This window comes from Frankia nepalensis, from assembly GCF_016786325.1.
Lineage (GTDB): Bacteria > Actinomycetota > Actinomycetes > Frankiales > Frankiaceae > Pseudofrankia > Pseudofrankia nepalensis.
The window spans coordinates 1-44,970 of record NZ_JADWYU010000111.1; the positions used below are offsets into that span (position 1 = coordinate 1).

Genomic DNA, 44,970 nt, shown 5'->3' on the forward strand with positions numbered 1-44,970 from the left:
CCGCCCCCCGGCGCCCCCCCGCCCCGCGGCCGGGCCGCCGGCGGTGGGGGGGCCCGGCGGCGAGGGCCGCGACGTCGACGTGGCCAAGGCGACCGAACCGGTCCACATCGACTCCAACGACGAGATCGGCGAGACCGCGCACGCCTTCAGCCGTGTGCACAGCGTCGCGGTGCGGTTGACCGTCGAGCAGGCCGGACTGCGCAGAAGTCTCAGCGACACCCTCGTCAATCTGGCCCGTCGCTCGCAGACACTGATTCATCAGCAGCTCGAGCTGATCGACGAGATGGAGCGCTCGGAGAGCGACGGGACGAAACTCGCCTCGCTGTTCCGGATCGACCACATCGCGACCCGGATGCGTCGCCATACCGAGGACCTCATCGTGCTGTCCGGCGCGACGCCGAGCCGCGGCTGGAGCGCGCCGTTGCCGCTGCGCGACGTGGTGCGTGGCGCGATCGCCGAGGTCGAGAGCTACTCCCGGGTCAAGGCGGTCCGGCTTCCGGAGGTCGCCCTCGTCGGCCATGCCGTGGGCGACCTGCTCCACCTGCTGGCCGAGCTGATCGAGAACGGCACCAGGTTCTCGCCGCCGGACGCTCCCGTCATGATCACGGCGGGTGAGGTCGGCAAGGGCTACGTGATCGAGATCGAGGACCGCGGGCTGGGGATGACCCCGGGCGAGATGGCCCGGCACAACGAGCGGCTGGACGACCCGCCGGCGTTCGACCCGTCGACCAGCGACCGGCTCGGCCTGCACGTCGTCGGGCGGCTGGCCGCCCGCCACTCGATCAGGGTCTGCCTGCGCGACTCGGTGTTCGGCGGGGTGACCGCGGTGGTGCTGGTCGGCCGCGAGCTGATCCGGCCTGTCGAGGACGTTCCCGAGGCCGAGGCCGAAACCGGCGGCACCTACACCTACACCGGCGGGACACCGGTCACCGACACCGGCGGGATACCGGTCCAGGGCGTCGTCGACGGGAAGCCGGAGGCGGCGGGTGCTGGGCCGATCGGCGGCGACCGCCGCCGCGCCTGGCCACCCTCGCCCGCGTCCCGGATACCCGCCGAGGACGGCCCGACGGGATCACGCCCACCCGGCGGCGTGGGCGGCGGACCGGCCGAGGTGGTCCCGGGCGGGTTGACCGTGGACGGCCTTCCCCGGCGGGTCCCCCGCAAGCACCTCACGGCCGAGCTGCGTCGGGAGCCGGGGGCCACGATGGGTGCTCTCCGGGTGGCGACCCCGTCGTCCGAGGCCGCCGCGCCGTCACCCGAGGAGATCCGGGCGATGCTGTCCGGCTACCAGTCCGGCTTCGACCGCGGCCGGGCCGACCCGATGGGCCATCGGGCCGCCGACGTCGGTGGCCAGGCATACGACCGCCGGCGACACCAGGCCAGCGGGCGGCAGGACGTCAACCACCAGGACGTCAACCACCGGGACGGCGGGTCGGACGCCGAGCACACGGTCGCCGACCGCGTCCTGGACTACCCCACGAAGGCCCTCCGCCGCCTCTAGCGGCAGACCGTGAACGACTGCGAGGTCAGGCATGACTCAACTCAGCGCGGAGGCCAGCAACCTCAACTGGCTCGTCGAGGACCTGGTCCAGCGTGTGTCGACCGTCCAGCACGCCATCGTGGTCTCCGCGGATGGCCTGCTGCTGATCCGCTCCGACGGGCTGGAGCGCTCCCGCGCCGAGCAGCTCGCGGCGGTCGGCTCCGCCTTCGCCAGCCTGTCGAAGAGTTCCGGCCGCCACTTCGACGGCGGCGACGTCGTGCAGACGATCGTGCAGATGAGCCGAAGTTTCCTGTTCGTCAACGCCATCAGCGACGGCTCCTGCCTTGTGGTGCTCAGCTCGGCCCGCAGCGACATCGGCCTCATCGGTTATGAGATGGCGATGCTGGTGCGGCGGGTCGGGGACGTGCTCACCCCGTCGCTGCGGCACGAACTGCAGGCCGCGCTACCGCGCTGAGCCGGGATCGGAAACGTCGATGGCGCCATGGCGTGGACGCCCCCACGGATTCGTGGTCCGTCCCTACATTCTGACCGGAGGACGCACCGAGCCCTCCCACCGGGAACTGGCACTCGAGACCCTGGTGTCGGCGACGACCAGCGGCATCGAAGCCATCCGGATGCTCGAGCACGAAGAGGCCGCCATCGTCCGGCTATGCGAGACGTACCAGTCGGTTGCGGAGATCGCCGCCCACGTCGGCATACCGCTCGGTGTCGCGCGGGTCCTCGTGTCCGACCTGGCGAGCGCGGGACACGTCCGGCTGCACCGGCCACCGACGACCAGTGAACGGCCCGACGGCCAGCTTCTGAGAAGGGTTCTCCATGGTCTCCGCTCCGCGTGACCTCGCCGCGGTCCCGCTGCCCGTCAAGATTCTCGTCTCTGGCGGGTTCGGCGTCGGCAAGACGACGTTCGTCTGCGCGGTGAGCGAGATCGAGCCACTCACCACCGAGGCGATGCTCACCACCGCCAGCATCGGCGTCGACGACACCGAATACCTGCCGGACAAGACGACCACCACAGTGGCGATGGATTTCGGCCGGATGACCCTCCCGACCGGGCTGGTGCTCTACCTGTTCGGCACGCCGGGACAGGGCCGCTTCTGGTTCATGTGGGACGACCTGTCGTACGGGGCGGTGGGCGCGGTCGTGCTCGCCGACACCCGCAGGCTGGCCGACTCCTTTCCCGCCATCGACTACTTCGAGGACCGGGACGTGCCGTTCCTCGTCGCGGTGAACTGTTTCGACGGGCGGGCCAGCCATACCGCCACCTCCGTCCGGGATGCGCTGACGCTGTCGATCGCCGTGCCCGTGGTGCTGTGCGACGCCCGGGATCCCGCCGCGGTGAAGAGCACCCTCGTCCAGCTCGTCGAGCACGCGATCAAGCTTTCCGACGCCGCCGAGAACCTCTCCGTCCCGCTGCGCCGCTGAGCCGGCGGCCGCGCTTGCGCCGCTGGGGCGGTCGCTGCTCTGCTGATGCTCTCGTCGTGCTCACCGGTCGGGTCAGCGCGCAAGCGCGCGGCGGATGCGGTCGGGACCCGACCGTGCCGTCCCTTCTTGTGAAGGAGCTGTCGCCGTGCCGTTGCTGGAGCCTGAGCTCACCTTTGCCTTCGAGGCGCGTGTCGAGATCGCCGAGCCGGTGCAGGTCACGCACGGACCTGACGAGGAGTTGCGGTTCATTCCGATCACCGGCGGCACGGTCACCGGCCCACGGCTGAACGGTGAGGTACTGCCCTACGGCGGGGACTGGGCGACGACGCGGCGCGGGGAAACGGAGCTGGACGCCCGATACCTGGTGCGGGCCGACGACGGCGGGATCATCGACGTCCACAACCGTGGCATCGGGTATGTCAGCCCCGAGGCGATGGAACGGCTGCGGGCCGGCGAGCCGCTGGATGAGACCAACTTCTACTTCCGGACCTCGCCGGTGTTCCGGACCGGCGCCCCCGCCCACGCCTGGCTGACCTCGACGGTGTTCATCGGCATGGCCCGCCGGGAGGACGGCATGGTCTGCATCCGCTTCTTCGCGCTGAGCTGACGTCCGGCGCTCGCCGGCCGCGAGCCGATCCGAACGTCACCCCCGGTGTTCACCTGCCGATAACGTAGATCTTGTTGCGATCTGGAGATCTGGCAGAGATTCGGCTGGGCGCTCCAGCAGGTAGACGAGGTTGTGGGTGCGCTGGACCTTGTAGCGAAGGGTGAAACCCTGGTTCTCGTAGTAGCGGACCAGCGCGGGGTGAAGGCAGCCGCGGCGGACCCAGCGGCGGCCCTCGCGATGGGCACGGTCGACGGCCCACAGGGCGATGAGGGCTCCAGGCTGAACGGCGCGATAGGTCGGGTCGGTTGCCGTCGTGTAGAGGTAGTGGGCCGGCTCGGCAAGTTCCTCGGCGGTCCAGCCCCAGGGCGGGGCGCTGTCCAGGATGGTGGTACAGCCGATCACTGTGCGATCGTCATGGACGAGCAGCCACTTCGTGCCGTCGGGGTTGTCGGCCTGACCGGCGAGGTCGCCGACGCTCGCCCGCCAGGTGGGCAACCCGCGCTCCTCAAGCCATTCGCACCGCGCGAGCAGCATCCTGGTCACCGCCGGGATGTCATCACTGGTCGCGGGCCGCATCGCGAGTTCGAGGCCACCGGCGGTCATAGGAAGGCCCTCGCGGCGAGGTCCAGGTGGATGACCTGGAGCAGCTTCGCGTCTTCATCCTCGCGGTAGGAGCCAGGTCCGATCCGGTCGACGGCCGTGCGCAGGGCATCCGGGTCGACGAGGCCTGCGTCAAAAAGGGCTGAGCCTTCGCGGAACATCCGCTCGAACACCGGACGGGCGTGATAGACGATCGCGTGCTCGACGACCTCCGCGAATGACTCCCGCTCGACCGGTTGAGTCACGTCACTGGAGAGTCCGAGCGACGTGAGGCGTCGTCGCTGCAACTGCTTGAGCATCCTCCAGTCGAACGGAAGCCACTCGCCAAGCCTGACCATCCCTGGATGGCGGACTGGTCTCTCCGCGATCCAGCGCGCGACGGTAGACCGATCGACGCCAAGCCGTACCGCTTGGCAGAGCCCTCTACCCTCCGTCGAGTCGCCAGCCCAGCGCGCTCGGGGGATGTTCACATCGTCGCTCCCTGTACTAAGTCGGATGCCCTTGGTAAGGGTCATCGTTGGTACGTCGCGGTTATCCAACTTGCGCGCTTCCCTCTGCGTCGCCGGATGGGTGCGGTAGGTTGTGGCGCATGGCTCCGGCTGGGGACTTTAAGGCAGAATTTCGGCTCAGCATCACACGGGCGATGGCTACGCAACTCGCGGAGACTCTCGACCATCTTGAGCCGGTCCATCTCACCACCGCGAACCTCGCCAGACTTGAGCCGCGTCCGGGTGTCTATGAGCTGTATCTCCTCGGTGACAGGGTCTATGTCGGCAAAGCGGACCGTTCTCTGCCGGAAAGACTTGAAAAGCATCGGATTAAGCTGTCAGGTCGCTATGGTATCGACATCAGGGACGTCGCTTTCAGGTGTCTATACGTCGAGGAGGACCTCGAAGCCGCCGCGCCGGAAAAGATGTTGATCTCAGAGTACAGGCGCCGCGACCCGAATCGTCGTATTGTCTGGAACACGAACGGATTCGGCAACAACGACCCTGGGCGTAACCGTGACGACTCTCTGGTCAAGGTTGCGCATTTTGACGCCAAATATCCTATTGACTTGAACGCATCACTTCCCGCGCTGGGCGCGGGTATTCGCGAGATGCGAGCCTATCTCGAAAGTGTCAAATTTGCCCTTCCCTTCACCTTTCGATATGACAAGTCCCCGGCCACCAAGAGGGATCTATCGAGTTCTTCGGTCGAGTTGCGCGGTGGCCCGCTGACTCCGCGAGAATTAATGTGGGAGGCGATCAGAGGACTGCCAACCGGGTGGCAGGCCACGGCGCTTCCAGGTTACCTGATTCTATACAGGGAGAATCGTCGGTACGGCAGCGCGCTGGCGGTTTGGCGAAAGGAAGACGGCGAGGTAGCGGAGAAAAGGCTCGATGCCATGTATGCCGAGGACGGAGATTCTGAGGGTGCTAGCAGCGTCTATAGTGATCTCCAACTCCATTTTGAACCGCTGACCCTAGAAGAAGGAACCGAATGATTGCTTGCGGTTCGATAAAGTCAAGAGCGCCCATCGGCGGTCGAGTGCGAGAGAGTTCTTGACTTTGCCGAACTTTGCCGTCTAAACACCGAGTGGCGGGATCGTCGCGGTAAGGCGTCAGTATCGCCACGGTCACAGATTGCGCTTACCCGGCGTGTCAGTCAAGTCTCGTCGGAGGCTCGCGGTAAGCTCCGAGGCATGACGGTCGAGTTCGCTCCTAGCGGTGAGTGCTTGCCTCTGCCCTGGGACGCTGGCGGTCTCCCAGCAAAGGAGAGTACGTCGCTTGAGTTGTTCAGCGGGGGTGGTGGTCTCGCGGAGGCCATGCATGCCGTAGGGTTTCGGCACCTTCTGGTTAACGAGTACGATCGTCGGGCTTGCGAGACGCTCCGGCTGAACCGAGCCGTTGATCTCGATGATGTGGATGGGGATCCCGAACGCCACAAAGGTGCATGGCCTATTGTGGAAGGTGACGTTCATAAGGTTTCGTTCGAGCGCTGGGCGGGGCGGGTAGACGTCGTTGCCGGAGGCGTTCCGTGTCAACCTTGGTCGCTGGGCGGCGTTCATCGAGGTTATGAAGACCCTCGTAACCTATGGCCGGAATTCGCGCGAGCCGTCCGAGAGACTCACCCGCGGGCATTCCTCGCGGAGAACGTCCGCGGCCTGCTTAGACCGAGCTTTGCCGACTACTGGCGTTACACGCTCCGATGCCTGCGGATGCCGTACCTCGAGAAACATGAGGGCGAGGACTGGAGCGATCATAATTCCCGCCTTGAGAAGGAAGGGAAGGCGAGGAGTTTTAACCCCGCCGAGCGTTATTCGGTGAGCGTGCATCCTGTGAACGCCGCTGACTACGGCGTCCCGCAGGTTCGTCAGCGTGTTTTCACCATCGGTGTCCGGGCGGACCTAGGCGTTGAGTTCGAGTGGCGGCCTCCTACTCATAGCGAGTCCGCGCTTCTACGAGCTCAGGCGACTGGCGAGTACTGGGAGGGCCACGGTCTAAAACCCCGACCGTCGGTTCGTCAATCCTCAGGTGAAGGCGATCCGGAACTCGCTCCATGGAGAACTCTCCGGGACGCGATTGAGGGATTGCCGGAGCCGCTTGGGCATAAGAAGGAATACCCGGGATGGATTCATCACTTTGGCTGGGACGGCGCTCGCGAATACCCGGGACATACTCCCAACCATCTAGACCTGCCCGCGAAGACTGTTAAGGCGGGCGTTCACGGAGTTCCTGGCGGCGAGACGGTTCTTCGTCGTGATGACGGCACCATCCGCTACATGACCGTTCGTGAGGTTGCCCGCGTCATGACATTCCCCGATGACTGGCATCTAGCCGGACCGCGCGGCGAGCAGATGCGCCAGTTGGGTAACGCTGTCCCGGTCGATTTGGGCAAGATAGCCGCCAACGCGGTTGCCAAGGCACTCCGGTCTAGCTTGAGGGTTACGTGACCAACGGACTGACGCCGACCGGCCGGCCCCAACGCCGGCTAGGCAAGCGAGACCCGGCCGTTACGAGCAAGATGATGTCCAAGATCCGAAGCAAGGACAGTAAAGCCGAGTTAGCTCTCCGTCGCGCGCTGCATGCGAAGCGTATGCGTTACCGCATCCATGCCAAGGATGTGCCTGGCTGCCCTGACATCGTGGTCCGGTCGCGAAAGCTCGCCGTTTTCGTCGACGGCGATCTTTGGCATGGCAACCCCGATGAAGTCCGGCGCCGCGGTCGCGACTCCCTTGAGGACCTCTTCCCTACACGAACTGAGTGGTGGATAGCAAAGATCGAGCGCAACAAGGAACGTGATCGAGAGGTCAATGGGCAGCTTAAGTCGATGGGCTGGACCGTGATCCGCCTCTGGGAGCATGACGTGCTCTCGGATCCAGAGGCAGCCGCGAACCTGGTCATCGAGATTGACTCCCAGACCCGTTTCGATAAGTGATGCCTCTCTGTGGCGGTCGTGGCTGCGGTCAGGATGCTCTAACGTTGGCTACAGCGTATTCCTCGCCCGATGGAGTGTGGCCATATATCTAGAGCGATGGGCGATATATTCGCTGGTCGGCCAGTTCCATTGAGCATAAAAATTCGGCGCTAGATTCCGTCCGGGCTGACCTGTTCTTTGATTCTCGTCCGCACTTCTTCGGCGAGGATCTCCCGGCTACGCTTGTCCTCGCCGTACGAGCGAGATCTTCCTGGGTGCACAGTGTCCCACTTGGTCCGTTGGCCTTGGCGGGTAGATGACCCCTGCTCATTGCTGCCGAAACCCGTCAGAACACTGTTCCAGACTGGAGTATAGTTAACTCGGAGCGCATTTTCTCCGAGCCTGATATGCACATCGGGGAGAAGGAGCCGCCGAACTCCAAACTCGGTTATAGGCAGGTCGGCAGTGCTGCTAATCGACTTGTGGTGGATCTTTATCCTCGCGTGTAGTGGAGCTGTCGATCTCGTGCCCAGCCCCGTCGCGCTGTTGTGTGACATCGCGCTTCCTACGTAGAGCGGTATGGAAGTACCCGCTAGCGGTAGGTAGAGATCAACGCTAGAACCCAGGTAATATATCGCGTAAAGACCCGCGCCTTCGAATCGAGCTGGTGAGTTCTGGTCGAATCGGTGAACCTCTTGAGACTCGAAATGCCAGCAGATGTAAGCCGCGAGGCTCTCGGTTGACAGCGGATCCCAATGGATGGGTGCGGGCCAAGATTTATCATCCATGAAATTCGGTTTCTGGAAGGATTATCGGCTATAGATTGCGTGCGACGTGAGCTGGAAGCGCGTGAGTACAACTCTACCACGACGCCGGTTGGACGGGTTGCTGGCGGCCAGGTGTTGCTCCTTCGAGGCTTCGTGTCAACTCCCCGGAATCGTAGACTCGGCCGATGGCCCGCAGATTGTTCGGCGCTGATTATCTTGGCGGGCGAGTGGATATCTCGCTGATCTAGCTGACGTACTCGACGCGCGATCGCCCAAGCCGCCGAGGAAAATATTACTGTCGATAGGGTGGTCCGGGCGGCAACCGTTGACCGGTCCCGGAAGATCGGCCACTAAAAGCTCCATCGTGTTGGGCGTGCCGACGGGCATTTTACGCGCCTTCCTTGACTAGCCGAGTCGAGATGGCGACGCCGGCCGCCATAGTTTTCACACTTTGCTCGCACGATGTCGGTAGTTTCCCGTGACGGTGCCTCTGTGATTCCGGGCGGCGCCATGCTCGCCGCGAAGTCGGCGGCATGGAGCCGGTTCCACTTGTGGCTTGTAGGCATGTCCGTCTGTCCGGTGAGCGCTGAGCCAGCCTTTGCAGTCGCGGCGCCTTTCCGGGTCCGCGGGCGTCGTCAGGTCGGTGCGGAGGCCGCGGCGGCCGGCGAGCGACGCGGCCGCCGCTAGGAACCAGGCCTCGAACTCGCGATTGGCAATCACCACGGAAACCCGCCGGTCGGGACGACATATCTGCGATCGGGCGAGCAATGACGGGCCGAGGGCCGCCGGGCAGTCGTCGTCTGCATCGAGCAGCACCAAGACGCCGTCCGCTTGGTCGACCTGCTCGGCGACGACGGCCAGCACCGATTCAAGCCCGTCCTTGCCGACGACGGTGGGCCGACTGACTCGGTGCGGACGTGGCAGTTCGAGCCACACCTCGGGTGCCAGTTCCGCGGCGATCCGACGGAGCAGCACGGGGACAGCCGCGACCTCGCCTTGTCCTTCGACGATGGTCGCGATCCTGAGCGGGGTCATGGGCTCAGCCGCCTTATCGTGCGCTCGGGCCCCCGCCGGTCGGTGCTGCTGGCATCAGCTGGCCGGCGCGGTGGAGCTGGCTGATGGTCATGAGCTGCTTGGCGACGATCGCCTGGCCGGCGGAGTCGACCTCGCCGACGCGGGTGACGCCGTCGACGCTGGCCACAGCCCGGATGTGGTCGAGCCGGACATACTCGTTGTCCAGCAGGTCCGAGCTCTGGCTGGTGACGATCACCTGGGTGTGCCGCGCGGCGTCGTCAAGCGCCTCATAGAGGCCACCGACCGCCGCGGGGTGCAGCGCCTTCTCCGGCTCCTCGATGCCGAGCAGCGACACCTGGCCGGTGAAGACCGGCTGTTGGAAGAGCGCGGCGAGCACGCCCGTGGCGCGCAGCGTCCCCTCGGACAGGGACTCCCGCGGGACGATGTCGACCTCTTCGACGGCCTCACCGTGCCGGAAACGGGCCTCGACGGTCGAGTACCGGCCCTCCCGCCGCTCGTCCATCCCGACCGCCCCTGGCACCAGCCCGGCGAGGTATGCGTCCAGCCGCTCCTTGCCCGCCCGGTCCGCGGTCGCCATGGCGTCGAGAACCTGGCCCAGGTGCCCGCCGGACGGGCCGAGCTCGGACCGTCGGCCGGTGCCCTCCTCCAAGGCGCGTAGCGCGTCCGCTTCAAGGTCATAGAAGCGCATGGCAAGCAACGACTCCTCGACGGCGGCGAACCGGTCGTCCCGAGTCGCCTCGGCCGGCAAGCGCAGCCGCGCACGGGGACGGCCTGGAGTGTCGGCCCATCCGTCCGCTGAGCCGACCCGGCAACGCTCCCGCAGCACAGCCAGCGACATCCCCGGGTCGTCTCCCCGGCCGATGGCGAAGCCGTAGGTTGCCTCGACCGCCTCGCCGCCCTCGCTCAGCGGGGGCAGGAGCAGGTCGAGAACGATCTCGAACGATTCGGCCTGGCCGTCGCGGCCGCGCCGCAGCAGCGCGTCCAAGCCGCCACGGTCCTCGACTGCTCGCACCGGCGAGGTCCGCACCGCGTCCGCGACGAACCGCAGAGCATCCAGCAGGTTCGACTTCCCGGAGGCGTTGAACCCGACCACGACGGTCAGCGGGCCGAGGGCTAGGTCGCAGTCGGCGATAGAGCGGAAGTCCCGCACCCGCAGCCGTGGCACGAAGGGCACCGGCCTCGCCGGTGAACGCACGGTTCCCCGACCACCCCCGCCCCGTGGGCCGGTCATACGTCCACCCGCCCTGCGCCGGGTCGCGTATGACGCGCTCCGGCGGTCCGGGTCCGTCGCGGCCTCATCGCACCTCCTGGGCCAATCTTGGCGCAGGAGCCGACCCGAGTAGGGCAATCGCGACGCGCGGCCTCCCGGAGGGATCCGGCGACAGCCCGCCACCCAGTCGGGTGGGATCCCGACGTCTGTATCAGTCATGTGCGAACTCCCAGGCCCCTCGTCTCAAGGAACGCCACACTGACGACTCCGTCACTGTCTGGTACGACAGTACCTGGTGTGGGCCCTCTTGATCAGCAGGAGTCCGCCGACGCCGGTGTCTGTCGACGCTGAGCCTGGTCACCTGCCGTCGGGGTTGGCTCGTCGCAGACGAAGGCGGGCGCCGCCCGGAGCCCGCCGGCCCTGTGTAATCCGCCCGTGTTCGCCAGCTACGTCGCAGGCCTGTGGACCTTCCGCGCGGCCGCGTCGGGGAATCCGGCGAGAGAACGGCGGACCGGAGTCGCCCGCCGTCACGCGGCCAGCATGGTGCCGGCCCTCGCCCGGTGGAAGTGCGGGCGGGACCGCGCCGATCTACGCGGCTGGTTCTAACCGAGCGTCAGACAGCCTCGGGGTCGGAAGCGGCGAGGTTAAGCCGGTGCCACGTGAGGTACCGGATGGCTGGACGCGTCGCCCGTTCGGGCAGGATGAGCGTCTCAGCGAGCATCGGCGGGGTGAAGGCCGCCGCCAGGATCGGGTTCGCGGCCATCGAAGATCGCAGCGCCGGCGAGATCCCGATGATCAGGTTGTCCTCTACGTGCAGCAGTCCGGTGTCGAACGCGGCATCGTGGTTCGGGCACGCGGCGAGACCATTCGCGACATCGACGCGCTCCGCGTTGGTCGATGCTCGCCAGGGCTTGATGTGCGAAGCACGCAAAAGCCTCCTGCCGGCGAGCCCTGGCCCTGGCGAGAAGCCGCAGAAGGCGCACCGGTAGCCGTAGTTGATCAGGACACTCCGCGCGAACTTGAACTGCCCTATACGGACCGCGACCTCGCGAGTGGCCTGCGTTGTCTTGTCCCCGGTGTCCGTGGCGCCACTCGTCTGCGTGCTCTCGTTGGCCGCCTGGGCGATCTCTGTGTCTGACACCTGGCTCTGGTCGAGAATGGCCAACTCGGAGCCAATGAAGTCGGGGAGGTCAAGCTCGGAGACTCCGTGAGCCCGCGCCGACTCGAGGATCCTCTGATAGAGGCTTTCCGCCAAGCCCCGGTCGGTGAGCAGGTTTGTCGAGACCGCCACCTCGTACTTGGCGCCATGCGCCCAGGCGCCACTGAGGTTCGACATCTTCGAGAGAACCGAGCTGGGCGGGCGGCGGAAGAGTACGGCAAGTTCAGGAACCGGTGTTGGGGCCTTGTGCGCGGTCGTGCTGCCGTACCGGCTCGCGTTCACGACTAGTGACCCGAAAAAGCAGAGCAGTGCCTCGATCGGGGTGAAGTCTTCTTGCCTCTTTCCTGGAGGCAGCGGCGACCGTGCCAGGATCTGCGCCCATTGCTCGTCCACGGCCTCGTTTGAGAGCTCAAGGTAGTCGCCGAGCGTGCGCATGCCCGAAGTATAGGAGCCGTAAGCGCTCGTCGAGCGCTCGCGGTGGCGATACCTTCCCTAGTTCGCGATCTGCCGACGGTAGATTTGCTTGGGTCACCTACCCGCCCCGTCAACCCGTCAACACTCGGCTGCCGTTAACGACGCGGCGGGTGGTGGCGGACGGCCGGTCCCGGTGGCGGTCCGAGGCGGTCAGGGCTGGGCTTTCACCATCGACTTGAAACGTGCGGAGATTCTGCAACGGCGATCTTGGAGGATGGTTCCGCTGGTCAGCCGCTCAGATGGTGGCGGCTGGGGGTAGCGCTTCGCGGGCGGGTAGCTGGTCGCCGAGGTCGCGGACGGCGGGGAGCCGTGCCCAGTCCGACTTGGTTACGAGGTGGCGGTAGAGGGCGGCGGCGCGGTTCGCGGTCCTGCCATGATCGTTGTTTCTGGCCACCGTTAGGGCGTCCCGCAGGGCGGCGGCTGCCTGCTCAGGCTCAGGCTCAGGACGACGGAGGAAGGCCCGGGCGAGCGCGAGATGGCTCCCCGCGAGTTGGAGATGGCGCCCGGTTCGGCTGAGTAGGGCAAGAGAGCGGTGAGCGTGGCGCTCGGCAGCGTCTCCTCGTCCCAGGTAGCCGAGTGCCAGGGCGCAGTACGCCTCATACGCTTCTTCGTCGCTGGGGGCGGGTCCGGGTAGCTGTTCTCCAGTCCAGACGTTGTCGCGCATGGTCCGCAGGGCGGCGAGAGCGCCGTCCGCGTCGCCGGTCTGGGCCAGCGATCGGGCCATCTGACTGGCGAGGCTGGGCAGGACGTAAGGGTGGGCGGCGGGCAGGGCGTGGCGAGCGATGGCCGCGGCCGCCGTGAACTGGCCGGCGAAGAACGCGAGCGCTGCCCGCACGTCGGCGACGGAACCGGCGAGCAGGGTGTCCCCGGCGGCCTCGGCATGCTGGCCAGCGAGCACGAGGAATGTGAGGGCGGTCCCCTCGTCCCCCTTCTCATGGGCAAGGCGTCCGCGATAGTAGGCGTACCACCCTGAAAGACGTTCGAGATCCCGCCGGCCGGCGCCGGACACGCAGGTCTCCAACAGGGTCTCGGCGCGGTTCCACGCTTGCTCGATCGGGTCCAGGAGCGTGCCCAGAGGCGTCACGTCGTAGAGCGTCACAAGTTGGTGAATGCCGTGCTCAAGCTGGGCGAGGGTGAGCGGGTCAGGCGCGGACGCGGCAATTGCCCGGGAGATGCCCGCGGCTCGGTCCATTGGGCTGATGACGGCTCCGGTCGCGGTGAGCAGAACACCAGCGCTGAGAAGGTCGCGGCGGTGCGTCGGGCTCACCTCCTCGTCCGGGGCGATCGGCGTGTGTCCATCGTCACCCGTCGAGGGAAGTGGAGCCATCCCGTGTGGTGTGGTGCGGGCTGGGTCACGCCGTGGCGGAGTGTCTGGAGGGCCGAGCAGGGCGAGGGCGTCGGTGTCGAACATGGCTTCGAGGACGCGGCGGGACACCGGGTAGGGCTGGGTGGCCAGGGTGCCGGCGAGCCAGCGTTTGGCCTGGCGGTCGGTGATGCCGTAGGTGTCGGCGCCGATGGCCGCGGCGGTTTTGGTGAAGGCGCGACAGAACTGGTCGACGGTCCAGCCGCGTTGCGCGACGAGAGACGCCAGCAGGGTTCGGGGCGCGGAACTCATCGTGACGGCGTCCTCGCGGCGGGTCGGTGTTCTTTCTGATGATCCACCGGCGGTGGTGGACTGTCGTGGGTGGGCCGGTGTCCGCGCGTGAGATGTCCCTCGAAGGTCCTGGAGAAGTCACCCAAGAAGTCCCTCGGGAAGTCTTGGCGGTCTTCGGCGACGTCTGACAGTTCCCGCCGGCCGTCACTGGCAGATTCGATCCATTAGCGGACAGTTGCCGTGCCGGCCGGGTCGCCGATGGCCGGGGCTGCGTCCGTCCGGATGTGGTCAGGCGCTTCGGGCGGGAGGTCCGTGATGACGGCGGTGAGGATCGACCTGGAGGACGGCGGCGGGCTCGGTCCGTTGCCAGTGGATCTCGGGCCGGTACGGCTGCCGCGTCGGGCCGGGGTGTTGCTGGATGCCTACCCGTGGCCGGATTTCGTTCCGGCGGGCCGGTATCCGGCCGACGGCGCAGCGCGGGCGCTGGCCGGGTCGGGGACGGCGCGGGTGCTGGTGGCGTGCCCGGCGTTGGTGTCGCCGGGGCGGTCGATGCTGGCGTTGGCGGTCGGGCGGTTACTGCTGGTCGCCCGGGAGATGGCCGGGGCCGGTCCGCTGCCGGTGCTGATGTGCGCGGTCCGGCCGCGTTGCCCGTGGGAGTCCGGCGGGGTGGTGGTGCCGCATCCGGTGACGGTGTCGACCCGGGAGGGCGTGCAGCACCGGGTGGTCTGGGAGATCACCGACGACGAGCAGGTTCCCGACCTGTTGGCCAGTCTGCGGCGAATGGCACCGTCGGTGGCCGCATGAGACCCGTGGCACTGCCAGCGGCGGCATCCCATGCCACACCCGACGGGCAGGGCGCCCCGGATGACGCGCTGGTGGCCACGGTGACGCTATCGCCGGGGCGCAGTCCGGCCGAGCTGGCGGCGGATCTCGCGGCACTTCCGGCGGAGTTCGTGTTCGTCGAGGCGTTCGGGGATCTGAGTCCGGTGTTGGTGTTCGGCCGGGCGGGTGTGGCGCTGCCTCGGCGGGCCGTCGAAGCAGCGGTGGTGGCGACGCTGACCGGCTGGGACGGATGATCACGCGGCCCGCCGGGGCCGCCGAGCACGGGCCATAGAGCGCCTCGACAAACAGGCCCGGGCGCCAATGCCGCTATTCGGATTCGGTATCAAGAGGTGCCGTTGAGGTGCTTCCGGAGGGCGGTCGCCACCTCCTGCTGAGGGCCGGAGGCGTCTATCACCGCGAAGCCGTCGAACTCGGGGAGGGAACGGTAGGCAGAGTCGTAGGCAGCCAGGTGGACGGGGTCCTCCAGGTCGCGACCTCGGGCCTCGACGCGGCGGGCGGCCTCGTCGGCGGGGACGGCCAGGTAGAAGGTGATGTCCGGCCGGGGAAACGCGGCGTACAGGGCGCGGGCGATCCGCTCGCCCCGGTCGCCGCGGGCACGCATCACGGCGTACTGGCAGTAGGTATAGCGGTCCATCACGGCGACCCGCCTGGTGACGACTGCGAGCAGAATCGCGCGGGCGATCGTGACCCAGCGGAACACCGTCTCGGTGACCGCGCGGCCGTCGCGGCCGAGCAGGTGCCCGCTGTCGCGCAAGCCGAGCCGGTGCGCCACCCTGTTGACGATGCGCCGCCCGGCGGCGTTCTTGAAGTACAGCGCGGGCGTCCCGGTCGTGGTCAGCTCGTCGGCCAACCAACGCGCGAGCGTCGTCTTCCCAGCTCCATCGACCCCCGTCAAGATGATCAATTTTGGTATCAGGCGCACGCCTGACGGTATCTGTTACAGCTTTGTAGAGTTTGCGCCGGCCCCACGAGGAGGCGCCGTGGTCCGCCAGCTACGGCGGCGAACTGGATGAGGTGGCCTCGACGTCGCGCGGGTCAACGCCGAATGTCGAGGCCCTGCCAGTGGTCTGGCGTGAACGTCAGCTCTCGCAGCCGATGCCGTCGCCGTCAGCGTCAAGTTTGAAGGGATCGGGCTGGCGGACCTGTAGCGGTCCTGCCGCGTAGTACGGGCCGTTACCGGAGCCGCCTTCACAGTCGTAGTCTTCGGCGTCGGACCGGAGGCACTGGTCCGGATACGAGGGGTGGCAGTTCGCCGGCGGCGGCGCGGCCGCTGGAGGTGGCGCGGCGGGCGGCGGGGCGGCTGTAGTCCGCGGAGCCACGGGCGCGGGCGGTGGTGGCGCGACGGTCGTCTGCGGCGCGGCGGCGGGCGTGGGAGGCCGCGTGGTGGTGGGTTTGGCCCGCTGAGCGAACGTCGTCGGAGAGGATGTCGCGGCCGGCGGCTCGCTCTCGGACGCGCTAGGCGTCGGGCTGACGGCATTCGTGACCGTTGCCAACGGAGTCACCCGCGCGGTCGTCGTGGCGGGGACGGGCGGTATGTCGGTTCTCTGAATCTGGTCGGCGCCGGACGCGCCAGCGCTGGCTTCGACGCCGCAGCCGGAAAGCCCGAACGCCAGGGCTCCGGCCGACATGACGGCGACAAAAGCATGGGTGGAATGGCGGAGCCGCCCCGGACGAACACGCCGCCGGGAATCGGTCGGATCTGGCTCGTCAGTGGAACGGATCTGCCCGTCGATTGCCGCTGATGCGACATTTCGCATTGCGTCCCCCAGTTATGCGAGATGGCCAAGATAACGGGATGCCCGGCTCGCTGAGTGGAGGTTCGAGTGTCGTGGCCGTTATTGTTGGGATGGCGTCATTTCGATGTCCCGCTGTCGTCGCGTCACGGCGCATGTCCGTCCAGAAATAGAAGAAGTGGCGAGACCAGCCAATGCGCGGACCATTCGGGCAATAAGTTGCATTAATAGCGGCGATCCGGAGCGGGATCGTCGGGCCCAGGGGCGGCGCGACGTCCGTGACCACGCCGTCTCGGCGAGTCTGAGGTTTCTCCCGTCCCCAACGTTGCCGCCGCCGGATCGCTATGTCGGTCTTGCGTCATCCCGGGGGGCTGTCGTGTCCGGCTGTCCGCTCCGGGTCGCCGGGCTGTCGGAACGGGTGACGCGATGGAGCGCGGTGCGCAGCAGGTCCGTCGGGCGAGGATGGTCGCGCGGGTCGGCGGATCCGGCGGAGTCGCGCCGCAGCCGGCCAACCAGGCCGGGTGCGTTCGCGGACTTGAGTGTGCGATATCGGGAGCGGGCGCGGTCGACCACGAGACGGGTGGTAGCGGCGGCGCCGTCGCCGAGGCGGCGCACCGTGTCGTACCGGTCGGCTCGCGCGCCGGCCGCCGGGTCGGGCCCGGTCGTCTCGGCCAGGTACGCGGCCAGCAGGTCCGCGACCTGTCGGGCCTCGGGACGGTCGTTCGCGTTCATGGCCAACGCCGTGTCCAGGGCGTGGCGAACCTTGTCTGGCAGGGATGGGGACGCCTGAGGCGCCACCGGCGGGTCGGACTGGTGAATCTCCCACCAGGAGAGCAGGCAGAGCGCCAGCGAGTAGACGTCCGACGGGTTGCCGGCGGCGTGCGCCGTGCGGCGGCATTCCGGCGCCCGGTAGAGCTGGCCCTCGTGGTCGGCGTCGTCGGCGTCGTGCACGGTGCCGACGTCGGCGTCGGCGATTTTGGCGATGAGGAAGTCGGAGAACGTCACGCGGTTGGTTTCCGGGTCCATCCACACCCTGCTCGGGTGCAGCGCCCGGTGGGTGATGCCTTCCGCGTGGATGTCGGCGAGGCCGGCGTAGGAGTCGGCGGCCACGGCGGTGAAGGTCTCGAGCGACGGCTGCACGCGGGCCCGGATCAGGTTTCCCAGCGTGAACAGCGTCGGTTCTGGCGGGTGCATCGGTACGACCCACATCCGCTCGTAGTCGACGCCGAAGTACGGGTCGACGGCGAAGACCCTGCGTAGCGGTGCAAGCCGCCGCATTGCGTGGTACTCGCGCAACAGCGGGTTGTCGTTCGCTCGGAGTTCCTCCGCGGTCAGGCCCTGGCGCTCAAGCGTGAGCAGCACCCTGATCGAGCCGTCATGGTGCCGGCCGACGTAGCGGCGCCCGCGCGGCGTGGGGTCGAGCCTGGTCACGATTTCGTAGGGCCCGAGCTTCTTCGGGGTCGCCGGGCGCCTGGACAGCCCGGTGACATGAGTCAGGACGCGGTCGTGGAACGGCGCGAAGTTGAACTGACCGGCGACGAACTCGTCGATCTCGTAGAGGGCCTGCTCGCAGCCGTCCAGATAGACGACATGGCGCTCGACGCGCGGATCGTCGACGCTGACCCGGACATCGGGCGAGGAGAGCACTACCAGCGCGTAGACCAGGTGAGGCGGGGCCTCCCGGGCCGGGACCGCCTGCTTGAGCGCGTTGCGCAGGGCCCGGTTGTGGTGCGTGAGGCCGCCGGCCAGGATGCGGGCGGCGCCCACCGCCTGGTTGATCGGGTTACCACGCTCCTCGCGGGTCGCGCGGTCGTACCAGAAGACATCGTTGCCGGTCAGGTCGCCGTGCCAGGACTTCTCCTCGATCACGGTGACACTGTTCGGCCCGATCACGATGAAGTCGGTGTCGCGCGTTCCCGAGCTGTGCACCAACTGCCGGCCGCAGACGACCGTCCACCGCTCGTCCAGGTGGTCACGCAGGTAGCGGGCGGTGGCCTCCTCGCCAGGCCCGCCCCACTGGCCGTGGCGAACGATCGTCGCCCCCATGCGCCCGTCCCTCGCCATCCCGGATGTCCCGCCACCCGGCCCCCCGCGGCGAACAGCCACCCGCGACAGCGCGGCTGGCGGCCCTTCCCGGGGCACGGGTCGGGAGTGATCGATCCTGTTGCGGACGTTGTTGTACCCGCTGTCTCGTCAGGTCACGACAGGGTCGCACACCCTAACCGGGCGCAACCCCATAGGTAAGCCTAAGTGAGCGGATCCGCATCTATCGGGCGCCGGGCAGGACCGGCTGGGCCGCTGGGGACCACCATGTCCTGACGGATCGCCGGGCCCGACGGATCGCCGCCCTCCCGGTCGACTGGCCGGAAGAGTGGCGATCAGCTGCCCGGGCGGACCAGGTGGTGCGGCGGGCGCCTGGCCGGTGAGGGTCTGGACGTAGGTGATGCCGGCGGGAAGCCGTTCCAACTTCTCGGAAGGGTCCTTGTCGGCCCGGGTGCGCGGGCAGTCCGCGGCCTCGCGGGACAGGGGAAGCCGGCCCGGCGGGCTACCGACCCGCTAGCACCGCCAACACGGCGGCGCCGACTTCCTTGGCCGAGCCGGACGCGTCGACAACGATGAAACTCGCGAACTCGGGGAGCGAGCGGTAGCTGACGTCAAAGCTGGCCAGGTAGGCGGGCTCTTCCAGATCGCGCCCGCGCGCCGCGACTCGCCGGGCGGCCTCGTCGGCCTCGACCGCCAGATAGAAGGTGACATCCGGTCGCGGAAACACGCCATACAGGCGGCGTACCAGGCGCTCGGGCTGCCGGCCGGCATTCCCGGCCGCCCGCCCGATGGCACCGGCCAGGCCGTCGTCGCGGGCTCGTATGAGGGCGTACTGGCAGTAGGCGTAGCGGTCCAGGACGGCAACCCGTCGGGTCAGCGTCGAGAGCGCGACGGCGCGGGCGAGCGCGATCCAGCGAATGGACGCCTCAACCGCCAGATAGCCGCGCCAGCCCAGCAGATGCCGACCGTCGCGTCGCCCCAGCCTCCGCGCCAGCGGATCGATCAGCGGCCGCCCGCCGCCGTTCTCGAAATAGCGGGCTCTCGTCCCCGCCGCGGACAGCTCCTGGGCGAGCCACTTTGCCGCGGTCGTCTTCCCCGAACCGTCGACGCCCACGAGCGCGATCATCTGGGGTCGCATCCGCATGCCCGACGGTATCCACCCGGACCAGCTTCGCGAGGAGCGTGCCAGCCGGCGGTGCCTCCCCGCGGACGGACACAGGTCTACGCCCTCAGTTCTGCGTGGCGGTGACGGCTGGCCCTTCCCCGGCCTCGTTCCTGGCCGTGACCGTGTGGGAGCAGTTGAGCGAGAGACGGTCCAGCCGCAGGACGGTGCTGGTGGTGACCTGGTCATCCCCGAAGGCCGGGCAACTGGACCGGAACACGTACACAAGGTGGCCGCCGCCGGGGTTCTCGGGCGGAGACCAGCTGTACTGCGCGACCGGCGTGCCGTCGGGGTTGTTCGGCGGCCGTGCCTGGGCGGCGGTGAAGTTCCTGACCGGTCCGGGGAGAACGCAGCCGCGGGCCGTGACCGGGGCGGAGGGAGCGGACGTGCCGCCCGGGCCGACGGCGACGGCCGTGACGGTGACCAGCGGACAGTCGGCGACGGCGACGGCGAGGCTGCCCGGCGCGGTGAGTGTGCGCGTCCGGCCGTCGGACAGGCTGATCTCGTAGCGGGTGACCGGGCCGCCGCTGGTCGGGACGGACACCGCGATCTCGACGGCGTCCGCCCTGGGGCGCACCTCCACCTGGGGCACGGCGGGCGCGATCGCTAGTTCCTCCTCGGCCACCACCTCGTAGCCGAAGCCGTGCGCCTGTTCGCTCCAGGACCATGCGAGCGTGCGCCGGACGAGAGTTCCCCGCTCGGCGGGCTTCAGGTAGTCGATGGTGGTGAGCAGCTTGCCTCCGTCGATGCGGAAGGGGTCGTCGGCGAACCCGGCGCCTGTCTGGCCGTCGATCGTAGGCGGCTGGATCGTGTCGACCAGGTTGGGTCCATCCCGATAGACCTGGATGATCGACGTTTCGGCGCTGCCGGCGAGGTTCTGGCAGCGGATAAGGATCGCGGCCTCCGCCGCGGTCGGCCCGCCGACCAGTTCACCGACGGCGACCGCGGCCGCCGAGATCCGGAAGCGGCCGGCGCCCGCGGCGGTACCGCTGGTACCGGCGGTTCCGCTGCCAGCGGTACCCGCGGTACCAACGCCGGTACCGGAACCGCCGGAACCGGCACCAGCGGCACCGGCAGCATCGGAGCCGGAGCCGGAGCCGGAGCCGGCGCCAGCGCCAGTGCCGGCGGCGTTACCGCCACCCGGCCCCGCGGTACCGGCGCCGCCACCTGGCGAGCCGGTGGGGCTGGGCGAAGGGTTCCGCGCCGAGTTTCCCGCGGGGCTCGCGGTGGGGCTGGCCGTCGGACTCGCGGTCGGGTTCCCGGGCGAGGCCGTCGTCGAGGCCAGGGCCGGGGCCGATGTCGACGCCGGGGTCGAGGCCGCGGGCGGGAGCGCACCGGGGAAGCCACCGGTCGCCGTCGCCTCACCGCCGCCGTCGGCGAGGGTGACCGGGATCGGGTCGCCGCCGGCGGCGCAGGAGACCTCGAGCGTGGTGTTACGCCAGTCGGCGCTGCTTGCCGGCACGAAGTCCCGGTCGTCCGGGCCGGTCGAGCCAGTCGGTCGGGTGAACGCGTTTCCGCTGGTCAGATCGACGACGACCAGAATGTCGATCCGGATGGTGGACGGGGCGACCTGAATCACGGATTGCGAGCTGAAACCGGCCCACGGCCGTCCTTCCAGCGGAGATGTCCGAAGCGCGGTGGTGTCGACCATCGGCCGGGTCAGCAGGTGTCCGTCGGAGCACCTGACCGCCGGCGCGCCGAACCTATCGACGAAAACCGCCGTGCCGGCCTGCAGCACCGACGCGGAACTTGTCACCTTCCCGCCCCTGAACCCGTGGTTGGTCACCAGCGTGTCCTCACGCAGCACCAACGACGTCAGCGAGGCCACATACGAGTCGAGGTCGGCCGGACTGCTCCCAAGAGCGCCTGTCCACGCGTCCAGCGCGCCAGGCCGCTCCTTGAGGAAGGAGACCAGTTTTTCCTGGTCACAGGCCGCCCGCTGTCGGGAGCCGCCGTACAGCCCGGCGACCTCGGCTGATACCTCGCCCCCAGTCCGGGGTAGGGCCGCCATCGCTGACCCAGACGGGTCCGGGCCGGCCACGAGTCCAACGCCGCCATGGGTGGGGGAGAGGGGGGCATCGGTGCCAACAGCCGGTATGAACGCGTCCGCCGTCGGCCGGCCGGCCGGCTCCAGCAGGATCACCACCTCGTGGCCGCCGCCGCGCGCCACCGTCAGTGTCACGGCGCCGGCCGCGCCAGCCAGCGCGGTGACGGTCACGAGGACAGCGATCAGCCGCGACCGTCCGGTGAACGGCCGCTTCCAGCGACGCGCGGGTGCCCCCACGCTGGGCTCCTCCATACCCATATGTCGCAGTCTGCCGGCAAAGCCGGTTCCGGCGAACCTGCCGCGCCGGCAGCCGGGCCTGTCGCGCCGCCATTGGGACCGCGGTGCCACCGCCACGGGAGCGCCGACGCTCCCGCTACCGGCGGTCGACGGCCCAGGCGGCGGATCGGAAACGGACCGGGCGACGGGCGAGACGGCGGCCAGGCGATCGGCAAACCCGAATATTTACTCCGCACACCGATGAAAAGAGGAGACGATTTACCATGTATGCCGCCGTCGCGACCGCGGCCCACGCGCCGCTGTCCATCGCCCAGCGCGAGGCGCCGACTCCCGGGCCCGGTGAGGTACTGGTTCGGGTCACCGCCTGCGGCGTGTGTTTCACCGACCTCAACCTGCTCCGCGGGCATTTCCCGTTCGCCCGCTTTCCGGTGGTTCCCGGCCACGAGGTCACCGGGGTCGTGGCCGCGGCCGGGGCGGGCGTCGACTGGCCGGCCGTGGGCACGGCGGTCGGCGCGCAGTTCCTCCACGACTCGTGCGGGCACTGCGACTACTGCGTGCGCGGCGACCAGATCCTCTGCCCGGCCAAGCGGATCACCGGTGTCGTCGTCGACGGCGGGTACGCCGAGTACGCCGTGTTCAAGGCGGGCTTCGTCACTCCGTTGCCGGACGGGCTGGACCCCGTCGCGGCGGCCCCGCTGATGTGCGCCGGAATCACGGCGTTCAACGGGTTGCGCCAGGGCGGGATCCGCGCCGGTTCCCGCGTCGCGGTGCTCGGTCCTGGCGGGATCGGCGCGCTGGCCGTCCGGTACGCCGTGGCGATGGGCGCGCGCGTCGCCGTCATCGGCCGTTCCCGGCGCGCGGAGAAGGCGATGCTGGACCTGGGCGCGGAACGCTACGTGTCGACCGACGACACCGACCCGGCGGCGGCTCTCAAGGCCTGGGACGGCGGCGCCGACCTGGTACTCAACGCGGCGCCTTCGACGGCCGCCGCGGTCGCGGCCTTCGGCGGGCTCGCGCCGGACGGCACGCTCGTGCTCTGTGGGTACGACAACACCCCGCTCGCCCTGCCGACCCAGCCGATGGTGCTCAACCGGCTGCGCGTGCTGGCGAATCCCTCCGGCTCACCGCACGACCTGCGCGACACCCTGGCGTTCTCGGCCGCCCACGCGATCCTCCCCGACGTCACGCCGATCACGCTCGACGAGGCGCCCGGGACCCTGGAGGCGATGGCCTCCGGTGGAGTCGCCGGCCGGCGGGTCATCACCTTCTGACGACCTTCCGGCGACCGGCGACCGGCGACCGGCGACCGGAGACCGGCGGCGGCCGGGTCGACTCAGGCCCGGCGCCGGGCGCGGTCGCGCCGCCAGTCGCGCAGGGGCGGCATGACGTGGCGGAGAACGGGGCGGGTCAGCTCGTAGGCCACGACCCCGAGCTTGAGCGGGACCCGTTCCAGAGGGCGGTAGTCGTCCGCCGGAACGACGCGCGCGGCCAGGTCGGGGCGGAGCTGGCGGAGATAGCGACGCGCGCGAGCGGCGTGCACCGGGTCCGACACGATTTTGATCGTCTTTGCTGACTCGAGATACGGCAGCGTGAACGCGAGATTCTGCCGCGTCGTTCGCGCCTCGGTCTCCAGGACGATGCGTTCCGGGGGGACGCCCAGCACCTCGCGCGCGTAGCGCGCCATCGTCTCGGCCTCCGCGACCGCCGCCCCTCGCGTCGCCGCGCCGGTGAAGACCAGCAGGCTGCCGGCGCCGCGGGCCCCGACCGCGCTGTCGGCCCCGTCGACCGTGCCGCTGGCCCCGTCGGCTGTGCCGCTGGCCCCGTCGGCCGTGCCGCTGGCTCCGCTGGCCGTGCCGCTCGCCTCGTTGATCGAGTCGCTGGCTTGGTCGACCGCGCCGTCTGTTCCGTCGACCGCGCCGTGGGTCCCGTCGGCCATGCCGCGGGCCGACCGTACGGCGATCTCCGTCCGCCATCGCTGCAGGGGGTGCGGCTGCCCGTCCCGGGCTGTCGGGTATCCCAGCACGACCAGCACCTCCGCCCAGCTGACTGGCGGCGGGATCGCGTTGGTCTCCGCGCCGGCTTCCGCCTCGACGGCCGCCAGGAGCCGGGCGCGGGACCGCCGGGAAAGATGGCGGCGGGACGCGGCCCAGTGCATGAGCTCGGCGCCGGCCAGCGGCGCGACCGCGACAGCGGCGACCACGCCGACCAGCGTCATCCACATGCCGCCATCATCCTCGGCGCGCGCGGCCGACCGCCCGCGACCGAATCCACCGGTTCTTCGGCCGTCATCGACGTCCGCCCTCGACTGTCGTCGTCCCCCGCCGCGGAAGTATTTCGAAGTATTCCGAAGGCCGCGTGGGCGGCCGGGCGGCCGCGGCCACCGGTGACTCACCGTGGCACCAACCGTCCCGGGGCCGGTTGGGGGAGCCGAGCGTAACCAGCAGGCCTGTCACCACGCGCACCAGACCGGCGCCGACAACAGTCGGAAAGAATCGTCAAGGTAAGTGGGTGGCGCCGCTGCGCGACCATTTTTCGCGCGGCAACCGCGGCTTGTTCCCGGAATTCCGCCCGGATTACCGTGACGCTCGTCACACGCGGCGGTTGGCAAACACTATCCGGCAACCTGTTCCACGGAGCGTGACAGATCCTTCCCGAGGAAGCGCAGGTCAGCGGCTTGTTGCCACGCCGAGTAATTGGTTACGGTTGCTCCGCTCGTAACAAAGCACTGGTTCGGACGCCGAGTTCTGCCCCCGGTCCGGTGCCCCTCCGAGATACGCCAGGGCAGAAGTGGGGGAACCATGTTCCTCCGGGCCCGCGCAGTTTCCGCGCGGCCCTTGGGGTTAAGTCGGCTCCCGTCCCGCGTATTCCCCATGCGCGCGGCCGGCGGGCCGGCCGGGCTTCCCGGCCCGAACCCGACAGCTAACCTCACAGGCGTGCGGGAAAGATTTTTCGCAGAATGGGTCGTCACCGCAAGCACAGCGTTTCCCGTCGCCGGGGCTCGGCGTTTGTCGCCGCCAGCGTCATCACCGCCTCCGCCGGCGCCGCCGCGCTGGCCGGCGCAGCCCCCGCCAGCGCGGCCTCCTCCAATGTCGTCTCCGACGCGGCCATCGCGTCCTACGCCAACAACGCCGGCCTTTCCGGCTGCCGCGGCCTCGGCACCGCCACCTGGGTCGCGATCGCGCTCGCCGAGTCCGCCGGCAACCGCAACGCCCACGCCACCGTCGGCGAGGACTCCCGCGGCCTCTGGCAGATCAACATGCGGGCGCACTCCAGCTGGGTCGGCAGCCGCAACCTCTACGACCCGGCGACCAACGCCTGGGCCGCGGCCCAGGTCTGCAAGAGCTCGGGCCCGAACGCCTGGACCACCTACACCAAGGGCTCCTACCGGCAGTACATGGCGCGCGGCAACGCCGCCGCGGCCGCGGCCGGCAGCACCGCGGTCACCACCGCGTCGAACGCCGTCGCGAAGTCGGTCCCGGTCTCCAACTCGACCGCCTGGTACCTGTCGCGGGCGGCCTACCACGGCGTCTACCTGGACGGGACCCGCAAGCTGCAGCAGAAGCTCGCCGACCTCGGCTACACGATCGCCGTCGACGGCTACTTCGGCCCGCAGACCGACAGCGTCGTCCGCGCCTACCAGAGCACCCACGGCCTGCTGGTCGACGGCGTCGTCGGCCCGAAGACGCACGACTCCCTGTTCGGCTAGTCCGCCGGGTTCGGCTGGCCCGCGCGTCACCGTCCGCCCCGCCACCAGGCGACCGGACGGTGACCGGCGGGCCCAGCCCGCCGGCCGCGAGCACTCCCGCGCTCCATCCCCCCTCCCGGGGCGCGGGAGTTCGAACCGCCCTGGCCTCCCTCCTGTCGGGCCAGGGCGGTTCATTGTTTCGTCAGTTGTTCCGCTCATTGTTCTGAGCGAGTGCGCGCCCCATGGCCAGCGCTTCTGGCCAGTGCCCGATGACGGCGCCGTGGGTCAGCCGGGTCAGGCCCCAGGTCAGGTCGAGGTCGTGTCCGGCCGCGTCAGGTGGATCCACGCGCGCTCGTCCTCAGCCGGTATCGAGTCATAGCGGAGGGTGAGGTTTCCCTCGTCGTCGAGGGTCAGCGTGATGTCCTCGTCGCTGCAGGAGCTGCCGGGATCCGCCTGCTCGTGGACGTGGACGGCCGACGGGTCGACCGAGAGCAGCGTGACCTCCTCGACGCAGTAGCCGTCGTAGATGGTCGAGCCGACGACGTCGCCGACGTCGCCCTCCGTCAGCTCGAGTATCACCAGCACGTCGCCGTGCAGGCCGGCCCAGACGCCGACGTACTCGTCCGGCACCCCCGAGCCGCTGGCGTCGCTCGTCGGCCCGCCGGCCCCGGGTGCCTGGCCGTCCGGGGTGACGGTGGCCTGGCTCAGCCCGGGCGGCGCGGCGGTGGGGCCGGAGTCGTCGTCCGCCAGCCTGACGAGACCGAAGATGCCGGCGCCGAGAACGAGCACGCCCGCCACGGCGAGCACGGGCACCAGCCACCCGGGCCGCGCGCGCCGCGGCTGGCCGCCGGCTGGCGGGTACTGGCTCGCCCACGGGTGCTGCCGCTGGTCCTGGCCGGCCGGCGGGTATCCCGGCTGCCAGCCGGTCGGCGCGGGCTGCCAGGGGCTCGACGACTGCTGCCAGCCCGTCGGAGGGTTGGGCTGCGCCGTGCCGGGAGCCGGCCAGGGCGTGGGTGTCGGCCCCGGGACCGGTGTCTGCCACGGCGCGGGCGTCTGCGTCTGCTGCCAGCCCGTCGCGGGATTGGGCTCGGCCGTGCCGGGAGCCTGCCAGGGCATGGGCGTCGGCCCCGGGACCGGTATCTGCCATGGCGCGGGCGTCTGTCCCTGTTGCCAGGCCGTCGGAGTCGGAGGGCCGGACAGCCCCGCGCCAGGAGCCTGCCAGAGCGCGGGGGGCGGCTCCGTGGGCGGCGGTGGGAACTGGTACCCCTGGTATGGGTCCGCCGGTGGGTGCTGCTGGCCCGGGTCCCCCGGCTGCTGCCCACTCGCCGGTTGGTTCTGCCCCGAGAAGCCCCCAGGGGGATCTCCCATACCCATGCGGACAAGTCTGCCCGGATCGTCGGCATGTGCTTTGCCGGCGGACGAAGTTGTTCCAGGTGTGGCCGAGCCTTGGGGCCAGGGCCTTTCGCCGAAGGGGCTCGCGAGGGGCCTAGGCGGCGCCCGTGTCCGGCCTCGCCCGCGGCCCGCGGTAGATCGACATGCGGGCGGCTCGCCGGGAGCCAGGGCTTACGTGGTCAGGGCCTTGGCCCTGGCCACGGCTGTTCCGCCGGGCCGTTCCGCCGGGCCGTTCCGTCGGCGCTGGCCACGGCCATTCCGTCGCGTCGGGACGGCCGGGGGTCAGGCCGTGGTCTGGCCCACGCGGCGGAACTCGATCCACGCGCGGGGGTCGTTCGGGTCGTACGAGTCGTAGCGCAGGGTGAGTGTTCCATCGCGGTTGAGCGTCAGGGTGATGTCCGCGTCGCTGCAGGGGTCGCCGGGATCCGCCTTCTCGAAGACATGGACGGACGACGCGTCGACGCTGGTCAGCGTCAGCGTCTCGACGCAGTAGCCCTCGTAGGTCGTCGTGCCCACGACGTCGTCGACCGTGCCCTGGCGGAGCTCGAGGATCACGGGGACGTCGCCGTGCGGGCCGGCCCAGGTACCGAGGTACTCCTCCGGGATGGAGCTGCCCGCGTCGGGAATGGTCGGCGGGTTGCTGGGAACCGTCGCCGGCTGGCTCGGGGGCGGCGCCTGGCCGCCGGGGATCAAGGCGGTAACGCTCGGAGTGGCCCGCGAGAAGGTCGCGGTGGAGTCGTCGTCGTCGTCGGTCAGCCGCACGACGCCGAAGATGGCCGCGCCGAGCACGAGCACGCTGGCGATCACGATCACCGGCACCAGCCACGCGGGCCGCGGCCGTGACGGCGGTCCCCCGCCGGGCTGCTGGTACTGGCCCGGCCACGGCTGCTGCTGGCCGGGCGGGGGGTACCCCTGCTGCCACGGGGCCGGCTGCTGCTGCCAGCCCGCCGGCGCGCCCGGCGACGGATAGGGCGTGGGCGCCTGGTACGGAGCGGGCGTCTCGTATGGAGCAGGCGTCTGGTACGGAGGAGGCGCCTGGTACGGAGCGGGTGTCTGGGGCTGGCCCGGTGACGGGTACGGAGCGGGTGTCTGGGGCTGGCCTGGTGACGGGTACGGGTAGCCCTGGTACGGGTCCGCCGGCGGGTACTGCTGGCCCTGGCCCGAGTCGCCTGGCGGCTGGTTCTGACCCGAGTAGCCACCGTACGGATCTCCCGTTCCCATACCGCGAGTCTGCCCGGAATGCCCCTGAATGGTGAGCCCGGCGGCGATGTTGTCGCACCAATGACAGAGCCTTGATTTCAGGCCCTCCACCAGAAGTGGCCCACGAGAGACCGGACCGTCCCACCAGCGCCCCGAGATGTCCTGACGCCGGCCCGAAACAGGGCACCTCGGGCGTCCTGCCGGGCATCAGAGCCAGGAAAGAGCGCCGGCCGGCGCGCTGATGTCGGACAGGACGCTCCATCACGTCTGAGCGGACGCGCCGTCATGTCGGACGGGTGACGCGGCACGGCGGGCGTGCGGACTGGGCCGGCCCGGCGGCCCGGTTCGGCCAGGCCGGGCCCGGCCGAACCGAGGCGTCAGAGCTGGTCGACGGCGGTGATGGTCAGGACCGCGGTGCCCTGCTCGTCGGAGGCGGCGAGATCCACTTCGGCGCTGATGCCCCAGTCGTGATCGCCGGCGGGGTCGTCGAAGATCTGGCGGAGCTGCCAGGTGCCGGGCTGGGTGGTGGTGTCGACGATGAGCATCTTCGGGCCCCGGGCGTCGGGGCCGGTCCCGATCTCGTCGTGCTCCGCGAAGTACTCGTCGAGCGCGTCCTTCCACGCCTCCGCGTCCCAGCCCGACTCGGCGTCGAGCTCGCCGAGGTCGTACCAGCGGCGCAGCGCCGCGAGCTCGACGCGGCGGAACAGCGCGTTGCGGACGAGGACGCGAAACGCCCGGACGTTGCGGGTGACCGCCGGCGGCTTCTCGGTGAGGCGGTCGCCGTGCTCGATCGCGGCGGCCTCCGCGAGATCCGCCCGGCTGGGGTCGCGCAGCCGCTCCCACTCGTCGAGCAGGCTCGAGTCGACCTGGCGGACCAGCTCGCCGAGCCATTCGATCAGGTCGGACAGCTCCTCGGTGCGGGCCGCGTCGGGCACGGTCTGGCGCAGCGCCTTGTAGGCGTCGGCCAGGTAGCGCAGCAGCAGGCCCTCGGAACGGGTCAGGCCATAGAACTGGACGTACTCGGCGAAGGTCATCGCCCGCTCGTACATGTCGCGCACGACCGTCTTCGGCGACAGCTCGTAGTCGTCGACCCAGGGATGCCCGCGCCGGTAGATCTCCAGCGCCCCGGTGAGCAGCTCGTCGAGCGGCTTCGGGTAGGTGACCTCGGCGAGCGCCTCCATCCGGTCGTCGTACTCCATGCCCTCGGCCTTCATCGCCGCGACCGCCTCGCCGCGCGCCTTGAACTGCTGCGCGGACAGCACCTGGCGCGGGTTGTCGAGCGTCGACTCGATGACCGACAGCACGTCGAGCGGGTAGTCCGGCGCCTCCCGGTCGAGCAGCTCCAGCGCGCCGAGCGCGAACGGCGAGAGCGGCTGGTTCAGCGCGAAGTCGAACTGCAGGTCGCCGGTGAGCCTGATGGAGCGGCCCTCCGCGTCCGGCTCGTCGAGCTTCTCGACGACGCCGGCGGCGAGCAGCGCGCGGTAGATCGCGATCGCCCGGCGGATGTGGCGGCGCTGGGCGGCGAGGGCCTCGTGGTTCTCGGTGAGCAGGTGGCGCATCGCGGTGAACGCGTCGCCGGGCCGGGAGATGACGTTCAGAAGCATGGAGTGGGTGACCACGAAATGCGAGGTCAGCGGCTCCGGCTCCGCGACGATGAGCCGCTCGTAGGTCGGCTGCCCCCAGCCGACCTGGCCCTCCGGCGGCTTCCTGCGCACGACCTTGCGGCGCTTCTTCGGGTCGTCGCCGGCCTTCGCGAGCGCCTTCTCGTTCTCGATGACGTGCTCGGGCGCCTGCGCGACGACGTAGCCGGCGGTGTCGTAACCCGCGCGGCCGGCGCGGCCGGCGATCTGGTGGAACTCGCGGGCCGTCAGGATCCGGTTCCTGGTCCCGTCGTACTTCGACAACGACGTGAACATGACCGTGCGGATCGGCACGTTGATGCCGACGCCGAGGGTGTCCGTCCCGCAGATGACCTTCAGCAGCCCGGCCTGGGCGAGCACCTCGACGAGCCGGCGGTACTTCGGCAGCATCCCCGCGTGGTGCACGCCGATCCCATGGCGGACCAGGCGGGACAGCGTCTTGCCGAACCCCGAGGTGAACCGGAAGCCACCGATCGCCTTGGCGATCTCCTCTTTCTCGGCCTTCGTCGAGACGTTGATGCTCATCAGCGCCTGCGCCCGTTCCAACGCCGACGCCTGCGTGAAATGGACGATGTAGACGGGAGCCTGGTGGGTGGACAGCAGCTCCTCGATCGTCTCCTGCAGCGTCGTCATGACGTAGGAGAAGTAGAGCGGGACCGGCCGGTCGGCGGACCGCACGACCGCGGTCGGGCGGCCGGTGCGCCGGGTCAGGTCCTCCTCGAACCGGGTGACGTCGCCGAGCGTCGCCGACATCAGGACGAACTGGGCCCGCGACAGCTCGATGAGCGGCACCTGCCAGGCCCAGCCGCGGGCCGGGTCGGCGTAGAAGTGGAACTCGTCCATCACGACCTGGCCGACGTCGGCCGCCGCGCCCTCGCGCAGCGCCAGGTTCGCCAGGATCTCGGCCGTGCAGCAGATGATCGGGGCCTGCTCGTTGACCCCCGCGTCGCCGGTGATCATTCCGACGTTGTCGGGCCCGAAGATCTCGATCAGCGCGAAGAACTTCTCCGAGACCAGCGCCTTGATCGGGGCGGTGTAGAAGGTGCGCCGCCCGGTCGCGAGCGCGGCGAAATGCGCCCCGGCCGCCACCATGCTCTTGCCCGAACCGGTGGGCGTGGACAGGATGACGTTCGCCCCGGAGACGACCTCGATCAGCGCCTCCTGCTGGTGGGGGTAGAGGCGCAGCTCCCGCTCGGCCGCCCATTCCTCGAAGGTCGCGTAGATCGCGTCCTCGTCGAGCGGGTCAAGGCGGGCAGCCGCGAGCCCCCCGGGTGGCAGGGCGTCGGTCAGATCCGTCATCGCGAGCGTCATCGTGGTTTAGATCCTGCCTGACGCCGGGCCTTCCTGGCAGCCCGGCCCGGCGGCCGGTCAGTCCTGGCGGACCAGGGTGACGGGCGCGGCTTCTCGAACGGAGTACTCGAGGGTGAGCTTGTCCGAGTGGTCGAACGACATGCGGATGTCCGAGGCGTAGCAGTCGGAGCCGTCGGCTGGCTCCTCCTCGTGGACGACGACCTGGGGGCCGACGGCGCTGAGCGTGAGCCGCTGGGTGCAGTAGCCCTCGTAGGTCGTGCTGCCGACGACGTCTCCGACCCGCCCGTCCGTGATCCTCACCGTCATCACGACGCCGGTGATGTCGCCGCCGCTCATGCCCGTCCAGGTCCCGACGAAGGCGGCCGGCATCGTCCGGGTGTCCCGCGCCGCGGACAGGCCGGCCGTCCGCGTCAGCAGCAACCCGGCGCCGACGCCGCCCCCGGTCACGGCGAGCAGCCCAGCCAGGACCGCCGCGACCCAGACGTACCAGGGACGGCGGGCGACACCGGGGCGGCCCGACAGCACCGGGGTGGGCGGGACGTGTCCGGAAGGTCCTGCCATAAGCACCCGAACAGTGTGCCAGCGCGCCCAGGACGCACGGCGCCCGACCGACCGCGCGGCCGGATGGTGCCCGGCCGGCGGCCACGCGGCCGAATGGCCCCGGACCGGCCGTCGGCGGGCCTGCCGGGGGTGGCCGCCGGGATCGGCCCCGGTAGGCCCGGGGCCGCGCCCGTCAGGGGCGGAGCTTGCAGAGGCTGTCCGTGTAGTTCTTGTCGCGGTCGAGGCAGGGGACGAAGCCCGCGCCGCGGAGCAGGTTCTTCGCGGTGTCGCTGGTGGAGTACTCCAGGAACGCCGAGAGCAACTGGTCGCCGGCCGGCGTGCCGTAGGTGTAGAAGATCTCGACCTCCCAGAACGGGTACAGGCCGCGTTCGACGGTGCTCAGGTCCGCCGCCCACTCGCCGAGCTTCACCTCGTCGATCTCGGCGTACGGCGCGGCGGCGCCGTGCTGGGCGTAGCCGATCGCGCCGGGGGTTCTGGCGACCTGGGCCAGTAGTTCCGCCTCGCTGTTGATCTCGCAGCGGACGGTGGCGGCCGCGGGGTCGCGGTTGCGAGTGCGGCAGTCGTCGGACGAGAGCCTGGGCTCGAGACTGCCGTCGAGCACCTTGCGCTCGAAGACCTCGCGAGTGCCGGACTCGGAGCCCCGCGAGACCAGGATGATCTGCTGGTCCGCCCCGCCGACGTCCCGCCAGTTCGTGACGCGCCCGGCGTAGACGTCGCGGAGCTGCTCGACGGTGAGGGACCGGATCCCGGTCGACTGGTTCACGACGACGGAGAACAGCGCCACCGCGACCGGGCGGGGGACGAGCGCTTCGAGCCGCTCGGGGGCTGGGCCGTCCGACATGGCGAGCCGGTTCGCCGCCGCGTCCGGGTTGTCCGCGCCCGCGTTGGCGACGCCGCGCACGCCGGCGATGCTGCCCGTGCCGGTGACGGTGATCTTCGTGTCGTCACAGATCCGGCTGTACTCGCTGGCGACGGTCTTCATCACCGGGGCGAAGGCGCTGGAGCCCTCGACCTGGAGCTGCCCCGGCAGGCAGCGGACGGCGGCCGTGGTCGAGCCGGGCCGGCCGTTGACGATCATCAGGCCGATGAGCATGCCGGCGAGCAGCAGCGAGACGCCGCCGAAGATGAGGCCGCGATTGCGGCGGCGGTCGGTGTCCCGCTCGACCCGGCCGCCGCGGATGAACCCGTCGACCCGGACGTCGGACCCTTCCCCGCTCAGCAGCACGAGCAGCTTGAACCGGTCGCGCCGGTTCAGCGGCACGGCCGGTAGCTCGACCTTCTCGCCGTCGATGGTCGGCCCCGGGCTGCGCAGGATCATGTCGCGCAGCACCGGCGGGCTGGGCTCGATGACCTCGACCCCAACGACCGTCCGCCCCGGGAACGTGATCGTGAGGGGGGACGCGACATCGGCGCGGGTCACGTCCTGCCGGCCGGCGTTCTTGACCCGCAGCAGCGCGAGGCTGCCGTCCGGCACCACCGCCCCGGCGCGGCGCACCTCCAGGTCGACCATGCCGGCGACCGGCTGCGGCGTCACGCCGATCTTGGTGTTGAGGTGCACCCGGTAGGTGACCCGCCGGCGCTGCCCCACGTAGCGGTTGAGGAGCCAGCCGATCAGGGCCCCGGTCAGCCCAAGCGCGGAGAGAAACGTGTCCAGGTTGTTGCTGATGGCCTCGAGCACCCGGCGACTGCTCCTACCCGTGAGTCGAGCACCCTCCGCGGCGAACCCGGCGCGGAACGACGCGATTCGCCCAGAAACTACCTAACCCACCCGATTGGAGATCGCGATCCTTGCTTACAGTTCACCGACTGTTTACGGAAAGTCCCGGGTGGGCTGGATCGAGGGCACGGGACTGGCGGAACCAGATCCGTGGGGCCAGCGCCGCGACCGCCAATGTCCGCCCACTTCGCATGATCGCCGTTTGTGCCCCTCCGGGGTCGTGATGAGGCCCTGTTCACGACCCCCAGAGGGCAGAAACAGCGATCATGCCGAGCGGGCGGACATTGGCGAGGCCTAGATCGGTGGAACCAGGTCGGTGGGGTCGGGTCGGCGGGGCCGGAGTCGCCGGCGGCGGCGTCAGTCGGCCGGGCGGGGGGTGCCGAGGGGGAAGGTGAGCGCGCGGGTGGCGCGGCGGGCGACCAGGGCGGCGACCACGACGGCGGCGACCACCGCGAGCATGCCGACCGGATACGCGGGCTCGGGGACCCAGCCGAAACCACGGCCGCCGAACGGCAGCCCCGCGAGGTCGCGCATCAGCAGGAGCTCGGCCACGGCCGCCGGAACGACCGCGGGCGGGATGAGCACGACGAAGTCGTCCGACCCGAGCACCCCGCGCGCGATGCCGATCAGCCAGCCGGAGGCGAAGTAGGCGGCGAACAGCGCCAGATACCCGGCGCCGAGGCGGGCGTAGCCGGCGGCGCCGTCGAGGTCCTGCCCGTCCCGCAGGTCGTGCCGCCAGCCGAGGCCGTCGAAGGCCAGCCCCTCCAGCCCGTAGCCGACGGTGATGAAGAGGCTGCCCGCGAGCGCGAGCACGACCATCGCGACGGCCGAGGCGGAGGCCAGCCGGGCGCGGGTGGCGCCGTTGCCGACCAGCATCGGACCGAACGTCGTCGTCATCGTCACCCCGGCGGCCAGCAGGATCCAGCGCTGCCAGCCGGCGACGGCGCGCTGCCAGAGGCTGTGGTCCAGCGAGCCGTCCGTCGCGGCGAGGACGCCGAGCACGATCGCGAAGATGACGGCGACGACCAGCCACAGCACGCCCATCCACATCAGGCTGCCGACGGAGGTGATCGCCCCGGTGTTGCCCAGGGACGGCCGGCCGCCGCTGGCGCGGCCGGCCCGCGGCGCCGGCTCGACGGCGGCCCCGGCCCCGGACTGGGATCCGGACTCGGTGGAGCGCGCGAAGTCGGTCACGGTGCGGCCTCCCGCTGGTCGTCGCTGGACAGATGGGCGACAAAGTCACGCAGTGGCACCGGGCCGACGTCGAGCCCGGCCCGGTCCGCCTCGGCCAGGCGGTCCTCGGGAACCGGCTCGGCCAGCACGACGGACCGCAGCCTGCCGACACGCCGGTCGGCCAGGACGGCCGTGCCGGCGCCGCCCCCGGTACCGCCGCCCCCGGTATCGCCGCTCCCGATGCCGCCTCCGCCCTCGGCGTCCAGGACCCGCGCGCCGAACGTCTCGGCGACGAACGCGGCGACGGCGTCGGCCGGGCCGGTGATCTCCGAGCCGAGGGAGCGCAGCCGGGCGGCCGGAGCGGCGGCGAGCAGCCGGCCGCGCCGCAGCACCAGCACGTCGTCGACGAGGCTGGCGGTCTCGTCCGCCTCGTCGGCCGCGGCGCCCGCGAGGACGACCGTCCGTGGCCACCGGTCCAGGTCGGCCCGAAGCTCGTCGTAGAAGATCTGCCGGGACGGCGGGTCGAGGGCGAGGTGCGGCTCGTCGAAGAGGGTCAGCGGCGCCCGGGACGCCAGCGCGATCGTCACCGCCAGCCTGGCCCGCCGGCCGCGGGCCAGCGCGTCGACCTTCTGCTCGCGCGGAACCTCGAACCGCTCGAGCAGCGCCTCGGCGTAGGCCGGGTCCCAGTTCGGGCGCAGCATCTCGGCGATCTCGAGCACCTCGCGGACCTTCGTCGACGCCTCGATCCCGATCCCGCCGCCCTCGTCGACGAGGCAGGTCCCGCTCATCAGCCGCGCGTTCTCGTACGGGTCCTCGCCGTCGACGCGCACCGTCCCGCCCGACGGCCGCCGGTAGGCGGCGAGGACGGCGAGCAACGTCGACTTGCCCGCCCCGTCCCGGCCGAACAGCCCACAGATCCGGCCCGGCGCGACGCTGAACGTGACGTCGTCGATCGCCGCCGCCGTGCCGCCCCGATGCCGGACGGTAAGCCCAGCAATGTCGATTCCATACGCCATGGCCGGCACTATCCGCCCGCCACCTGGCTGTCCGCGACGGCCAAACGGCTGTGGCCGCCCACCCTTGGTCGATCCTTCTGGCCAGCCACCAGGCGGGCGCTGGTCATCCGTCGGCGTCGAGGCCGGCGTCGTGGGTGAGCAGGGCGATCTGCACCCGGTTGTCCGCGTCCAGGCGGGTGAGCAGCTTCGAGACGTAGGACTTCACCGTCGCGACGCTCATGTAGAGCTCGGCGGCGATCTGCGCGTTCGACAGGCCGCGGCCGACGGCGAGCGCGACCTCACGTTCCCGCTCGCTGAGCCGGTCGAGCAGCTCGCGGGCGCGCACCTGGCGCGGAGCCGGTGCCGGCCCCGCCGGTTCGACGGCCGCTGTGGGTGCCGAGTCCGGCGCGGCCGCGGCGACGCGGTCCATCAGGCGACGGATCACGGCGGGCGACAGGATCGGGTCGCCGGCGGCCACTCGCGTCACGGCACGCACGATCTCGGCTGGTGGGGTGTCCTTGAGCAGGAAGCCGCTCGCTCCGGCCCGCAGCGCGCGCAGCACGTGCTCGTCGGCGTCGAACGTGGTCAGAATGACGATCTCGGGTGGCTCGGCGCGGCCGCGCAGCAGCTCGGTCGCCGCCAGGCCGTCCACCCGGGGCATCCTGATGTCCATCAGCACGACGTCCGGAGCGCACGCGTCGACGGCCGCCACGGCCTCGTCGCCGTCGCCGGCCTCGCCGACGACGATCGCCGTGCCGTCCGCCACGCCGAACATCATCACGAGCGCGGCGCGGACGAGTGGATCGTCGTCGACCACCAGCACCCGAACGGGCACGGCGTCCGCGCCGCCCACACCGTTCGCGCCGCCCGTACCGCCCGTACCGCCCGTACCGTTCGCGGCGCCGGCGCCGGTCACCCGGCGTCCCTCCCCGCCGTGTCCTTCTCGACCTTGACCGCCGTGTCCCTCTCGACCGCCGTACCCCTCTGGACCGCCGTGCCCTTGTCGACCGCCGTACCTCTCTGGACCGCTGTGTCCTTCTCGGCCGTCCCGCGCCTTTCGCTCGCGACGCCCTTCTCCCGCGCCGCGTCCGCGACGTCTGCCGCGTCTGCCGCGGGCGCGCCCAGGCGACCGGCGAACTGTCGCCGGTACGCGGCGGGCGCGACCGAAGTCCCGGAGGCCGCGCCCGCCTGCTGGGCGTCCCACGGCAGCCAGGCATACAGCCGGAACTCGTCATCAGCCGTCACGCCATGCTCGAGCGCTCCGCCGGCGAGCCGGACCCGTTCGGTCAGCCCGACCAGCCCCGTCCCGCGTCGGTGCGCCCCGTCCGCCGGCCCGGCGGAGCCCGGACGCCCGGCGGGCAGCCGGTTGCGGATCTCGATGTGCAGCCCCGACGCGGCCGCCCCGTCGACCAGCACCTTCACCGTCGCGTCCGGGGCGTGCTTGCGGGCGTTCGTCAGGCCCTCCTGCACGGTCCGGTAGCCGGCGTGCGCGGTCGACGTCGTCGCGGTGTGCGGCTCGGTCAGCTGGTAGTGCGCGCGTACCGGGATCCCGGCCCGCCGGGACTCGTCGACGAGCCCGGGAATGTCGGCCAGCGTCGGTGCCGCCACCAGCGGCATCTCGCCGTCCGTGCCCGCGTCGTCGGTCCGCAGGACGCCGATCACCTGGCGGAGGTCGCGCAGCGCCTCCTGGGCGCTCGCCCGGACCACGCCGGCCGCCTGGGCGATCTGCTCGGGCGGGGCGTCCGGGCGGTACTCCAGCGCGCCGGCGTGCAGGCCCAGCAGCGTCAGCCGGTGGCCGAGGACGTCGTGCATCTCGCGGGCGATCCGCGCGCGCTCGGCGCGCCGGGCGTCGGCGACCTGGCGGTGCCGGGTGTCCTCGGCGAGCGCCGCCCGCTCCCGCCACGAGAACACGAGCTGGCGGCGGGCCCGGACGAACATGCCCCAGCCGGTCACTCCGACCGTCATCGCCGTGCCGAGCGCCACCGACGCGAGGTAGGGAAAGCCGGGCTCCGGCCAGACCAGCGGGTAGACGAGGTTCGGCAGCCAGAAGATGCCCGCGACCGCCGCGGCCACCGGCAGCCTGCGGTGCACGGCCGTGCTGAACAGCAGGATCAGCGCCGCGACGCCCATCGACGTCGAGACCGCGCCGAGCGGGGTGAGCGCGATCGTGATCGTCGCCGGCCAGCGCCGCCGCCACCACAGCGCCACACAGGCCACGAGGCCGGACGCCAGGTCCGCGAGCCTCAGCCCCGGCGGCGCGTCCGGGTTGACCTCGATGGTCTGCGCGTACAGCGTGAGCCCGGCCAGCACGGCCAGCGCGAAGAAGATGATGTCGACGGCCCAGTCCCGCGCCGACCGGGGTGCCGGCGGCTCCTCGGCCGCGCCGGCCGGGGAGATGTCCCGCGTGAGCACGGCCGGCAGAAGCGCGCGGTACTCGAGCCGCCGGACCGCGACGCGCCCTCCGGTCGTCACCGCGCCCATATCGGCAGGGTACGTATCTCCCGCCCTGACCGAAACCATCCAAGGACGCATCCAAAGTCGACGCGGCGACGGGGGCGGCGGGTTGGTCGGCGCCGGAGGTCAGGGCTGGAAGCGGTAGCCCATGCCGGGTTCGGTCAGCAGGTGGCGGGGCCGGGAGGGGTCGTCCTCCAGCTTCTGGCGCAGCCGGTTCAGGTAGGTGCGCAGGTAGTGGGTCTCGGTCTCGTAGTTGGCGCCCCAGACCTCGGTGAGCAGCTGGCGCTGGCTGACGAGCTTGCCCGGGTGGCTGAGCAGCACCCGCAGCAGGCCCCACTCGGTCTTCGTCAGGTGGATCTCCTCGCCCGGCTCGCCCGACTGGTCCGGCTCGGCCGGCTGGTCCGGCGGCGCCGGGTAGCCGTCCCCGGCCGCCGGGCCGGCGGTGTCGGTGAGGGGCGCGGGGGCACGGGTGGCGCGGTGGGCGGCGAGGTCGACCGTGACGCGGCCGAGGCGGACGACCGGGCTGGCCGCCTGCTCGCCGGTGCGGCGGGCGACGGCGCGCAGCCGGGCGAGCAACTCGTCGATGCCGAACGGCTTGGTGATGTAGTCGTCGGCGCCGGCGTCGAGGGCGCCGACCTTGTCGCGGCTCTCGGCCCGGCCGGAGAGCACCACGATGGGCACCCTGGTCCAGCCGCGCAGACCCTGGATGACCTCGACGCCGTCCAGGTCCGGCAGGCCGAGGTCGAGGATCACGATGTCCGGCCGGGTCGCCGCGGCGGCGGTCAGCGCGCCCGCCCCGGTGTCGGCGACGACGACCTCGTAGCCCCGCGCCCGCAGGTTGATGCGCATCGCCCGCAGGATCTGCGGCTCGTCGTCGACGATCAGCACCTTGGTCATCGAGGGTCCTCCGGCCCGTCGGCGCTCCGTGGGCCCGCGGCTCGGCCGTTTGGCGGGGCGTCGTTACCGAGTGATATCCCGCCGGCGGCGCCGCTACCGTCGGCTTCCGGCCCTTCCTGGCCGCCGTCCGGCGGGGGCGGCCCGGTCGCCGGACCGGCGGCCTCCTGGCCGGGCGTGGCCGCGTCCCGCTGGTGGGCGGGCAGGTCGATGACCATCGTCAGGCCGCCGCCGGGGGTGTCCTCGGGGGTGAGCGTGCCGTCCATCGCCTCGATGAGGCCCCGGGAGAGCGCGAGGCCGAGGCCCGTCCCGGCGGTGTTGTCCCGGTCGCCGAGCCGCTGGAACGGCTGGAAGATCGCGTCCCGGTCGGCCTGGGGCACGCCGGGGCCGTGGTCGATGACCCGGATCTGGACGCGGCCGCCCAGCGCGCTCGTGGTGACCAGCGGCGGCGACTTCGCGGGCGAGAACCGGATCGCGTTCGCGACCACGTTGGCGACGACCCGCTCCAGCAGCACCGGGTCCGCGCGCACCGCGGGGACGTCGGGCTCCGCGCCCGCCTGGCCGGCCAGCCAGCCGGGCTCCCGGCCGGCCTCCTCGCCGGGCTCCTGATCGGCTTCCTGGCCGGCTTCCTGGCCGGCGGCCCCGCCGCCGATCCGGACCCCGGTCGCGTCCGGGCCGAGGCCGTCGAGCGCGAGCGCGACGACGTCCTCGACGTGGACCGCCCGCGGGAACACCGACAGCACGCCGGCCTGCAGCCGGCTCATGTCCAGCAGGTTCTCCACCAGCCTCGTCAGCCGGTCCAGCGACTCGTCGGCGGTGGCGACCAGCTCGGCCCGCTCCTCGGCCGACCAGGTGACGTCCCGCGCGCGCAGCCCCGTGACGGCCGCCTTCGCGGCGGCCAGCGGCGCGCGCAGGTCGTGGCTGACGGCCCTGAGCAGCGCCGACCGCACCCGGTCCACCTCGGCGAGCGGCCTGACGGAGGCCGCCTGTTCGGACAGCCGATGGCGCTCGGCGGCGGCCGTCGCCTGCGCGGCGAAGGCGGCCAGCAGCCGCCGGTCCTCGGCCCGCACCGGCCGCCCGCGCAGGACGAGCGTGAACCGGGGGCCCGCCGGCACCTCGACGTCGCCCTCGGACGGCCGGGCGCACGGCCGCGTCCCGACCGCGGCGACCACCTCCCAGCGCTCCCGCCCGGGCACCGCCGGGGCGGCCGGCGTCGCGGGCGTCGCGGGCGCGGCCGGCTCAACCCTGGCGCGCGCGGCGCCGGCCGCGGCGGGCGGTGGGGCGGGTGGCGCGGCGGCCTCCTCGCCGGGGGAGAGCGCCTCCAGCAGCGTCACCGACGTCATCCCGAAGCCCTCGCGGACGCGTTCCAGGATCGCGGGCAGCGGATGCTCGCTGGCCAGCACCGTGCCGGCCAGCGTGGCCAGCGTCTCGGCCTCGGCGCTGGCCTTGGCGGCCTGGGCGGAGCGCCGGCGGGCCAGGTCGACGACCCGGCTGACGGCCACGGCGATCGCGACGAACGCGACCAGGGCGAACGTGTTGTTGTGCTCGGCGATCGTCCATCGGTGGATCGGCGCCGTGAAGAAGTAGTTGAGCAACAGCGACGCGGCGACCGCCGTCGCCAGCGCGGGCCAGATCCCGCCGACCAGCGCGACCGCGACGACGACGAGCAGGTACAGCAGCGTGTCGCTGGTCAGGTTCAGCGTCGTCCGGTTCGCGACCGCCAGCGCCGTGAGCGCGGCCAGCGCGACCGCCGCGACCGCGAACCCGGTCAGCCGCCGGCCGAGCGGGAGCCCGCCGCGGCCGGCGCGGCCGCCAGGGCCGCCGCCGGGGCCGGTCGCGCGGCCCTCCCCGCCGCGGGCGCTCGACTCCTCGTGGGTGACGAGATGGACGTCGATCGAGCCGGAGCGGGCGGTCGTCGTCACGCCGACGCCGCGGCTGAACAGCTGCGCGAACCGGCCGCGCCGGCTCGCGCCGAGGACGAGCTGGGTGGCGTTCTCCGCGCGGGCGAAGTCGAGCAGCGCCGCCGGGACGTCGTCGCCGAGGACCAGGTGGTAGGTGCCGCCGAGGCTTTCGATGAGGGCGCGCTGGCGGGCCAGCGCCGCCGGGTCCGCGCCGCTGACCAGCCCGTCCGGGCGGCTGACGTGCACGGCCAGCAGGTCGCCCCCGCCGTGGCGCGCCACGATCCGGGCCGCGCGGCGGATCAGCGTGTCGCCCTCCGGCCCGCCGGTGAGCGCGACGACGACCCGCTCCCTGGCCTCCCAGGTGGCGGTGATGCCGTGCGCCGCCCGGTAGCGGTCGAGCTGCTCCTCGACCTTGCCCGCGACCCAGAGCAGCGCCAGCTCGCGCAGCGCGGTCAGGTTGCCGACCCGGAAGTAGTTCGCCAGCGCCGCGTCGACCTTGTCGGCGGCGTAGACGTTGCCGTGCGCCATCCGCCGGCGCAGCGCCTCGGGGGCCATGTCCACGACCTCGACCTGGTCCGCGGCCCGGACGACCGCGTCCGGGATCGTCTCGCGCTGCGGCACCCCGGTGATCGTCGTGACGACGTCGTTCATCGACTCGAGGTGCTGGATGTTGAGGGTCGTGACCACGTCGACGCCGGCGTCGAGCAGTTCCTCGACGTCCTGCCACCGCTTGGCGTTGCGCGAGCCGGGAACGTTGGTGTGCGCGTACTCGTCGACGAGCGCGAGCGCCGGCGCGCGGGCCAGGACCGCGTCGACGTCCATCTCGGTGAACCGGGCGCCCCGGTGGAACAGGACCCGCCGGGGGACGATCTCGAAACCCTCGGTCAGCTCGGCGGTGAGCCGGCGCCCATGGGTCTCGACCAGCGCGATGACCGTGTCGGTGCCGCGCCCGGCCCGGCGGCAGCCCTCCGACAGCATCGCGTACGTCTTGCCAACCCCGGGCGCCGCGCCCAGGTAGATCCGCAACCGCCCGCGCCGCGCCCCTTCGGCGTTTTCCGTTGTCATCTGACCGCTCGTCTCGTCATGTTCGCTCTGTTGGGTGAAGCGGGTGGGTGAGGCGGGTGCCAGGCGTGGCGTGTCCCGTCAGCCGGCCGTGTCCCGTCAGCCGGCCGTGTCCCGTCGGCCGGCCGTGTCCCGTCGGCCGGCCGTTTCCCATTGGTTTCGAGGTCTGGCGTTGGCCGACCACGTGGGGCGATGGACATCGCTGGTGGCTGGCCGGTCCTGGGATCGGTCCCTGGGTTGTGGTGCCAGACGAGGGGGTTTTCGGCACCACAGCGTCTGGGATCATGGTCGAACTCCCCACAGGTCATGACCAGCCGCCCGTCGGGGCCGCCCCGCGCACCGGTCATGAGGTTCCCTCTAGCCGACGTGGACGGCGGGGCGCCGGGCCCGGTCCGGCTCGGCCTCGCGCAGCACCTCGCGGGTGATCGGCGCGACCTCCCCGACGCCGAAGACCAGGAAGCGCAGCAGGTTCGTGAACGGGTTGCCCTCCGTCCACTCGAAGTAGACATGTGGGCGCGCTCCGGTGAGGTCGCGCAGGTGCAGCAGCAGGGCGGCGATCGCGTTCGGGACCGACGTCGCGGTCAGCCGCAGCACGCGGTAGCCGTGCCGGTCGACGCCGGCGACGTCGAGCGCGCTCTCGAACTCGGACGCGTCGCTGATCGTCACCTCGACGAACAGCAACGGGTCGCCGGCCGGGATGTGCACGTCGCGGCGGACCTGTGCCTCCTTGTCCCGGTACTCGGCCGCGTCCCCGGTGTCCGGCTCGTTCGCGACCAGCCGCAGGTCGCCGCGGTGGCCGCCGGTCTCGTAGCCGGCGCGCCGGCTGAGCAGGGCGGCGTCGGCGATGAACCGGCGGGCCGTGTCGTCGAGCCGGACCTCGGTGACCCGCAGCTCGAACGCCCGTACGGCGCGGGAGACGAACGACACGAGCATGATCGCGAAGATGAAGATCGAGGCGATGATCAGGCCGTCGGGCCGTTCGATGACGTTGTCGACGGTCGTGTAGACGAAGATGGCGGTGATCAACCCGAAGATGACCATCCGTCGGGTGTGCCGGCGTCCCTCCTCATCCCGGCGCATGCCGGACAGGGTGACCGCGAGCGACGCCGACGTGATGAGGACGAGCACCCCGGTCGCGTAGGCCGCGCCCTGCTTGTCGACGCTGGCATCGAAGATCCAGGTGATGAGGAGGCCGACGGAGACGAAAACCAGGACGAGCGGACGGACCGCCCGCGCCCAGTGCGGGGCCATGCCGTAGCGGGGCAGGTAGCGCGGGACCAGGTTGAGCAGCCCGGCCATCGCCGACGCGCCCGCGAACCAGAGGATCAGGATGGTGCTCAGGTCGTAGACGGTGCCGAAGCCGTTGCCCAGCAGGTCGTGGGCCAAGTAGGCGAGCGCCCGGCCGTTGGCCGGCCCGCCCGGCTCGAACGCGTCCTCGGGAATCAGCCAGACCGAGGCGAGGCTGCTGCCCAGCAGGAACACGCTCATGATCAGTGCCGCGGTGGTGAGCAGCCGGCGGGCGTCGCGGATCCGGCCGAGCGGGCGTTCCTCGGTGTCCGTCGGGTCGCCCTTGATCAGTGGCATCACGGCGACGCCGGTCTCGAAGCCGGACAGGCCCAGCGCCAGCTTCGGGAAGATGATGAGCGCGACGCCGACGAGCAGGAACGGGTTCGGATGCTCGTTGACGAGGAGCTGGCGCCAGTCCTCGATGACGTGCGGCTCGCTCGCTACCTGCGCGAACGCGACGATGAGGATCGTCGCGTTCAACGACAGGTAGACCACGACGAGGACGACGGCGATGCCGACCGCCTCCGTGAAGCCGCGCAGGAACACCGCTCCCAGCAGCCCGACCAGCACCAGCGTGATGATCAGTGACTGGCCGTGCAGGAAGCCCGGCGTATAGGGGTTCTCGACGATGTGAGCCGTCGCGTCCGCCGCCGACAGCGTGATCGTGATGATGAAGTCCGTGGCGGCGAAGCCGAGCAGCGCGAGCACCAGCAGCTTGCCGGACCACCACGGCAGGAGGCGTTCCAGCATGGCGATCGAACCCTCGCCGTGCGGGCTTTCCCGCGCCACCCGCCGATACACCGGCAGCGCGCCGAACAGCGTGACCAGCACGAGCACCAGCGTCGCGATCGGGCTGACCATGCCGGCGGCGAGCACCGCGATGCCGGGCTGGTAGCCCAGGGTCGAGAAGTAGTCGACGCCGGTCAGGCACATGACCCGCCACCAGGAGTGCCGCCGGTGCTCCTCGGCCGGCTGGGCGTGCGGGCCCGCGTGCCGCCGCGACTGCTCCGACAGGCCCTGCAGCAGCCAGACCCGAAGGGCACGCCGACACTGGCCCGCGCGCGTCAGGTGCTCGACCGCCGCCGCGTCCTCGGGGGGAGCGGCCGGCGCCGCCCGGCCTTCCGGCGCGTCCGGCGGGTCACGGGGGTCCGGCCGGTCACGAGGGTCCGGCCGGTCGCGCGGGTCCGGCGGGTCGGGTGGGCCGTCCCCTTCCGGCGCGCGGTTCGTTTCCGGCGCGTCCTTGGGAGCACTCGGCCGCGCCGTCACGGATACCTCCGTCGCAAGTCCAACACCCTGGCCGAGCCTGGCCGGGCGTCCTGGACCGTTCCGTCTGATCCCGTGACCGCGGCCGTGTCACATCGTGGGGGCGCCAACAAGCGTCGGAGATCCTTCTTGACGCTTTGTTGACGCCCCCTACCCGGCCACATGCCGCTTACGCTCGCCGAGGCGCGCCGGCGTGTCCTGACGGCGCGCCGTCAGGACACGCCGCCCGCGCGTGCGGCGGCGCGCTCGTCCTGTCCGACGTCCCGGGGAACCGTGTCAGGCGCCAGAGCCACGACCGGCACCGTTTCGTGACCCTGGCGTCTGACAGAACGCCGGGGATCCCTCGGGGGGGGGCGCCACGACGCGGGAGCGGGGTGGCGGGGGGCGCCGCTCTGCCCTGGCCGTCGACCGGGCGGGTATTGCCCGCGGGCAGCTCCAGCCAGTGCCGGCCCCCGCCCTGTCCCGGCGCCGGTCATGATCGCCGTTTCTGCCCTCTGGGAGTTGTTGACAGGCGCTGTTCACGACTCTGGAACGGAAATGAACGTAACTATGGGCGCGCCAGAATGACCCCAGTGGCCCTTGCCCGCTCGGACGTGGGTGTG

36 protein-coding genes and 1 riboswitch are annotated in these 44,970 nt (G+C 70.9%); of the genes, 12 read left to right on the forward strand and 24 right to left on the reverse strand.

Going from position 1 to position 44,970, the window contains the following annotated elements:
• From I6A81_RS13835 to I6A81_RS13855, 5 genes are all read left to right on the forward strand, one after another.
• Positions 1 to 1,501, forward strand: a 1,501-nt coding sequence (locus tag I6A81_RS13835; protein ID WP_323132731.1) for a sensor histidine kinase, incomplete at its 5' end; no start/stop codon positions are given.
• 31 nt (positions 1,502 to 1,532) lie between these two features.
• Complete coding sequence (locus I6A81_RS13840; protein ID WP_203000918.1) at positions 1,533 to 1,955, forward strand: roadblock/LC7 domain-containing protein; 423 nt, start codon at positions 1,533 to 1,535, stop codon at positions 1,953 to 1,955.
• Positions 1,956 to 2,007: 52 nt separating this feature from the next.
• Complete coding sequence (locus tag I6A81_RS13845; RefSeq protein WP_407661297.1) at positions 2,008 to 2,337, forward strand: DUF742 domain-containing protein; 330 nt, start codon at positions 2,008 to 2,010, stop codon at positions 2,335 to 2,337.
• Positions 2,318 to 2,923 carry a GTP-binding protein gene (locus tag I6A81_RS13850; RefSeq protein WP_203000914.1) on the forward strand — a complete coding sequence of 202 codons (606 nt, stop codon included), beginning with the start codon at positions 2,318 to 2,320 and terminating at the stop codon, positions 2,921 to 2,923. The genes I6A81_RS13845 and I6A81_RS13850 overlap by 20 nt, the downstream gene beginning before the upstream one ends.
• A 145-nt stretch (positions 2,924 to 3,068) precedes the next feature.
• The gene (locus I6A81_RS13855; protein ID WP_203000912.1) at positions 3,069 to 3,530 is read left to right on the forward strand and encodes a DUF3237 domain-containing protein; all 462 of its coding nucleotides are present in this window, start codon (positions 3,069 to 3,071) and stop codon (positions 3,528 to 3,530) included.
• Between the two features lie 36 nt (positions 3,531 to 3,566).
• On the opposite strand, the gene I6A81_RS13860 is transcribed toward I6A81_RS13855, so the two are convergent.
• Together I6A81_RS13860 and I6A81_RS13865 are read right to left on the reverse strand one after the other, a co-directional pair.
• Positions 3,567 to 4,133 carry a hypothetical protein gene (locus tag I6A81_RS13860; protein WP_203000910.1) on the reverse strand — a complete coding sequence of 189 codons (567 nt, stop codon included), beginning with the start codon at positions 4,131 to 4,133 and terminating at the stop codon, positions 3,567 to 3,569.
• On the reverse strand, positions 4,130 to 4,429 hold the full coding sequence (locus tag I6A81_RS13865) for a hypothetical protein (RefSeq protein ID WP_203000908.1): 300 nt from the start codon (positions 4,427 to 4,429) through the stop codon (positions 4,130 to 4,132). The genes I6A81_RS13860 and I6A81_RS13865 overlap by 4 nt, the downstream gene beginning before the upstream one ends.
• 344 nt (positions 4,430 to 4,773) lie before the next feature.
• Between I6A81_RS13865 and I6A81_RS13870 the strand changes: the two genes are divergently transcribed.
• From I6A81_RS13870 to I6A81_RS13880, 3 genes are all read left to right on the forward strand, one after another.
• Complete coding sequence (locus I6A81_RS13870) at positions 4,774 to 5,616, forward strand: GIY-YIG nuclease family protein (RefSeq protein ID WP_203000906.1); 843 nt, start codon at positions 4,774 to 4,776, stop codon at positions 5,614 to 5,616.
• Positions 5,617 to 5,814: 198 nt separating this feature from the next.
• A complete protein-coding gene (locus tag I6A81_RS13875) occupies positions 5,815 to 7,065 on the forward strand; it encodes a DNA cytosine methyltransferase (RefSeq protein ID WP_203000904.1) in 1,251 nt (416 codons plus the stop codon).
• Positions 7,062 to 7,550 carry a very short patch repair endonuclease gene (locus I6A81_RS13880; RefSeq protein WP_203000902.1) on the forward strand — a complete coding sequence of 163 codons (489 nt, stop codon included), beginning with the start codon at positions 7,062 to 7,064 and terminating at the stop codon, positions 7,548 to 7,550. Before I6A81_RS13875 ends, I6A81_RS13880 begins: the two co-directional genes overlap by 4 nt.
• Positions 7,551 to 7,699: 149 nt before the next feature.
• Here I6A81_RS13880 and I6A81_RS46150 read toward each other — a convergent pair whose 3' ends face one another.
• The 5 genes from I6A81_RS46150 to I6A81_RS13905 form a co-directional block, all read right to left on the reverse strand.
• The gene (locus I6A81_RS46150) at positions 7,700 to 8,317 is read right to left on the reverse strand and encodes an Eco29kI family restriction endonuclease (RefSeq protein WP_203000900.1); all 618 of its coding nucleotides are present in this window, start codon (positions 8,315 to 8,317) and stop codon (positions 7,700 to 7,702) included.
• A 423-nt stretch (positions 8,318 to 8,740) separates the two neighbouring features.
• The gene (locus tag I6A81_RS13890) at positions 8,741 to 9,331 is read right to left on the reverse strand and encodes a DUF4276 family protein (protein WP_203000898.1); all 591 of its coding nucleotides are present in this window, start codon (positions 9,329 to 9,331) and stop codon (positions 8,741 to 8,743) included.
• 13 nt (positions 9,332 to 9,344) lie between these two features.
• A complete protein-coding gene (locus tag I6A81_RS13895) occupies positions 9,345 to 10,505 on the reverse strand; it encodes an AAA family ATPase (RefSeq protein ID WP_203000896.1) in 1,161 nt (386 codons plus the stop codon).
• Positions 10,506 to 11,154: 649 nt separating this feature from the next.
• Positions 11,155 to 12,135: an HNH endonuclease gene (locus I6A81_RS13900; RefSeq protein WP_203000894.1), complete on the reverse strand. Its 981-nt coding sequence runs from the start codon at positions 12,133 to 12,135 to the stop codon at positions 11,155 to 11,157.
• A 274-nt stretch (positions 12,136 to 12,409) separates the two neighbouring features.
• A complete protein-coding gene (locus tag I6A81_RS13905) occupies positions 12,410 to 13,789 on the reverse strand; it encodes a hypothetical protein (RefSeq protein WP_203000891.1) in 1,380 nt (459 codons plus the stop codon).
• A 294-nt stretch (positions 13,790 to 14,083) separates the two neighbouring features.
• On the opposite strand from I6A81_RS13905, the gene I6A81_RS13910 reads away from it, so the two are divergent.
• Complete coding sequence (locus I6A81_RS13910; protein ID WP_203000889.1) at positions 14,084 to 14,572, forward strand: hypothetical protein; 489 nt, start codon at positions 14,084 to 14,086, stop codon at positions 14,570 to 14,572.
• A complete protein-coding gene (locus I6A81_RS13915; RefSeq protein ID WP_203000887.1) occupies positions 14,569 to 14,844 on the forward strand; it encodes a hypothetical protein in 276 nt (91 codons plus the stop codon). The genes I6A81_RS13910 and I6A81_RS13915 overlap by 4 nt, the downstream gene beginning before the upstream one ends.
• Positions 14,845 to 14,933: 89 nt before the next feature.
• On the opposite strand, the gene I6A81_RS13920 is transcribed toward I6A81_RS13915, so the two are convergent.
• From I6A81_RS13920 to I6A81_RS13935, 4 genes are all read right to left on the reverse strand, one after another.
• Positions 14,934 to 15,506: a dTMP kinase gene (locus I6A81_RS13920; RefSeq protein ID WP_238428469.1), complete on the reverse strand. Its 573-nt coding sequence runs from the start codon at positions 15,504 to 15,506 to the stop codon at positions 14,934 to 14,936.
• A gap of 1,180 nt (positions 15,507 to 16,686) precedes the next feature.
• The gene (locus I6A81_RS13925; protein WP_203000885.1) at positions 16,687 to 18,390 is read right to left on the reverse strand and encodes an NERD domain-containing protein kinase family protein; all 1,704 of its coding nucleotides are present in this window, start codon (positions 18,388 to 18,390) and stop codon (positions 16,687 to 16,689) included.
• A 499-nt stretch (positions 18,391 to 18,889) separates the two neighbouring features.
• Positions 18,890 to 19,513, reverse strand: a complete 624-nt coding sequence (locus I6A81_RS13930; protein ID WP_238428468.1) for a nucleoside/nucleotide kinase family protein — start codon at positions 19,511 to 19,513, stop codon at positions 18,890 to 18,892.
• A gap of 103 nt (positions 19,514 to 19,616) precedes the next feature.
• Complete coding sequence (locus tag I6A81_RS13935; protein ID WP_203000881.1) at positions 19,617 to 21,833, reverse strand: DUF6777 domain-containing protein; 2,217 nt, start codon at positions 21,831 to 21,833, stop codon at positions 19,617 to 19,619.
• A gap of 263 nt (positions 21,834 to 22,096) precedes the next feature.
• Between I6A81_RS13935 and I6A81_RS13940 the strand changes: the two genes are divergently transcribed.
• Positions 22,097 to 23,104, forward strand: coding sequence for an alcohol dehydrogenase catalytic domain-containing protein (locus I6A81_RS13940; protein WP_203000879.1), 1,008 nt, complete (start codon positions 22,097 to 22,099; stop codon positions 23,102 to 23,104).
• 62 nt (positions 23,105 to 23,166) lie between these two features.
• Here I6A81_RS13940 and I6A81_RS13945 read toward each other — a convergent pair whose 3' ends face one another.
• A complete protein-coding gene (locus tag I6A81_RS13945) occupies positions 23,167 to 24,054 on the reverse strand; it encodes a YdcF family protein (protein WP_238428467.1) in 888 nt (295 codons plus the stop codon).
• A gap of 543 nt (positions 24,055 to 24,597) precedes the next feature.
• Positions 24,598 to 24,782: riboswitch (cyclic di-AMP (ydaO/yuaA leader) on the forward strand.
• A 7-nt stretch (positions 24,783 to 24,789) separates the two neighbouring features.
• On the opposite strand from I6A81_RS13945, the gene I6A81_RS13950 reads away from it, so the two are divergent.
• Entirely contained in the window at positions 24,790 to 25,539 is a 750-nt protein-coding gene (locus I6A81_RS13950; protein ID WP_203000877.1) for a peptidoglycan-binding protein, read from the forward strand.
• Positions 25,540 to 25,824: 285 nt separating this feature from the next.
• On the opposite strand, the gene I6A81_RS13955 is transcribed toward I6A81_RS13950, so the two are convergent.
• From I6A81_RS13955 to I6A81_RS14010, 12 genes are all read right to left on the reverse strand, one after another.
• Positions 25,825 to 26,634 (reverse strand): hypothetical protein, encoded by an 810-nt coding sequence (locus I6A81_RS13955; RefSeq protein ID WP_203000875.1) that lies wholly within the window; start codon positions 26,632 to 26,634, stop codon positions 25,825 to 25,827.
• A gap of 558 nt (positions 26,635 to 27,192) precedes the next feature.
• On the reverse strand, positions 27,193 to 28,131 hold the full coding sequence (locus I6A81_RS13960) for a hypothetical protein (protein WP_203000873.1): 939 nt from the start codon (positions 28,129 to 28,131) through the stop codon (positions 27,193 to 27,195).
• Positions 28,132 to 28,487: 356 nt separating this feature from the next.
• Positions 28,488 to 31,061: a DEAD/DEAH box helicase gene (locus tag I6A81_RS13965; RefSeq protein ID WP_407661298.1), complete on the reverse strand. Its 2,574-nt coding sequence runs from the start codon at positions 31,059 to 31,061 to the stop codon at positions 28,488 to 28,490.
• A 57-nt stretch (positions 31,062 to 31,118) separates the two neighbouring features.
• Positions 31,119 to 31,628: a hypothetical protein gene (locus I6A81_RS13970; protein ID WP_203000871.1), complete on the reverse strand. Its 510-nt coding sequence runs from the start codon at positions 31,626 to 31,628 to the stop codon at positions 31,119 to 31,121.
• A 166-nt stretch (positions 31,629 to 31,794) separates the two neighbouring features.
• The gene (locus tag I6A81_RS13975; protein ID WP_203000869.1) at positions 31,795 to 33,300 is read right to left on the reverse strand and encodes a PstS family phosphate ABC transporter substrate-binding protein; all 1,506 of its coding nucleotides are present in this window, start codon (positions 33,298 to 33,300) and stop codon (positions 31,795 to 31,797) included.
• A gap of 396 nt (positions 33,301 to 33,696) precedes the next feature.
• Positions 33,697 to 34,533, reverse strand: coding sequence for a hypothetical protein (locus I6A81_RS13980; protein ID WP_203000867.1), 837 nt, complete (start codon positions 34,531 to 34,533; stop codon positions 33,697 to 33,699).
• A complete protein-coding gene (locus tag I6A81_RS13985) occupies positions 34,530 to 35,528 on the reverse strand; it encodes an ATP-binding cassette domain-containing protein (protein WP_203000865.1) in 999 nt (332 codons plus the stop codon). Before I6A81_RS13985 ends, I6A81_RS13980 begins: the two co-directional genes overlap by 4 nt.
• A 103-nt stretch (positions 35,529 to 35,631) precedes the next feature.
• A complete protein-coding gene (locus I6A81_RS13990; protein ID WP_238428473.1) occupies positions 35,632 to 36,285 on the reverse strand; it encodes a response regulator in 654 nt (217 codons plus the stop codon).
• A 134-nt stretch (positions 36,286 to 36,419) separates the two neighbouring features.
• The gene (locus tag I6A81_RS13995) at positions 36,420 to 37,988 is read right to left on the reverse strand and encodes a sensor histidine kinase (protein ID WP_238428465.1); all 1,569 of its coding nucleotides are present in this window, start codon (positions 37,986 to 37,988) and stop codon (positions 36,420 to 36,422) included.
• Positions 37,989 to 38,087: 99 nt separating this feature from the next.
• The gene (locus I6A81_RS14000) at positions 38,088 to 38,858 is read right to left on the reverse strand and encodes a response regulator (RefSeq protein WP_203000860.1); all 771 of its coding nucleotides are present in this window, start codon (positions 38,856 to 38,858) and stop codon (positions 38,088 to 38,090) included.
• Positions 38,855 to 41,821: a sensor histidine kinase gene (locus I6A81_RS14005; protein WP_238438319.1), complete on the reverse strand. Its 2,967-nt coding sequence runs from the start codon at positions 41,819 to 41,821 to the stop codon at positions 38,855 to 38,857. The genes I6A81_RS14000 and I6A81_RS14005 overlap by 4 nt, the downstream gene beginning before the upstream one ends.
• A gap of 354 nt (positions 41,822 to 42,175) precedes the next feature.
• Positions 42,176 to 44,173, reverse strand: coding sequence for an APC family permease (locus I6A81_RS14010; protein ID WP_203007977.1), 1,998 nt, complete (start codon positions 44,171 to 44,173; stop codon positions 42,176 to 42,178).
• Positions 44,174 to 44,970: the final 797 nt, after the last annotated feature.

Coding starts and splice junctions, on each gene's coding strand:
- I6A81_RS46150 (WP_203000900.1), bottom strand. CDS start 8,317: ATGGATGATAAATCTTGGCCCGCACCCATCCATTGGGATCCGCTGTCA.
- I6A81_RS13875 (WP_203000904.1), top strand. CDS start 5,815: ATGACGGTCGAGTTCGCTCCTAGCGGTGAGTGCTTGCCTCTGCCCTGG.
- I6A81_RS13905 (WP_203000891.1), bottom strand. CDS start 13,789: ATGAGTTCCGCGCCCCGAACCCTGCTGGCGTCTCTCGTCGCGCAACGC.
- I6A81_RS13840 (WP_203000918.1), top strand. CDS start 1,533: ATGACTCAACTCAGCGCGGAGGCCAGCAACCTCAACTGGCTCGTCGAG.
- I6A81_RS13890 (WP_203000898.1), bottom strand. CDS start 9,331: ATGACCCCGCTCAGGATCGCGACCATCGTCGAAGGACAAGGCGAGGTC.
- I6A81_RS13940 (WP_203000879.1), top strand. CDS start 22,097: ATGTATGCCGCCGTCGCGACCGCGGCCCACGCGCCGCTGTCCATCGCC.
- I6A81_RS13960 (WP_203000873.1), bottom strand. CDS start 28,131: ATGGGAACGGGAGATCCGTACGGTGGCTACTCGGGTCAGAACCAGCCG.
- I6A81_RS13910 (WP_203000889.1), top strand. CDS start 14,084: ATGACGGCGGTGAGGATCGACCTGGAGGACGGCGGCGGGCTCGGTCCG.
- I6A81_RS13945 (WP_238428467.1), bottom strand. CDS start 24,054: ATGTGGATGACGCTGGTCGGCGTGGTCGCCGCTGTCGCGGTCGCGCCG.
- I6A81_RS14005 (WP_238438319.1), bottom strand. CDS start 41,821: ATGACAACGGAAAACGCCGAAGGGGCGCGGCGCGGGCGGTTGCGGATC.
- I6A81_RS13990 (WP_238428473.1), bottom strand. CDS start 36,285: ATGATGTTCGGCGTGGCGGACGGCACGGCGATCGTCGTCGGCGAGGCC.
- I6A81_RS13985 (WP_203000865.1), bottom strand. CDS start 35,528: ATGGCGTATGGAATCGACATTGCTGGGCTTACCGTCCGGCATCGGGGC.
- I6A81_RS13850 (WP_203000914.1), top strand. CDS start 2,318: ATGGTCTCCGCTCCGCGTGACCTCGCCGCGGTCCCGCTGCCCGTCAAG.
- I6A81_RS13865 (WP_203000908.1), bottom strand. CDS start 4,429: ATGCTCAAGCAGTTGCAGCGACGACGCCTCACGTCGCTCGGACTCTCC.
- I6A81_RS13900 (WP_203000894.1), bottom strand. CDS start 12,135: ATGCGCACGCTCGGCGACTACCTTGAGCTCTCAAACGAGGCCGTGGAC.
- I6A81_RS13995 (WP_238428465.1), bottom strand. CDS start 37,988: ATGGGCGCGGTGACGACCGGAGGGCGCGTCGCGGTCCGGCGGCTCGAG.
- I6A81_RS13915 (WP_203000887.1), top strand. CDS start 14,569: ATGAGACCCGTGGCACTGCCAGCGGCGGCATCCCATGCCACACCCGAC.
- I6A81_RS13930 (WP_238428468.1), bottom strand. CDS start 19,513: ATGATCGCGCTCGTGGGCGTCGACGGTTCGGGGAAGACGACCGCGGCA.
- I6A81_RS13860 (WP_203000910.1), bottom strand. CDS start 4,133: ATGACCGCCGGTGGCCTCGAACTCGCGATGCGGCCCGCGACCAGTGAT.
- I6A81_RS13870 (WP_203000906.1), top strand. CDS start 4,774: ATGGCTACGCAACTCGCGGAGACTCTCGACCATCTTGAGCCGGTCCAT.
- I6A81_RS13965 (WP_407661298.1), bottom strand. CDS start 31,061: ATGACGCTCGCGATGACGGATCTGACCGACGCCCTGCCACCCGGGGGG.
- I6A81_RS13955 (WP_203000875.1), bottom strand. CDS start 26,634: ATGCCCTGGCAGGCTCCCGGCACGGCCGAGCCCAATCCCGCGACGGGC.
- I6A81_RS14000 (WP_203000860.1), bottom strand. CDS start 38,858: ATGACCAAGGTGCTGATCGTCGACGACGAGCCGCAGATCCTGCGGGCG.
- I6A81_RS13925 (WP_203000885.1), bottom strand. CDS start 18,390: ATGGGGGCGACGATCGTTCGCCACGGCCAGTGGGGCGGGCCTGGCGAG.
- I6A81_RS13950 (WP_203000877.1), top strand. CDS start 24,790: ATGGGTCGTCACCGCAAGCACAGCGTTTCCCGTCGCCGGGGCTCGGCG.